50 protein-coding genes, 3 pseudogenes and 1 riboswitch (2 of these 54 cut by a window edge) are annotated in these 57254 nt (G+C 65.5%); of the genes and pseudogenes, 27 read left to right on the top strand and 26 right to left on the bottom strand.

Translation table 11 applies throughout. The features are described from left to right. Nucleotides 1–70, top strand: the 3' portion of a protein-coding gene (locus LC039_RS22070) for a LysR substrate-binding domain-containing protein (RefSeq protein WP_226628314.1). The gene continues 809 nt to the left of window position 1, outside the view; the window shows 70 of its 879 coding nt (coding positions 810–879); its start codon lies beyond the left edge, outside the window; the stop codon is at nt 68–70. Nucleotides 71–151: 81 nt separating this feature from the next. Here the strand turns inward: LC039_RS22070 and LC039_RS22065 are convergent, their stop codons facing one another. The 3 genes from LC039_RS22065 to LC039_RS22055 all read right to left on the bottom strand — a co-directional run bounded on the left by LC039_RS22065 (nt 152) and on the right by LC039_RS22055 (nt 4535). Continuing rightward, the gene (locus LC039_RS22065) at nt 152–2713 is read right to left on the bottom strand and encodes a GcvT family protein (RefSeq protein ID WP_226628312.1); all 2562 of its coding nucleotides are present in this window, start codon (nt 2711–2713) and stop codon (nt 152–154) included. 119 nt (nt 2714–2832) lie between these two features. Then, the gene (locus LC039_RS22060) at nt 2833–3768 is read right to left on the bottom strand and encodes an electron transfer flavoprotein subunit alpha/FixB family protein (RefSeq protein WP_226628310.1); all 936 of its coding nucleotides are present in this window, start codon (nt 3766–3768) and stop codon (nt 2833–2835) included. Nucleotides 3769–3785: 17 nt separating this feature from the next. Then, the gene (locus LC039_RS22055) at nt 3786–4535 is read right to left on the bottom strand and encodes an electron transfer flavoprotein subunit beta/FixA family protein (protein ID WP_226628308.1); all 750 of its coding nucleotides are present in this window, start codon (nt 4533–4535) and stop codon (nt 3786–3788) included. A 309-nt stretch (nt 4536–4844) separates the two neighbouring features. Here LC039_RS22055 and LC039_RS22050 point away from each other — a divergent pair, with 309 nt between their 5' ends. Further along, nucleotides 4845–5888: a GlxA family transcriptional regulator gene (locus tag LC039_RS22050; RefSeq protein ID WP_226628306.1), complete on the top strand. Its 1044-nt coding sequence runs from the start codon at nt 4845–4847 to the stop codon at nt 5886–5888. A gap of 77 nt (nt 5889–5965) precedes the next feature. Here LC039_RS22050 and LC039_RS22045 read toward each other — a convergent pair. The 3 genes and pseudogenes from LC039_RS22045 to LC039_RS22035 form a co-directional block, all read right to left on the bottom strand. Further along, nucleotides 5966–6195 (bottom strand): annotated as a pseudogene (locus LC039_RS22045) (BCCT family transporter); the annotation flags it as partial. Nucleotides 6196–6208: 13 nt separating this feature from the next. Further along, nucleotides 6209–6966 (bottom strand): annotated as a pseudogene (locus LC039_RS22040) (IS5 family transposase). A gap of 93 nt (nt 6967–7059) precedes the next feature. After that, nucleotides 7060–8340 carry an NtaA/DmoA family FMN-dependent monooxygenase gene (locus tag LC039_RS22035; RefSeq protein WP_226628304.1) on the bottom strand — a complete coding sequence of 427 codons (1281 nt, stop codon included), beginning with the start codon at nt 8338–8340 and terminating at the stop codon, nt 7060–7062. Nucleotides 8341–8476: 136 nt separating this feature from the next. Here LC039_RS22035 and LC039_RS22030 point away from each other — a divergent pair, with 136 nt between their 5' ends. Genes LC039_RS22030 through LC039_RS22015 form a run of 4 tightly spaced genes read left to right on the top strand, consistent with a single transcriptional unit; the run spans nt 8477 to nt 12291 of the window. After that, nucleotides 8477–9262 carry an ABC transporter ATP-binding protein gene (locus LC039_RS22030; RefSeq protein ID WP_226628302.1) on the top strand — a complete coding sequence of 262 codons (786 nt, stop codon included), beginning with the start codon at nt 8477–8479 and terminating at the stop codon, nt 9260–9262. Beyond that, the gene (locus LC039_RS22025) at nt 9259–10263 is read left to right on the top strand and encodes a FecCD family ABC transporter permease (RefSeq protein WP_226628301.1); all 1005 of its coding nucleotides are present in this window, start codon (nt 9259–9261) and stop codon (nt 10261–10263) included. Before LC039_RS22030 ends, LC039_RS22025 begins: the two co-directional genes overlap by 4 nt. After that, entirely contained in the window at nt 10260–11303 is a 1044-nt protein-coding gene (locus LC039_RS22020) for an iron ABC transporter permease (protein ID WP_226628299.1), read from the top strand. The genes LC039_RS22025 and LC039_RS22020 overlap by 4 nt, the downstream gene beginning before the upstream one ends. Before the next feature lie 19 nt (nt 11304–11322). Continuing rightward, nucleotides 11323–12291: an ABC transporter substrate-binding protein gene (locus LC039_RS22015; protein WP_226628297.1), complete on the top strand. Its 969-nt coding sequence runs from the start codon at nt 11323–11325 to the stop codon at nt 12289–12291. A gap of 76 nt (nt 12292–12367) precedes the next feature. On the opposite strand, the gene LC039_RS22010 is transcribed toward LC039_RS22015, so the two are convergent. Beyond that, entirely contained in the window at nt 12368–14410 is a 2043-nt protein-coding gene (locus LC039_RS22010; RefSeq protein WP_226628295.1) for a TonB-dependent receptor, read from the bottom strand. A gap of 284 nt (nt 14411–14694) precedes the next feature. On the opposite strand from LC039_RS22010, the gene LC039_RS22005 reads away from it, so the two are divergent. From LC039_RS22005 to LC039_RS21960, 10 genes and pseudogenes are all read left to right on the top strand, one after another. Then, nucleotides 14695–15489 (top strand): IclR family transcriptional regulator, encoded by a 795-nt coding sequence (locus tag LC039_RS22005; RefSeq protein ID WP_226628294.1) that lies wholly within the window; start codon nt 14695–14697, stop codon nt 15487–15489. An 819-nt stretch (nt 15490–16308) separates the two neighbouring features. Next, on the top strand, nt 16309–16782 hold the full coding sequence (locus LC039_RS22000) for a hypothetical protein (protein WP_226628293.1): 474 nt from the start codon (nt 16309–16311) through the stop codon (nt 16780–16782). Nucleotides 16783–16866: 84 nt separating this feature from the next. Further along, complete coding sequence (locus LC039_RS21995) at nt 16867–17307, top strand: hypothetical protein (protein WP_226628292.1); 441 nt, start codon at nt 16867–16869, stop codon at nt 17305–17307. A gap of 215 nt (nt 17308–17522) precedes the next feature. After that, entirely contained in the window at nt 17523–17810 is a 288-nt protein-coding gene (locus tag LC039_RS21990; RefSeq protein WP_226628291.1) for a hypothetical protein, read from the top strand. A 188-nt stretch (nt 17811–17998) separates the two neighbouring features. Further along, the gene (locus LC039_RS21985; RefSeq protein WP_226628290.1) at nt 17999–19696 is read left to right on the top strand and encodes a calcium-binding protein; all 1698 of its coding nucleotides are present in this window, start codon (nt 17999–18001) and stop codon (nt 19694–19696) included. 18 nt (nt 19697–19714) lie between these two features. Beyond that, the gene (locus LC039_RS21980; RefSeq protein ID WP_226628289.1) at nt 19715–21493 is read left to right on the top strand and encodes a type I secretion system permease/ATPase; all 1779 of its coding nucleotides are present in this window, start codon (nt 19715–19717) and stop codon (nt 21491–21493) included. 44 nt (nt 21494–21537) lie between these two features. Then, on the top strand, nt 21538–22809 hold the full coding sequence (locus LC039_RS21975) for an HlyD family type I secretion periplasmic adaptor subunit (protein ID WP_226628288.1): 1272 nt from the start codon (nt 21538–21540) through the stop codon (nt 22807–22809). Nucleotides 22810–23056: 247 nt separating this feature from the next. Then, complete coding sequence (locus tag LC039_RS21970) at nt 23057–24031, top strand: helix-turn-helix transcriptional regulator (RefSeq protein WP_226628286.1); 975 nt, start codon at nt 23057–23059, stop codon at nt 24029–24031. Nucleotides 24032–24201: 170 nt separating this feature from the next. Further along, nucleotides 24202–24663, top strand: a pseudogene (locus LC039_RS21965) (IS66 family transposase); the annotation flags it as partial. 21 nt (nt 24664–24684) lie between these two features. After that, nucleotides 24685–24843: a transposase domain-containing protein gene (locus LC039_RS21960; protein ID WP_226628368.1), complete on the top strand. Its 159-nt coding sequence runs from the start codon at nt 24685–24687 to the stop codon at nt 24841–24843. Between the two features lie 464 nt (nt 24844–25307). On the opposite strand, the gene LC039_RS21955 is transcribed toward LC039_RS21960, so the two are convergent. Then, nucleotides 25308–25733, bottom strand: a complete 426-nt coding sequence (locus LC039_RS21955) for a hypothetical protein (protein ID WP_226628284.1) — start codon at nt 25731–25733, stop codon at nt 25308–25310. A gap of 81 nt (nt 25734–25814) precedes the next feature. On the opposite strand from LC039_RS21955, the gene LC039_RS21950 reads away from it, so the two are divergent. The 3 genes from LC039_RS21950 to LC039_RS21940 are packed head-to-tail and all read left to right on the top strand — an operon-like array spanning nt 25815 to nt 28687. Continuing rightward, nucleotides 25815–27581: a TadE/TadG family type IV pilus assembly protein gene (locus LC039_RS21950; protein ID WP_226628283.1), complete on the top strand. Its 1767-nt coding sequence runs from the start codon at nt 25815–25817 to the stop codon at nt 27579–27581. Further along, nucleotides 27578–28114, top strand: coding sequence for a TadE/TadG family type IV pilus assembly protein (locus tag LC039_RS21945; protein ID WP_226628282.1), 537 nt, complete (start codon nt 27578–27580; stop codon nt 28112–28114). The genes LC039_RS21950 and LC039_RS21945 overlap by 4 nt, the downstream gene beginning before the upstream one ends. A 6-nt stretch (nt 28115–28120) precedes the next feature. Further along, the gene (locus LC039_RS21940; protein WP_226628280.1) at nt 28121–28687 is read left to right on the top strand and encodes a TadE/TadG family type IV pilus assembly protein; all 567 of its coding nucleotides are present in this window, start codon (nt 28121–28123) and stop codon (nt 28685–28687) included. 335 nt (nt 28688–29022) lie between these two features. On the opposite strand, the gene LC039_RS21935 is transcribed toward LC039_RS21940, so the two are convergent. Continuing rightward, complete coding sequence (locus LC039_RS21935) at nt 29023–29829, bottom strand: helix-turn-helix domain-containing protein (protein WP_226628278.1); 807 nt, start codon at nt 29827–29829, stop codon at nt 29023–29025. A gap of 113 nt (nt 29830–29942) precedes the next feature. On the opposite strand from LC039_RS21935, the gene LC039_RS21930 reads away from it, so the two are divergent. The 6 genes from LC039_RS21930 to LC039_RS21905 all read left to right on the top strand — a co-directional run bounded on the left by LC039_RS21930 (nt 29943) and on the right by LC039_RS21905 (nt 37511). Further along, entirely contained in the window at nt 29943–31949 is a 2007-nt protein-coding gene (locus LC039_RS21930; protein WP_226628277.1) for a CocE/NonD family hydrolase, read from the top strand. A gap of 146 nt (nt 31950–32095) precedes the next feature. Continuing rightward, nucleotides 32096–33688 carry an ABC transporter substrate-binding protein gene (locus LC039_RS21925; RefSeq protein WP_226628275.1) on the top strand — a complete coding sequence of 531 codons (1593 nt, stop codon included), beginning with the start codon at nt 32096–32098 and terminating at the stop codon, nt 33686–33688. Between the two features lie 20 nt (nt 33689–33708). Next, nucleotides 33709–34647: an ABC transporter permease gene (locus LC039_RS21920; protein WP_226628274.1), complete on the top strand. Its 939-nt coding sequence runs from the start codon at nt 33709–33711 to the stop codon at nt 34645–34647. A 1-nt stretch (nt 34648) separates the two neighbouring features. Beyond that, a complete protein-coding gene (locus LC039_RS21915) occupies nt 34649–35527 on the top strand; it encodes an ABC transporter permease (RefSeq protein WP_226628272.1) in 879 nt (292 codons plus the stop codon). Next, on the top strand, nt 35527–36555 hold the full coding sequence (locus LC039_RS21910) for an ABC transporter ATP-binding protein (protein WP_226628270.1): 1029 nt from the start codon (nt 35527–35529) through the stop codon (nt 36553–36555). The genes LC039_RS21915 and LC039_RS21910 overlap by 1 nt, the downstream gene beginning before the upstream one ends. Then, nucleotides 36552–37511 carry an ABC transporter ATP-binding protein gene (locus LC039_RS21905; protein WP_226628269.1) on the top strand — a complete coding sequence of 320 codons (960 nt, stop codon included), beginning with the start codon at nt 36552–36554 and terminating at the stop codon, nt 37509–37511. The genes LC039_RS21910 and LC039_RS21905 overlap by 4 nt, the downstream gene beginning before the upstream one ends. A 97-nt stretch (nt 37512–37608) precedes the next feature. On the opposite strand, the gene LC039_RS21900 is transcribed toward LC039_RS21905, so the two are convergent. From LC039_RS21900 to LC039_RS21885, 4 genes are all read right to left on the bottom strand, one after another. Continuing rightward, on the bottom strand, nt 37609–38868 hold the full coding sequence (locus LC039_RS21900; RefSeq protein ID WP_226628267.1) for a D-amino acid dehydrogenase: 1260 nt from the start codon (nt 38866–38868) through the stop codon (nt 37609–37611). Nucleotides 38869–38911: 43 nt separating this feature from the next. After that, a riboswitch (glycine riboswitch) is annotated at nt 38912–39007 on the bottom strand. 193 nt (nt 39008–39200) lie between these two features. Further along, a complete protein-coding gene (locus tag LC039_RS21895) occupies nt 39201–39908 on the bottom strand; it encodes a hypothetical protein (protein ID WP_226628266.1) in 708 nt (235 codons plus the stop codon). Nucleotides 39909–39935: 27 nt separating this feature from the next. After that, nucleotides 39936–40673, bottom strand: a complete 738-nt coding sequence (locus tag LC039_RS21890) for a DUF5058 family protein (RefSeq protein WP_226628265.1) — start codon at nt 40671–40673, stop codon at nt 39936–39938. Between the two features lie 54 nt (nt 40674–40727). Further along, the gene (locus tag LC039_RS21885) at nt 40728–41885 is read right to left on the bottom strand and encodes a M20 aminoacylase family protein (protein WP_226628264.1); all 1158 of its coding nucleotides are present in this window, start codon (nt 41883–41885) and stop codon (nt 40728–40730) included. A 146-nt stretch (nt 41886–42031) separates the two neighbouring features. Here LC039_RS21885 and LC039_RS21880 point away from each other — a divergent pair, with 146 nt between their 5' ends. Further along, nucleotides 42032–42535, top strand: coding sequence for a MarR family winged helix-turn-helix transcriptional regulator (locus LC039_RS21880; RefSeq protein WP_226628263.1), 504 nt, complete (start codon nt 42032–42034; stop codon nt 42533–42535). 197 nt (nt 42536–42732) lie between these two features. On the opposite strand, the gene pqqE is transcribed toward LC039_RS21880, so the two are convergent. From pqqE to LC039_RS21825, 11 genes are all read right to left on the bottom strand, one after another. Next, a complete protein-coding gene (gene pqqE / locus LC039_RS21875; RefSeq protein ID WP_226628262.1) occupies nt 42733–43842 on the bottom strand; it encodes a pyrroloquinoline quinone biosynthesis protein PqqE in 1110 nt (369 codons plus the stop codon). Nucleotides 43843–43913: 71 nt separating this feature from the next. Further along, nucleotides 43914–44189 (bottom strand): pyrroloquinoline quinone biosynthesis peptide chaperone PqqD, encoded by a 276-nt coding sequence (gene pqqD, locus LC039_RS21870; RefSeq protein ID WP_226628260.1) that lies wholly within the window; start codon nt 44187–44189, stop codon nt 43914–43916. Beyond that, nucleotides 44189–44947 carry a pyrroloquinoline-quinone synthase PqqC gene (gene pqqC / locus LC039_RS21865; protein WP_226628259.1) on the bottom strand — a complete coding sequence of 253 codons (759 nt, stop codon included), beginning with the start codon at nt 44945–44947 and terminating at the stop codon, nt 44189–44191. Before pqqC ends, pqqD begins: the two co-directional genes overlap by 1 nt. Next, complete coding sequence (pqqB, locus tag LC039_RS21860) at nt 44944–45843, bottom strand: pyrroloquinoline quinone biosynthesis protein PqqB (RefSeq protein WP_226628257.1); 900 nt, start codon at nt 45841–45843, stop codon at nt 44944–44946. Before pqqB ends, pqqC begins: the two co-directional genes overlap by 4 nt. Nucleotides 45844–45865: 22 nt before the next feature. After that, complete coding sequence (gene pqqA / locus LC039_RS21855; protein ID WP_007802657.1) at nt 45866–45958, bottom strand: pyrroloquinoline quinone precursor peptide PqqA; 93 nt, start codon at nt 45956–45958, stop codon at nt 45866–45868. A gap of 338 nt (nt 45959–46296) precedes the next feature. After that, a complete protein-coding gene (locus LC039_RS21850) occupies nt 46297–47481 on the bottom strand; it encodes an acyltransferase family protein (protein WP_226628256.1) in 1185 nt (394 codons plus the stop codon). 537 nt (nt 47482–48018) lie between these two features. After that, on the bottom strand, nt 48019–49035 hold the full coding sequence (locus tag LC039_RS21845; RefSeq protein ID WP_226628254.1) for an ABC transporter ATP-binding protein: 1017 nt from the start codon (nt 49033–49035) through the stop codon (nt 48019–48021). A 4-nt stretch (nt 49036–49039) separates the two neighbouring features. Then, nucleotides 49040–49828: an ABC transporter permease gene (locus tag LC039_RS21840; RefSeq protein WP_226628253.1), complete on the bottom strand. Its 789-nt coding sequence runs from the start codon at nt 49826–49828 to the stop codon at nt 49040–49042. Beyond that, the gene (locus tag LC039_RS21835; protein WP_226628251.1) at nt 49825–50634 is read right to left on the bottom strand and encodes an ABC transporter permease; all 810 of its coding nucleotides are present in this window, start codon (nt 50632–50634) and stop codon (nt 49825–49827) included. Before LC039_RS21835 ends, LC039_RS21840 begins: the two co-directional genes overlap by 4 nt. Continuing rightward, nucleotides 50628–51440 (bottom strand): alkaline phosphatase family protein, encoded by an 813-nt coding sequence (locus LC039_RS21830; protein ID WP_226628250.1) that lies wholly within the window; start codon nt 51438–51440, stop codon nt 50628–50630. Before LC039_RS21830 ends, LC039_RS21835 begins: the two co-directional genes overlap by 7 nt. Before the next feature lie 86 nt (nt 51441–51526). After that, the gene (locus LC039_RS21825) at nt 51527–52591 is read right to left on the bottom strand and encodes an extracellular solute-binding protein (RefSeq protein WP_226628249.1); all 1065 of its coding nucleotides are present in this window, start codon (nt 52589–52591) and stop codon (nt 51527–51529) included. 252 nt (nt 52592–52843) lie between these two features. On the opposite strand from LC039_RS21825, the gene LC039_RS21820 reads away from it, so the two are divergent. Then, complete coding sequence (locus LC039_RS21820; RefSeq protein ID WP_226628248.1) at nt 52844–53647, top strand: DeoR/GlpR family DNA-binding transcription regulator; 804 nt, start codon at nt 52844–52846, stop codon at nt 53645–53647. 296 nt (nt 53648–53943) lie between these two features. Here LC039_RS21820 and LC039_RS21815 read toward each other — a convergent pair whose 3' ends face one another. Together LC039_RS21815 and LC039_RS21810 are read right to left on the bottom strand one after the other, a co-directional pair. Beyond that, complete coding sequence (locus tag LC039_RS21815) at nt 53944–55743, bottom strand: NAD(P)/FAD-dependent oxidoreductase (RefSeq protein WP_226628247.1); 1800 nt, start codon at nt 55741–55743, stop codon at nt 53944–53946. A 139-nt stretch (nt 55744–55882) separates the two neighbouring features. Beyond that, nucleotides 55883–57254: the 3' portion of a sigma-54-dependent Fis family transcriptional regulator gene (locus LC039_RS21810; RefSeq protein WP_226628246.1), read on the bottom strand. 359 nt of this gene lie beyond the right edge of the window; the window shows 1372 of its 1731 coding nt (coding positions 360–1731); its start codon lies off the right edge, out of view — the gene reads right to left on this strand; the stop codon is at nt 55883–55885.

Genomic DNA, 57254 nt, shown 5'->3' with positions numbered 1-57254 from the left:
GCGAATCCATGCAGGAGCTTCGGCCAACGCGCGGCTGTTTGCCGACTGGCTCGCCGAGCAGGAGGGTTAGGGGACTCCACACGAAGCCCTGAAAACCAAAACGCCGGCGGGGTGTCCCGCCGGCGCTTTCTTTCTCAGGTGAGGCCGCAGATCAGCTGCGCGGCTTGCTGTTCTCCGGATCGTAGAGCGGCGCGTAGCCGATGCCGGCGACCTCGACCTCGAAGGGTTCGTCGAAATAGGTCACCTGCAGCTTGCGCCCGGCCTGGCAGTAGTCCCAGGGCAGGTAGGCCAGCATGATGTTCTTGCCGATGCTGGGGCCGAAGGCCTGCGAGGTGGTGTAGGAGCGGCGGCCGAGCGCGTCGACCAGCACGTCGCCGGTCTCGGGGTCCATGACCGGCATGGTGTTGACCGGGTAGCGGGCGACACCCTTGCTGTCGATGTTGTCGTTCATCACCAGCGTGCAGAGCATCGCGGGCTGGTGCTCGCGGGCGCGGAACTCGAGGTGCTTCTCCTTGCCGCGGAAGTCGGCTTCCTTGACCTTCGGACGCGAGAGATCCGCCTCGTAGAGGTTGTACTGCGTGTGCAGGTCGGCGTTCTGCAGGCGCAGCGATTTCTCGAGACGGCGCGAGTTGGCATAGGTCTCGACACCCACCGCCATGACCCCGGTGGAGCGCAGCGCATCCCAGACGGCGAGGCCGTCCTCGTAGGGCATGTGCAGTTCCCAGCCCTGTTCGCCGACGTAGGAGATGCGGAAGGCCGTGACGGTCTTGCCGGCGATCTCGATCGGCTTGATGGCCGCGAAGGGGAAGTTCTCGATATCGAGGCCGGCTGGATCCGCGACCACCTTCTTGAGGTTCTCGCGGGCGTTCGGGCCCCAGATGCCGATGGTGGTGAACTTCTCGGTGACATCGGTGATGGTGACGTCGAAGCCTTGGTCCATCGCGGTGCGCTTCATGTATTCGAGGTCGCGCGGACCGGCGTCGGCGCCGTTCACCAGGCGGCAGCGGTCGCCCATGCGGAAGACGGTGAAGTCCGCCCGCACGTTGCCCTCATCGTCGAGCATGTGGGTGTAGATGCCCTTGCCGACCATATTGTCGCCGCCGACCTTCGCGGCGCAGAGCCATTCCATCAGCGCCACATGGTCCGGGCCCTCGATGTCGGTCATGTGGAAGTGCGACAGGTTGATGATGCCGCAATCGGCGCTCATCTCGAGCTGCTCGGCGTTGGACACGCGCCAGAAGTGGCGGTTGTCCCACTCGTTCTCGCGCACCGGAACCTGATCGGCGTATTTCTCCAGCAGGTGCTCGTTGGCCGCATAGCCATGCGCACGCTCCCAGCCGCCGAGTTCCATGAAGTAGCCACCCAGCTCGACCTCGCGCTCGTAGAAGGGCGAGCGGCGGATGCCGCGGCCGTTGCCGAAGGGCTCGCGCGGGTGGACGGGCGGGTTGTAGATCTTGGCGGCGGTTTCCTCGCAGCGGCCCCAGATGAAATCCTCTTTCAGCTGGAAGTCCTGGAAGCGCGAATAGTCGATCGCGTGGTGGTCGATGTGGGTGCGCCCGTCGGTCATCCAATCGGCGATGAGCTTGCCCATGCCGGGGCCGTCCTTGACCCAGATCGCCACGGCGTACCACAGGCCACGCAGCTTGCGGCTTTCGCCCATCGACGGGCCGCCGTCGGTCGTGGTCTGCAGCAGGCCGTTGAACGAGTGGCTCTCGTTGAAGCCGAGCTCGGCGAGGATCGGGGTCAGCTCCATGGCCTTTTCGAGCGGCTCGATGACGTCTTCCAGCACGAGGTCGCGCATCGACGGCCCGAGGCGCGCCTGGCCCTTCTCGAGGATGTCGCGCGGATGGACCATCCGCACGTCCTTCTCGTAGTAGTAGCCCCATTCCATCTGGCCACCCTCGGTGGTCGCAGGATCGCCGGTGTCGCGCATGTAGGCAGAGTTGCCCTGGTCGCGCAGCAGCGGACGACCGATCTCGAGGCCGGTGCCGGCGAACTCGTCATAAGGTCCGAAGAAGGTCAGCGGGTGATCGACCGGCATCACCGGCAGGTCTTCACCCGCCATCGCGGCGATCAGGCGCCCCCAGAGGCCGGCACAGACCACGACGTGATCGGCCATGATGGTCCCGCGCGAGGTCTTCACGCCGGTGACGCGGCCGTTCTCGGTGAGCAGCTCCAGCGCCGGGGTGTTGGCAAAGGCCTTGAGCTTGCCGGATTTCTCGGCCTGGTCGACCAGCTTGCCGGCGACGGTCTGCGAGCGCGGAACGACGAGGCCCGCATCCGGGTCCCACATCGCGCCTTGGATCTGATCCTCTTCGAGAAGCGGGAATTTCTCCTTGGCCTCGGCCGCGGAGATCATCCGCACGTTGGTGCCGAAGGCACGGCCCGAGTCGCAGCGGCGCTTGAGCTCTTCCATACGCTGGTCGTCACCGACGCGCGCCACCTCGAGACCACCGATGCGCGAGTAGTGGCCCATCTTCTCGTAGAAATCGACCGAGTACATGGTCGCCCAGGTGCTCAGCAGATCGTGGCTGGTGCAGTAGCAGAAGTCCGAGGCGTGGCCGGTCGAGCCGATATCGGTGGGGATGCCGGACTTGTCGATGCCGACGATATTGTCCCAGCCGCGCTCTACCAGATGGTGGGCGACCGAGGCGCCGACGATGCCGCCGAGACCGACGATGACGACATTGGCGCGTTCAGGAAAGGAAGACATGGGTGCAGTCCGCTTGTTCGAGGGGAGTACGCAAGTGATAGGGTGTGGCGCGGCGCGCTGATGGCGCCGAACCGGCATTCACCGCGCGGAAAACGACCGTCTTCCGCGCGAGAGGGAGGTCAGAGCTGGCGCTCAAGTTCCGGCAGCACATCGAAAAGGTCGCCGACCAGACCGTAGTCCGCAACCTGGAAGATCGGTGCATCTTCGTCGGTGTTGATCGCGACGATGATCTTGCTGTCCTTCATGCCCGCAAGGTGCTGGATCGCCCCGGAGATGCCGCAGGCGACGTAAAGGTCTGGGGCGACGACCTTGCCGGTCTGGCCGACTTGGAAGTCGTTCGGCGCATAGCCCGCATCGACCGCCGCGCGCGAGGCGCCGACGGCGGCACCGAGCTTGTCGGCGACCGGGCTCAGCACCTCGCGGAACTTCTCTTCCGAGCCGAGCGCGCGGCCGCCGGAGACGATGATCTTCGCCGAGCTCAGCTCGGGGCGGTCGTTGGTCGAGAGCATGTTCTCGAGGAAGCTCGACAGACCGGCACCTTCGGTCCCGGCCTCGACGGCCTTGACCGGCGCGGCGGCGGCCCCGGCGTCGGCGGCGGCGAAACCTGCGGTGCGTACGGTGAGTACCTTTTGGGCCTCGGTCGACTGCACCACCTCGATGGCGTTGCCGGCATAGATCGGGCGCTTGAAGGTGTCGGCCGAAACGACCTCGGTGATCTCGGAGATCTGCATCACGTCGAGCAGGGCGGCGACGCGCGGCAGCACGTTCTTGCCGGTGGTGGTGGCCGGGGCAAGGATGGTGTCATAGCCCGCCGCCAAGGCCACGATCAGCGCGGCTGTAGCTTCGGCCAGCCGGTGCTCGAGAAGTTCGCTCTCGGCCAGCAACACGCTGCGCACGCCGGTCAGCAGCGCGGCAGCCTCGGCGGCGGGGGCGGCGCCCTTGCCGGCGATCAGGATGTCCACCTCGGTGCCGATCTGCAGCGCGGCGGTCAGCGCCTTGGCGGTCTGCTCCGACAACGTGCCGTTGTCGTGGTCTGCGAAAAGAAGAATTGCCATGGTGTAGGGTCCCGCTCTCAGATGACGCCGGCTTCCGTCTTGAGCTTGTCGAGCAGCTCGCCGACGCTGCCCACTTTCACGCCCGCCGCCCGCGCCGCGGGCTCCTCGACGCGCAGCACCTTGAGGCGCGGGGCGGTCGAGATGCCGAACTCCTCGGCGGTCTTCTGGTCGAGCGGTTTCTTCTTGGCCTTCATAATGTTCGGCAGTGACGCATAGCGCGGCTCGTTGAGGCGCAGATCGGCGGTGACGATGGCCGGAAGCGCGATCTCGATGGCCTGCAGGCCGCCGTCGACCTCGCGGGTGACCTTGGCGCGGCCTTCGCCCAGCTCCAGCGCCGAGGCAAAGGTGCCCTGGCTCCAGCCGAGCAGTGCTGCGAGCATCTGGCCGGTCTGGTTGCTGTCGTCGTCGATGGCTTGCTTGCCGAGGATCACGAGCCCGGGGGACGCCTCGGTGACCACGGCCTTCAGCAGCTTGGCGACGGTGAGCGGCTCGACCGGCCCCTCGGCGGTGATCAGGATGGCACGATCGGCGCCCATGGCGAGCGCGGTGCGCAGCACGTCCTGCGCCTGCGCCGGGCCGATCGACACGACGATGACCTCGTCGGCCTTGCCGGCTTCCCTGAGGCGGATGGCCTCTTCCACGGCGATCTCGTCGAAGGGGTTCATCGACATCTTCACATTGGCCAGATCGACGCCCGTGCCGTCCGCCTTCACGCGGATCTTCACGTTGTAATCGACGACCCGCTTCACCGGGACCAGCACTTTCATGTCGCTTCCTCTCTGCCGTGTCCCGAGCGCCGCCGGGAATTCTTTGCCCGCAGATGCGGGAGGTTCCTGCGATCCGGCCGAGAACAGGGGCGACGGCCCGGGGGTGTCGCAAATCTCCGCCAGTGTTCATCCGACCGGTGTAGACGTCGCGTTTCGGCCTTGCAGGGGCGCGTTTGGCGAAGTCGATGCCGATTTCGTAGCGCAGAGTATTGCGACGAAACGCTGTCGAAAGACAGGACATATGCGACACGCGGGGATGAGGGCTACGACAGCCCGCCGAAGAGTCTCCGTGCAGCCCGGAGCGCCAGCATGCCCCATCTCCCTGCACCGCGGAAAGCCACCTCGCGCGCGGCGTCTTCCCGGGCCATCCGGCGCGGGCCGGAGGATGCGCGCCTCTCGGTTGGTTTCATCCTGGCCAAGCGCTTCACCCTCTGCGCCTTTGCCAATTTCGTCGACGTTCTGCGGCTCGCGGCGGATGAGGGCGACCGCAGCCGCCCGATCCTGTGCACCTGGACGGTGGTCTCCGACACGATGGATGCGGTGCCCTCGAGCAGCGGCATCACGGTGCAGCCCAAGGAACGGCTCGGCGATCCGACGCGGTTCGACTATATCGTCGTGGTCGGCGGGCTCATGGACGACATGCATACGCTCGGCCCGGCTTACACGAAGTTTCTGCGGCAGGCGGCAGATGCGGGCGTACCCCTGGTGGGGGTCTGTACCGGCGCCTTCCTTCTGCACGAGGCCGGGTTGATGCAGGGCTACCGCTGCTGCGTGAGCTGGTTCCATCACGCGGATTTCCTCGAGCAGTTCGAGGGGCTCAATCCCGTGGCGGACCAGATTTTCGTGGTTGATCGCGACCGGCTGACCTGTTCCGGCGGTGCCAGCTCGGCGCATCTGGGAGCCTACTTGGTGGAAAAGCACGTGGGGCGCGCGCAGGCCAGCAAGAGCCTGCACATCATGATCATCGACGACGCGCTGCAGGCCGAGAAGCCGCAACCCGGAATCACCCTGGGCTTCAAGACCCGCGACCCGATCGTCTTGCGGGCACTGCAGCTCATGCAGCAGACCATCGACACGCCGCTTTCGGTCGAGGAGATCGCGCAGCGGACCGGACACAGCAAGCGGCAGTTGGAACGGCATTTCCGCAGTGCCCTGGACATCTCGCCGCAAGCGGCTTTCCTCAACATCCGCCTGTCGCTGGCGCATCACCTGCTTCTCACGGCGGAAAAGTCCGTCGCACAGGTCGCGGTGGATTGCGGCTTCTGCGACTCGTCACACCTGAGCCGGATGTTCCGGCGGCGCTTCGGCTGCACCCCGCAAACGCTGCGGCAGGAGCAAGGCCTGGCGGCCTGATCCCGGGCGCGCTTTCTCTGAAACAAGAGCGCCGCGGAGGGGCTCCGCGACGCTTCCGTCTGGCGAGGGCGCGTGTCTCAGCGGGGCTCGCTCGCAAGCCCTCGCCAGATCGCCACGCACATCACCAGCAGCACGATTGTGAAGAGCAGGCCGGTCGAGATCACCATCGACTGCAGCGATTTCAGCCCGCCCGCCGAGAGCAGCAGGACCACCGCGACAATGCCTTCGAACACGCACCAGAACACCCGCTGCGGCACCGGCGCATCGACCTTGCCGCCCGAATGATCGTGTCGATCACCAACGAGCCCTAGGCTCAGGACTCATAGCCAGTAGATCACCGTTGCAGCGAGAGCGATGGCCGATAGAAAGACTTTCGGGCATCGGTCATAACGGGTCGCCACCCGTCTCCAATCCTTGAGCCTGCCGAACATGATCTCGATCCGGTTGCGCCGCTTATACCTGCGCTTATCGTAGCGGACGGGCGTCTTCCGTTTCTTCCGGCCCGGGATGCAAGGACGTATCTTCTTGTCCTGCAAGGCTTCTCTGAACCAATCGGCATCGTAGCCGCGATCTCCGAGTAGCCACTTCACGTTGGGCAACCCACTGATCAGCGCACGCGCCCCGATGTAGTCGCTGACGGGTCCGGCAGTCAGGAACAGGTCGATGGGGCGGCTCTGACTATCGCAGATGGCGTGGAGTTTCGTGTTCATGCCGCCCTTGGTTCGGCCAATCAGGCGTCCACGCCCCCCTTTTTAACGCCCAGGCTGGACGCTGTGCGATGGGCCTTCAGATGGGTTGCGTCGATCATCACAGTGGTCTCCTCGCCATGCTCGGCGGCCAGCCCCGCCATGATGCGGGCGAAGACACCCTTATCGCTCCATCGTTTTCAACGGTTGTAGAGTGTCTTGTGGGGGCCATACTCCCTTGGGGCGTCGCGCCACCGCAAGCCGTTGCGATTGATGAAGATAATGCCACTCAGAACACGTCGATCATCAACTCGGGGCTTGCCGTGAGACTTCGGAAAGTAAGGCTCCAGACGTGCCATCTGTGCGTCACTCAACCAGAAAAGATCAGACATGGTCACCACTCGTTTTCGAACGGTGAATCATGCACGACCAACCAAATCAATGGGTCCTGACCCTAAGCGTCTCCATTTCGATGGCGCTTCGAGTCATTGCGTTGCGACACCGAGGCGAGAGGCAAAGTCACTGCCTACATAGCCGTTGCGGAACCGCCCGTCCTCGGCCAGCGCGGACGGAATGATGGCAAGGGCAAGATCAAGGCAGGGCACCGAGCCGCCGGGAAAGAGAATAAAGCCGTCCATAGCGCCCGCATCGGCCCAATCCCGAATGGCGTCGATCGCTTGCCCGGGCGTGCCGATAACCTGCCAATGCGCCGAGCCCAGCACCTCAGGCGCTTCGAGCAACGCGTCGAGGGTTGGTTCGGATCGGGCGATCTTGCGGCGCAGAAGTTCGGCGTGGGTGCGGCTGCGGACGCCTTGCGCCGGCGGCGGTAGATCGGCAGCGGTGATCCGGCGGCTGCCCTCCCAGTCCGAGAGATCGAAGCCCAGCATCGCTGTGAGCTTGGCGAGTTTCTGCGCCCGGCTCGTGCCTGCATGGGTCTCGCGGTAAAGCTCCTGCGCTTCTGCCTCAGAGGCGGCGAGGAACAGGCTCAGCCCCGGCATCACGCGCACCGCGTCGGCTGGTCGTCCCTGCGCCTCGGCGCGGCGGCGCAGGTCGGCGCGCAACTCGATGGCGGTCGCTTTGTCGGGGCAGGCCGCAAAAGTCCCGTCAGCGATGCCGGCGGCAAAATTGCGCCCGATGTCAGAGGCCCCGGCCTGAAAGAGCGGCAATGGGGTCGGATGCCCCATGGCGCCAAGCGGGCCTTCGACCTGATAATAGGCGCCCTCGAAGTTGATCGGCTCGGCAATGGTCGCGCTGTCATAGAGCCCCGCGCTGCGATCAATGGTTGCAGCGCCATTAGGGCATGTCTGCCAGAGCGCGCGTATCACCTGAACCGCTTCGGCGGCGCTGGCATAGCGCTCGTCGGCGCTTGGCATCTGCGCGAGGCCGAAGTTGCGCTGACCGTCGAGGCTGGTGACGATGTTCCACCCGGCGCGCCCGCCCGAGAGCCAATGCAGCGTCATCAGCGCCCGGGCGAGGATATAGGGCGGGAAAAAGGTGGTCGAAGCGGTGGTCAGCAGCCCGATGTGGGAGGTGTGCCCGGCCAGCAGCGTCATCAGCAGGGTCGGGTCCGAGCCGCTGCCACCGGGACGCTTTGCCATGCCTGGCGGCGGCGCGCCGAGGCTGTCGGGGCGAAAGACGAAGTCGAGATGCGCCGCCTCTGCGCGCTGCGCCAGTTCGATGAAAAAGCACGGGTCCGACAGGCGTTCAACCTGGCTGTCTTCGCGCCGCCACGCATCCCCCGAAAGCCAGGTGGGCGCGAGGGTCATGCCGATATGGAGCTGTTTTTGGATTTTGGGCACCGGGGACGCCCTTCTGCGCGGAACTTGGACGGATTTGGGTTGTTGACGTTTTTACTATGGAATATGAGTTTTGCAATCAGAAACGTATTCTGTGGTGCGATACGTGCTCAAGACTTTGTCCCTCAACTTCTCAATCGGACAGCTTCCGATCCTTCGCGATGTCTCGGTGGAGTTCCGGACAGGCCGTTTCACCGCGCTGGTCGGGGCCAACGGCAGCGGTAAGTCGACGCTGCTGCGCTGCTTGATGGGGATCGCGCCGGCGCAGGCCGGGCGGGTGCTGCTGGACGAAACACCGCTATCTGGTTTGAAACCACGGCAGGTCGCGTGCCGCATGGCCTATCTGCCGCAGACGAATGTCTGCCCCGATCACCTTACCGTCGGCGAGTTGGTGGAACTGGCCGGATTTGCGCGCACTGGTCTTTTTGGCTCGGTCAGCAATGCCGCGCGCGCGCAGTTTCGTTCAGCGCTGCACACGGTTGGGTTGGACGGGGCGGAGGCCACGCAAGTTGCCAAACTGTCGGGAGGCCAGCGGCAGCGCGCGTTCATCGCCATGGTGCTGGCGCAGGACACACCGCTGCTGATGATGGACGAGCCGGTGAACCATCTCGACCTGAAGTACCAATATGCCGTGCTCGATCTCGTGCGGCGGCTTGTGACAGAGCAGGGCAAGACACTGATCATGGTGCTGCACGACCTAAACCTCGCCCTGTCGTATGCCGATGACGTGGTCGTGCTGAAAGAGGGTCGTGTGCTGACGCAAGGCCCGGTCCGCAACGTGTTGGATGCCAGCACCGTCGCGCAGGCGTTTGGCGTCGAGGCAGAGATGCGTCAACTTGGCGATCGCCTCGTATGTCTGCCCAAGGGCACGCGAATGGTCCGCCGCCCGTGAAATTTGCCGTCACCTTTCTCGGCGGGCTGGCACTGCTGTTTGTGGCCGCGGCGGCGAGCCTGAGCTTCGGCGCCACCGACATTGCGTCGCGTGAGGTTGTCGCCGCGCTGCTGGGTTTCGACCCGGAGAGTCTGGATCATTTCCTTGTGCTCACGCAGAGGCTGCCACGGGCGCTGATCGCGGCCTACGTCGGTGCTGTCATGGCGACGGGCGGCGCGGCGATGCAGGGTCTTACCGGCAACCCCTTGGCCTCGCCCTCGACCCTCGGTGTAAGCGCCGGGGCGTTGCTGGGCATGCTGGTGTCGGTATACGGCTTTGACGCGGGGCTATTCGTGCAGGGGCTGTCGGCGCTGGCGGGCGGTTTTGCCGGTTTCGCGATGACATCGGCCGTGGCGCGGCTGACCGGCCTCGGTCCCGATCCGCGTGGGCTGCCGCTGATCCTGTCGGGGGCGCTGACCGGCATGCTGCTGGCCGGGCTCTCCGGTGCATTGCTACTGACCGATCCAGCACGGCGGGCCGAATATCTGAGTTGGCTTGCGGGCAACATCAATCATTTCTACGCCGACCGGCTGGCCGCCTTTTGGCCGCTGGGATTTGTCTCCATGCTCATATTGCTTGCTCTGGCGCGTCCGCTCACGCTGATCGGCCTTGGCACCGAGCGGGCGGCGGCGATGGGCGTTCGGGTGCGCGGGGTGACGCGGGCGGCGCTGGTGGCGGTGGTTATCGGGGCGAGTTCGGCAACGGCGATCTGCGGCCCGATCGCCTTTGTCGGCCTCGTGGTCCCGCATCTAGTTCGGCCCTTCACGGGAGCGCATCTGGCCCGGCTTTTGCCGGTCTCTGCATTGGTCGGGGCGGCGCTTTGCTTGCTGTCGGACGTTCTTGCGCGGCGCGCCTTTGCGCCTTTCACTCTGCATACCGGCGTGCTGCTGGAATTGGTCGGCGGGGTCTGCTTCGGCGTGATCGTGTACCGGCTTTATCTTCGCCCGGGCGCCGCGCGATGACCCGGCGGCTCGACGGATACGGGCTCTGGCGGGTGGCGGGCCTTGAGATGCGCCGCATCGACCTTGGCGTAGCGTTGGTGCTGCTGGGAGTGGCCGCCGCACTTATCGTCGGATCGCTCACGGTGGGAACGACGCCGGTCGCCCTTGGCGATCTGATGCCTTCGAGCGGCCTTGACGACGCGCAGCACTACGCGGTGCTGAGCCTGCGATTGCCGAGGGCGCTGACCGGGTTTCTGGCAGGGGCCGCCATTGCCGCCTCGGGGGCGATGCTGCAATCGTTGACCCGCAACCCGATCGCGGATCCCGGGCTTCTGGGGTTGGCGCAGGGCTCGCTTCTGGCGATCCTGCTGGCCCTGATCTTTTTGCCGAGCCTGCCGCAGGGCTGGCTGCCGCTGATTGGCTGCGCCGGGGGCCTCGGCGTCGCGCTCTTTCTCGCGCGGCTCACGGCGCAGAGCCGGTCGGGCGATGCGCTGGCGCTCTTGCTGCTGGGACTGGCGGTCGAGACGACGCTCTCGGCGGTCACGTCGGTCGTCATCCTCTACGCGCCGACGGACCTGTCTTTCGCCATCTCGGTCTGGCTTGCGGGATCGCTCTATCAGGCGGGATGGGGCGCGCTCGGAGCGATGCTGCCCTGGCTTGCTTTGTCCTTGCCGCTGCTGTTCGTGGCGGGGCCAATGCTGCGGCTGCTGGAACTGGGCGAAGAGCACGCCCATGCGCTGGGGCTGGGCCTGCGCGGGGCACGGCTGACGGTACTGCTGGCCACCGTACTGCTGACCTCGGCCGCGGTGACCGTCACCGGCCCGTTGGTCTTTCTCGGGATCATGGCACCGCATATCGCCGGGTTTCTGCTGCCCAGCTCGGGTCGGGCACGGCTGCTGCTGAGCGGCCTCGTTGGCGGCATCTTCGTGGTTGCCGCCGATTGCCTGTCGCGGGGTCTGGGCACCGATATCGGACTGCCCATCGGACTTTGCCTGACGCTGCTCGGCGTGCCCGTGTTCATTGTCACTCTGCGCCTGCGCATGTTGCGCCGCACCCTGTGAGATCTGTGAGGACTTCCTGATGAAACGACATTTGCTGCTTCCGCTGGTGCTGAGCGCTCAGCTCGCCGCCCCGTTCGCCTATGCCGAGGGTCGGACCTTGACCGATGACACGGGGCGCGCCGTTGTGGTGCCAGAGAGGCCGCAGCGTGTGGTTGTCACCCATGATCCGCTGCTCGGCGTGCCGATCCTCGACATTGGCGGCAGGCTGGTCGGCAGCTACGGCCGGACCGATGACGGCGGTTCGCTTGCGGCGGTCGATTTCATCGACACCGTGCTGGGCAAGGATGCCGTGTCGGAGCGGCCCAAGGGTGTGGGGCCTTCGGGGCAAATGGATTTCGAGAAACTGCGGGCACTCGATCCGGATCTGATCATCGGGTCGGAGTACAATTCCGGCATCGTCGAGCAGCTGGCGCAGATCGCGCCGACCTATTTGCAGAACACTGGCACCGGGCGGGTGCGCGGCTTTGAAGTGCAGCAGAGCCTTGCGGGCGTGCTGGGCATGGAGGACGCCTTCGCCGCGCGGATGTCGGAGTATCAAGAGAGCCTTGCCGAAACGCGTGCTGCGCTGCCCGCAAGGACTGAGGGGCAAAGCTATCTCGTGGTCATCGCTCATGATGATTTGCGTCTCGTGGGCGAGACCTCGGGCGTGATTCAAGCAATGGAAGACCTCGGCTACGCCCGGGCTAAGGTCGAGGGACTTGGCGAGGGCAAGGGGCTCGGCTCTAACTTCGCCGTCCCGCTGAGCCCTGAACTGTTCATGCGGCTTGATCCGGACGTCCTGGTGCTGATGAATTCCTACACCGGCACCGAAAGGGATGAGACCTCGACCCGCGCCAAGCTCGACCGCATTGCCCCCGGATGGGCGCGCTTCCTGCGCCCCGAGACAGAAGGGCGCACGATCTATATCGACAGCGCCAAGGTCTCGACGCCGTCTATCGCCAGCGCCGAACACGCGCTGGAAGCGGTGCGCAGCTGGGCGGCGGACTGACCGGCGCTGTGCCACCCGGCAGACGAAAACGGGCCCGCGCATGCGAGCCCGTTTCCTTTTTGTGCGGCGCTGCGGCTCAGAACTGCATGCGCACACCGATGCCGATCATCCGCGGATCGGTGACACGGGCCGAGGCGCTGCCCGTGGCGCTGCGCACCCAAGTGACTTCACTCTCGTCGAAAACGTTGTTCACGTAGCCATAAAGCTCGAACTGATCATTGAGATCATAGCTCGCCGAGAGGTTGGCCACCGTATAGGGATCGACCTCGTAGTCGCTGGTGTTGTCGGCATCCGAGTAATAGCCGGTGACGTGGTGCACATCGCCGCCCACGGTGAGGCGGTCGGTCACATCCCAGCTCGCCCCAAGGCTGAAGGTCCCATGCGGCGCGCGGCTCAACTCGTTGCCTTCGAGGCTCGGCACATCGTCGAACTCAAGGATCTCGGTGCGCAGCAGCCCCATTCCTGCGGTCAGCCGCAGTGTATCGGTGGCCTGATAGTCGGCGGCCAGCTCAAGGCCATAGGTTTCTGCGCGCTCGGCGTTGTAGGTGGTGCGGCTGGAATAGATTTGCTGATCGCGGTAGTCGCTGTAGAACAGGTTCGCGGTCAGGAAGAGGCGATCGTTCAGCAGCGAGCTTCGGGCGTAGGCCTCGTAGGTCCAGACCGTCTCTTCGTCGTATTCATAGTAATCGCTGGTGATGAAGTTGATGCCGCTCCCGCCGGGGTTGTAACCCTTGGCCACCGAGACGCCGACAGTGGTGTCGTCTGTCACCGCGTAGGCAAGGCCGAGGCTTGGCAGGATGGCGTCGAAGTCCTCGTCGTAGTCCACCGGGTTGGTGGTGCCGAAGAGGTAGCTCTCGTAGGTGCCGCTGCGCGCGATCTCGTCATGCTGGAAGCGCAGCCCGCCGGTGACCGCAAGCCGCTCTGCCGGGCGCCAGGTCAGCTCGCCGTAAAGGCCGGTGCTGGTCTTGTCGTTGTCAAAGAAGCTCTGACCGCCGTTGCCGTTGTAGGTGATGTAGATGTCATCCGCCTGATCCGTCTGCGAATAGAACAGCCCGACAACGCCGCTGACCGGATCGAGCGCGTCGCCGAAATTCGCGCGCAGCTCGTTGGTCCAGCCGTCCGATTCAACATGGGCGGTGCCATCTTCATACTCCTCGAGCGTGCGGTCATAGACCGACTCGCCATAGCTGAGCTGGTTCGACAGCGTGATGCCATTGCCGAAGTCGTGGCTGACATCTGCAATTACGCTGTCAGAGATCACATGCAGCGTGGGACCATAGTCGCTGCTTTCCAGATCGCCATTGTAGGGGAAGGGGACGCTCTCGCTGGTCGGCTCGTTGCTGTCCACATGCGCGTAGGTCAGCTTGGCCTCGAAGCCGGGCAGGTCCGAGGGTGCCCACAGCAGCTTTGCGCGGTATGTCTGGCTCTCGAAATCGCGGTTGGTGTCACCGCCGTCGCCCTCGGCATCTTTCACCTCGACGTAATTGTCGCGCGAGAAGTAGTCGGCCGAAAAACGCATCGCTATATCGGGTGCGACCTGTCCGCTCAGCGCCAGCGAGGCACGGCGGGTGTTGTAGCTGCCGCCCAGCAGTTGCGCCGCGGCTTCAGGCTCGAAGGTCGGGTCCTTGGTGTTGACGATCGTCGCGCCGGCGATCGAGTTGGCGCCCTGCTTGGTGGTCTGCGGGCCGCGGTAGACCTCGATCGTATCGATGTCCCACAGGCTGGTGCCGCCGTTCACATATTCATAGTAGTTCTGATAGTGCCCATCGACATTGACCGTGGCGCGCGGCGTCGTGCCCGCGAAGAAGGCGACCGCACCTTCCTGCGCGCCCTGGCTCTCGATACCGCGGATCGTCGGTGCGACGCCGGTGCCGACGTCGAGCAGGTTCGGAACGGTCTTCAGCGCCTCGCTGATGTCGCCGCTCTGCGGTTTCACCTCATCGCCGGTGATCACCTGCACCGAGGTCGCGGTGCTCTCGATGGTTTTGGCGTCCTTTTCACCGGTGAGCAGGATCATTCCAAGGTCGTAGCCGCTCTGTTGCGCGAACGTCGGATGCGCCATCCCGAGCACGAGCGCCCCATGCGCGATGCCGCCAAGCAATCTGCTTTTCGTTTTCATATCTGTCCCCATCATTGGTCGGTGCGGCCGCGTGGCTTGGGAGGATCCGGGTCTTGGCGATCAGGACGGGACGCGCGAGGGCGCGTGGCTAGGATAGCCGCATTCATTTCTCATTGCATGATGAATACTGCAGAGCAATATTCAATAGACAAAATCACTCGGATATTGTTGCGGGATCGCACTCGGGCCGATGGATTGATCCGCCCTGCGCCTGCGGCTAGCGTCCGCACAACCACTCTGCGGCTCCGGATGCCGTGCAGGGCCGCCAGAATGAAGGACGTTTGATGCAGAACGAGACGCCAGACGAGATCGCCACCGTGCCAAGCGATCACCGCAAGGCAGGCACGATCCAATCAGTCTCGACCGCCGCCGGATTTCTGCGAGTCCTGGCCAATGCCTCCGGCCCGCTGGCGCTGGGGGTTATCGCCAAGCGGGCGGGCACCTCGGGCTCGATGGCCCATCGCTATTTGCAGAGCCTCGTGCGCGAGGAACTGGCCGTGCAGGACCCGGCGAGCGGGCACTACGATCTCGGCCCTCTGGCTTTGGGCGTCGGCGTAGCGGCGTTGCGGCGTCTCGATACGGTGGAATTGGCAGCCAGCGAGATGAAGCAATTCGCCGAACGCACGGCGGCCAGCGCCGGGGTCGCGATCTGGACCGATCGCGGCCCGACGCTGGTGCGCTGGTATCGCAGCGCGGTGTTCTCGATCAATTCGCTGGCGCTGGGGGATGTGCTGCCGCTCGACAATTCCGCCTGCGGTCTGATGTTCCAGGCCTTCCTGCCCGAGGACCGCATCGCCCGCGCGCGGGCCTCGCAGCCCGAGAGCTTTCGGGGATCCCGGCCCGCGTCCGATGTGCTGGCCGAGGTGCGCGCCACAAGCTGGTGCGAATTGAAGGGCCATCTGTTGCCGCACGTCTCGGGTCAGGCGGTGCCGGTGTTCGACCCGCAGGGCGAGATCGCCTGCGTGATGACCACGGTGGCCAACCTCGGCGATGAGGTCACGGATGCCGTTGGGCGCGATCTACGCGAGGTTGCGCTGACCCTGAGCAAGGCGACGGCGGGGCGGATCGAAGGGCGCTGAGCGTCCGCTTGATCCTGTTGCCCCGTTTGAAAGCTTGCGTCAGCCTCGCACCCAATAAGTGGCTTAGGCGGGTCTGCTGCCCGGGGCCATCGGTATCATCGTTTCCCTGATCTCGGCGCGCCTCGATCCCTCGCTGGTGCCCGAGAGGCCGGTCCCGCGCATCCGGGAGTTGCCCGGCGCAAAGGGAGTCCTGCGGTCCGCGCCCCCTGCACATTCGATAGCGCGTCTACCCCTTTCGATAGTTTTGCTGCCGGGGGTTGTTCTTTTGCGCGTCATCCGCCCGGCATAGCGGCAGTTTGACCGAGCTTTGCTCGGGACAGGGCCAGCAGACATACGCCTTTCGGCGAGCTCCCGACGCCGTGATGACTATCGGAAGCGCGCACGAAAGCGCGTGACAGGCGCCCGTACTCCAAAGGATCCGGCGCTCTCGCTTCATGCAATGGTCGCGGATATCCGCGTGGACCACGCTTTGGCAATTGTTTTGACGCCTTAGCGGAAATTTGCCCAGAAAAAATTAGGGATCTCAAATGCAAATACCGCAGGAACTATAGTATCCTTAGGAGTATATATTTTTGCGGGTATGGCGGGCAGACTATACGCATTAAATTGGTGCATTTAAGAAGAAGAGATGATCCCTGGAGAGGAGGAAAGATTGTGTATCTCAGCGCTTTAGCGAGAGTCGGAAGTATTCTCGAGAGAGGGAATTGGTCAAATCGGGCGATTGATCTTGCAGTTTCGTTCCTGGAGGGCATCGCCGATCGATTGTCGGGAAGTATTCGCAACCCGGGCGAACGATTGGAATCCGCGATAGATGTGGAAATGGGCGGATCCGCCGAGGCGGTTGGCGAACACACCATCGCTTCGGCTGATCTCAAGGCGGAAATAGTGGATTCCGACCTGGCGTCCTTTGCGCTCGGAAGCGCAACGTTCAAGGCAGCCGCCGAGGGTGGTCCGGAATACGCGACGGCCTATACCTACTGCGACGTGAGCGGTGCGGACTTCGTCTTCACCAAAACCACGACCAAGACCGGGGCAAACTGGGAGGAGGCGACGACCAAGGTCTTTGCCGTCGACTTCGCCTATCTCGACACCGGAACCCCGATCTATGTCACCCCGGAAGCCAGCTACACCTACGACAACTACAAGAAGGTCGCCGGCGGCAACATCGCCACGGCGGACTTCGAAGTACAGGTCAGCGCGGAAGATACGCTGGCCGACGTCTACGCCGCTGCGGTGGCCATCGAGGACGTCTATTCGGGCTCGTCGATCGACGCGACCCTGGCCATCGGGTGAGGTGGCCAACAGATACTACCCCTTTCGCGCACCACCGGCGGTGCAAGGGCGGGTGTATCCTTACACCATTCATGGGAGGAAAGCATGTTACACAAGACCTATACCACCGTCGAAGCGCTCGCCTCTGACATGTCCGAGGTGGAGACGACTCCAATCGAATGGCCTACGGCCGGGGGGGCGGACGTGCTCGAATACGAGGACAGCTTCGATTTCGGCGCGGGAGTACTTACCGCGAAGACCACGCTCGATCTGACCGAGCGCGATGAGGATGACCCGGTCACCGGCTCCTACACCGTCAGCACGGATGGCGAAGAGACTATCTGGCTATCGGAATTGCTGCTCGACACCAACGGTGAAGAGGGGCCCGAGGTGACGATGACGAGCAGCGTCGAGGTCGGCAACGAGCCGGGCGCGCGCTACATGTCCACCTCTCTCAGCGTGATCGCGAAATCGGGGGCGGGCGCCGATGACGACTCGCCCGGCTCCGGGCCGGTCGTGCTGTCTTTCGTGTTCGATTTCATCTGATCCCCGGCGCGAACCGGCAAGTACCGAGTGAGAGTTTCGAAGGCCAATACAGAAATTCGGCTTCACGTATCATTCGTACAGACGTCAATTTTTAAACAAGCTCTTTCGATCAAAATCAAATGGATCGTTGAAATAAATTGATCGAAGTAGAAGCATAGGAGTGCGCCAAATTTCGTGGCGGAATCAAGCACATTTCAAATTAGGAGAAGAGCAAGATGGGTTGGAATTTCAAGCATAGCGATGACGACGTGGAATTCGACAAGGATATTGATGTCGATATCGACGTTGACCTGGAAACCACGGCATATTCCACAGATACGGAATTTGTCTACGTGAGTTCGGACATCTGGGCCGTGACTTACGTTGACGGCAACTCCGCCGACGCCATCGTCGATGTCGAGGCGGTGGGCGAGGACACCTATACCTCGCTCGATATCACCGTGCTGACCATCGAGGACGAGCTGTCGAGCATTTCCGGCACCTTCACCTCGGCCGTCGACTGACGGAAGCGCGCGGCGGGTGGCCCTTCGGGCCGCCCGCATTCGGCACGCAAGGACTCCAGATTTTTGACCACGCAGCATTTCGAACACGCCCGCGGACGGCGTGCGTCTTCCCGTGACCCGTGAACGCGGTCGCGGCGGGGAACGACGCGGCGCCGGCGGAGGCATCATTTTTTCGACGGGAGGATTCAATGGACGAGTACGGGACAGAGACCGACGACACGCTGCTGATCCGCCAAGCCGGCGCCTACAACGTCTACGGACTTGGCGGCAACGACCTGATCAGGATCTACGTTTCCCGGCGCAACGCTGCCAGCGATCTCGGCGACCTGCTGGATGCCGGGCTGGGCGATGACACCATCATGGCGGGCGCCACCGATGACACGTTGATCGGAGCGGCGGGCGCGGACCTGCTGCGCGGCGACGACGGCGACGACATAATCTACGGCGACACGGGCCGCGAGAGTTTCGGCGGGGCATCGGTCGAGACCGCGCAGGATGGCGACGATACGCTGGACGGCGGCGACGGGGACGACAGCATGGACGGCGGCGGTGGCGATGACCTGCTTCTGGGCGGGCGCGGCAACGACGCGATGATCGGCGGGTCGGGCTCCGACACGCTGACCGGCGACTCCGGGGATGACACGATGGTGGGCGGCGCCGGGGGCGACACGCTGATCGGCGGGTCGGGCAACAACGTGTTGGTCGGCGACGCCGGAGAGGATCTGTTGCAGGGCTCGGGCGGGACCGACCTCGCCTATGGCGGTGCCGACAACGACCTGATCACCACCGGCGGCGCAAATGACACGGCCTTCGGCGAGGCGGGAGAGGACGAGATCATCCTCGGAGCCGGAAACGACTATGGCCGCGGCGGCAGCGGCGCGGATACGATCAACGGCGGCGACGGTCTGGATACGATCTACGGCGACGACGGGGACGACATGCTGGTCGGCGGCGCGGGCGACGATGTCGCCCTCGGCGGCACCGGCGACGACCTGCTCGACGGCGGCACCGGCGCGGACACCCTTATCGGCGACCTTGGCAATGGTGCGGATGCCGGCTTCGACCTCGTGACCTACGAGAGCGCCGCCGGTGCGGTCGGCGTCGTTCTGTCGACGCCGAGCGCCGGGGCGACCAGCGGCAGCGGTGCGGCCGCGGGGGATGTCTATTTCGAGATCAACGGCGCGATCGGCAGCGCCTTTGCGGATGTGCTGGTCGGGCAAGACGGCGACCAGAGCTTCTTCGGGCTTGCGGGCAACGACTCCATCGCGGGCGGCACCGGCGACGACCTGCTGATCGGGGGCGCGGGGGCCGACGTGATGGACGGCGGTGCGGGGTTCGACGCCACGAGCTACAACGAGTCCGCTGCGGCGGTGAGCGTGGCGCTCTCCGCCACGGCGGGAACCGTGGTCGCTGGCGGCGATGCCGCCGGGGACACGCTGGTCAACATCGAGGCGGTCGAGGGCAGCGCCTTTAACGACTCGCTGGTGGGTCTCGACGGGGACCAGCAGCTGATCACCGGCGCCGGCAACGATACGGTGCGGGGCGGAGCGGGAGGCGATCTTCTGGTCGGCAACGGCGGCAACAATGTCCTCTACGGCGACGATCCGACCAACTCCGCGATCACCGGCTCCGATGTCTACGCCAGCCTGTCCGGCACCAACTACCTGTTCGATTTCGATTTCGGTGTCGATCTGCTGGCCCTGCCCACGGGAACCTCCTACGCGGGCAGCAATTACGTGGTCAACGGCGCCTATGCCGCGGTGTTCTTCAGCGCCGAGCAGACCACCGTGGTCGGATTGCAGACGACCTCGTCGAGTACGGCGCAGGCACGGGCTGCGGCGATCGACGCCTTCATCTTCGCCGACGAAGGCGACTTTCTGCTCTGAGCGTGAAAGGAGCCCGTCATGGCACGATCTGCGAAACCCGCCGGTGCGCCCGATCCGCTGCTGACAGAGACGCTGCGCCGGTGCCGCGGCGCCTTTGTCTCCATCGGGCTGTTCAGCCTGGTGATCAACCTTCTCATGCTGGCCTCGCCGCTCTACATGCTGCAGGTCTACGACCGGGTGCTGGGCAGCGGCCGCACTGAGACGCTGCTGATGCTGACGCTCATGCTCGGCGCGGCGCTGCTGACCATGGCCGTGCTGGATACGCTGCGCAGCGCTCTGGCGGTGCGCATGGGGGGCTGGTTCCACGAGACGCTCGGTCCCGAGCTGCTGCGCATGGGCCTGCGGGCGCGGCTCGGCGGGCGCGGCGGCGGCGGCCAGGCGTTTCGCGACCTCGGGCAGGTGCAGGGGTTCATGTCGACGCAGGGCATGACCGCCTTCTTCGACTTTCCCTGGACGCCCTTTTTCATTGCCGTGACTTGGCTGCTGCATCCCTTGCTGGGGATGATCGCCCTTGGCGCGGCGCTGCTGCTGCTGGCGCTCAGCCTCGGCAACGAACTGGCGACCCGGCGCCTGCTGCGCAGTGCGAATGACAAGCAGATCACCGGCAACGCGCTGGCCGAGGCGACGGTCGACAATGCCGAGGTGGTGCGCGCGATGGGCATGAGCGGCACCATGGTCGGGCTCTGGCAATCGCAGAACGCCGCCACCCAGGTCGATCTCATGCGCGCCAGCGAGCGCGGCAGCTTTTTTACCGGCAGCGCCAAGTTCCTGCGGTTCTTCGCGCAGAGCCTGATGCTTGGTGCCGGGGCCTTCCTGGTGATCCGCGGCGAGACCAGCCCGGGGGCGATGATCGCCGGGTCGATCCTGCTCGGCCGGGCGCTTGCCCCCGTCGACCTGGCGATGTCCGCCTGGAAGAACTTCGCGGGTGCGCGGCTCGCCTACGGCCGGCTCAAGCAGCTGGTCGCGGACTTCCCGCGCGAGCCCGAGCGGACGTCGCTGCCAGCGCCGAAGGGTGGGCTGAAGGTGAAGCATCTGACGGTTCTGGGACCGAACGGGCCGCTGCTGGCCCGGGTCAGCTTCGAGATCGCGCCTGGCGAGGTGGTGGCGGTAATCGGTCCCTCGGCGGCGGGCAAGAGTACCTTGTGCCGCGCCATCGTCGGGCTGACCAAGCCGACCTCCGGGACCATCCTCATCGACGGGATGCGCATCGATCACTGGGATCCCGACGACCTTGGCCCGCATATCGGATACCTGCCGCAGGAGGTCGGCCTGTTCGCCGGCACCGTGCGGCGCAACATCGCCCGCATGACCGATGCGCCCGCCGAAGAGGTGGTCGCCGCCGCGCGCCGCGCCCGGATGCACGACATGATCGCGCAGCTGCCGCAGGGCTATGACACGCAACTCGGCGATCGCGGGGCCGGGCTCTCGGGCGGGCAGCGCCAGCGCGTGGGACTGGCCCGGGCGGTGTTCGGCAGTCCCGCGCTGATCGTGCTGGACGAGCCGAATGCCAATCTCGACCAATCCGGAGAGGCGGCGCTCTCGGCGGCGATCCTCGAGCTCAAGGAGGCCGGCGCGACGCTGCTGATCGTCGGTCACCGGCCGTCGACGCTGGCGCAGAGCGACAAGGTGCTGCTGCTGCAGGGCGGCATGGTGCAGGCCTTCGGGCCGCGCCAGGAGGTGCTGGGCAAGATGCGCGAAGCCAAGGTCGCAGCCGAGGTCACCGCCCCCTCCGAGTCGGAAGAGGCGGCGCACGACCAGCGCACGGAGACACTCACGAACACGGAGCAAGCCAGATGACCGAGGCCCTTCGCAAGACGCACAACCCAATTGCCCCGCGCAGCATGGCCGAGGCGATCCGCGGCCCCCGACGCGCCGGGGCGCTGGTGATCCTCGGGTTCCTCGGCGGCTTCGGGGTCTGGACGGCGACTGCGCCGCTGGCCGGAGGTGCGGTCGCGCCCGGGCAGATCAGCCCCGACAGGGGGGTGCGCACGATCGAGCATCTCGAGGGCGGGCTGGTCCGGGAGATCCACGCCCGCGAGGGTGACCGGGTACGGGCCGGGGACGTGCTGATCAGCATAGATGTCACGAGCACCCAGGCGGAGGCGGACGCGCTCGCCGACCGGCGGCTGACGCGGCTCGCCGAACAGGCACGCATTGCCGCCGAAAGCGCAGGTGCAAAGACCCTTGCGCCGCCTCCGGAGCTCGATCCCGAGGTCGCGGGCGAGGTGATCGCCGCGGAGCGTCGGACCCTAGAGGCGCGCCGGGCGCTGCACGAGGCGCGGGTGCGCGTCCTCGACCAACGCGTCGGCCAGCTGGACGAGACCGTCGCCGGGCATCTCCTGCAGGCCGCGAGCGCCGCAGAGCAGATCGGTCTCATGCGCGAGGAATTGGACGACAAGTCCACGCTGCTTGGCAGAGGGCTCGCCGCCAAGGCCGAAGTGCTGCGTCTCCGGCGGCTGATCGCGGAAACCGAGGGGCTGCGGGGCAGCCACCTCACGGCGATCGCCGAGGCGCGCCAGGAGATCGGAGAGATCGAGCTCGATATGAAGGCCCGCAACGCGGAGGATGCGGAGCAACTTGCCCGGCGCGCCGCCGAGGTGCGCAACGAGCTGGCCGAGATCGACAAGCAGCTCTCGGCGCTGGACGCGGTGCTCGCGCGTCAGGTGCTGGTCGCCCCGGTGGATGGAATAGTCTCCAACCTGCGGGCCCGGAACGCCGGCGCCATACTCAAGCCGGGGGCGCCCGTTCTCGACATCGTTCCGGAGCGCGAACAATTGCTGATCGACGCGCGCGTGGCGCCGAACGATATCGACGCAGTGAGTCTGGGCATGCCCGCGCAAATCCGCATATCGGCATATTCCGGCCGCACCATGCCGCGTATCGAAGGCCGAGTGTCGCTGGTCTCGGCCGACTCGAGCCGCGGCGAGAATGGTGCCACTTCCTATTACCCGATCCGGGTGGAGGTGGATCCCGGCGAACTCGCGGGGACGGACATCGAAATTCGCTCGGGGATGCTGGTCGAGGTTCTTGTGGTGACGCGGGAGCGCCCGGTCCTGAGTTATCTGCTGGAACCCTTCCAAAGCCTGCTCCGCAAGGCGATGCGGGAGGTCTAGACCGACATTGGTCTCAGCGACAATCCGCCATAGGCGCAACTCCAGGTACAATCCCGGGTTTAGGTTTCGCGCCAGATGATATAGGCAAATAACTTTAAAATGTTTTCGTCTACCTACTTTCTTGAGCCTGAAAAAATATATTCCAATTTTTAGTGGGTTGTTTCTTTTGTTTGGCTCTCTTCCCCCGAAGGGCAGTGAAATGAGCATATCGAATTCGAAAGATCCTATCCTATATATCGTGGACGAAATGCCGCTGACCCGTGCTCAGCTGTCGCAGTTCCTCTCCGGCTTCGCGCGCTTGCACGGGATGCGCATAGAGGAAATCTCCGCAAGCGGCTCGGACGACATTTTTCCGCAAAGTCCCGGGGGCATGTGCGTCATCAACGCCGGTGCCAGCGTGCCCGACGAGGTCTGGTTCAGCATCGTCCAGAAGCTCTGCCAGACGGTGCGGGTGGGGCCGGTCGTTCTGTTCTGCGAGATCGCGAGCGCGGACTTCGTACGCGGGGCGCTGCATGCCGGCGCGCGGGGGGTGGTCCCTGCCTCGACAACCGCCGCGGTGGCGCTGAAATCGCTCGATCTAACCCTGCACGGTGGCATCTTCGTGCCGCCCTCGGTTCTTGATGCGCTGGAATACGCCGATCCTTCTTCTGCGCCGGACGGCACACCGCGCGGCGACTCAGAGCGTCTTCCCGATCTGCCGGATGGCTCGTCCGACGGCTCCTCGGCTCGGGGGCTGCGAGAGGTGCGGGCACCTCTGCGAAACACCACGGGCGGAGGGTCCGCCCTCGATCGTGGCGCACCGGAGCTCGAGGAGCTGACGCCGCGCCAGATGGCGGTTCTGGATCATCTCGGAAAGGCGCGGTCGAACAAGGAGATCGCCCGCGTCCTCGACACCACCGAGGCGACGGTGAAGCTACATGTCCGGCAGGTCATGCGCAAGCTCGGCGCGAAGAACCGCACCGAGGCGGCGCTGATCGCCGCTCGCTGCGCGCGGAATGATCCGCAGCCATCCAAGGCTCCCGCCGCCGCGTTGTCAGAGGCGCGCCCGAAAAACGCCCCGGCCAACGTGCGGGAAAGGCCCGAAAGCGCGTCCGAGGCGCTCGTCGCTGCGGCGCGTCCGCAGGTGTTCGGTTCGGGCCCGGGTGGCAGCGTCGCCGAGCGTCTGCGCAGGCTCGAAAGATCCAGCGCGTTCCAGCACCCGGGCACCGGTCGGCTGAGCTGACCGCTCCGGTCCTTCGTGCCGCTGTGCTGCACGCGCGAGAAAACTGCCGCCTGCGGCTGTGCTCCGGGCCTCTGCCCGCGTGGGTAAACTTGAGCCAGCCCCACAGAGGTGATCCACCCATGATACGTGAAATCAGGTAGGATTTCGGCGAACCGTATCGGGGCCGGTTCGTCCAATGCGATGGCTACGAGGCTTATGACAAGTTGACCAAGGTCGACCGGACCGAAGGGCCGTGGACACTTGTCCATTGCTGGACCCATGCGCGCCGGCGGATTGTGAAGCGGCTCGAAAAGGACGGCTTGCCGATCGCCGAAGAAGCCCTGCGCCAGATCGCGGAACTCTAGGCCATAGAAAAGACAGCGCGCGGCGCGGCTCCCGACGTCCGTCTCGCGATCAGGCGCCAGCTCTCGGAGCCCATCGTGGCTGCCTTCCGGCCCTGGCTCGAGGCGCAGCTCTCTCGCATCCCCAGATCTTCGAAGCTCGCCGAAGACATCCGCTACACCCTCGCGCGATGGCCGGGCCTCACCCGGTTCCTCGAGGATGGACGCCTCGAGCTGGACACCAACCCTATCGAAAACCAGATCAGGAAGATCGCGCTGACGCGGAAGAATGCTCTCTTTGCCGGGCACGAGGTCGGGGCGGAAAACTGGGCCATGCTCGCCAGACTCATCGCCAACTGCAAGATGAGCGACGTCGATCCGGTCCGCGACCTCGCAGAGACCCTGCGTGCCTTGCTTGATGGGCACCCTAAGAGCCGCATCGACGAACTCATGCCTTGGCACTTCGCGCCCGCGTCAAGCCCGGCCGCGTAGGGCCATAGCAAAGTGCTTACAAAAGTCCGTTCTTAACGCCTCTTTCAGCGGACTGTTAGGCGAACTGAAGTGCTACGGGAGGTCGAGAGGAGGCGCAAAGGTCTACGCCAGTAAGTAGAAGACACGTGGTTGGCTCTGGCGGAGCCCTCTCGTGACATCACTTCGTGATGCACCACCGCCTCGTCTTGGCAAGGAACCACACCGCCTCAGGGCGTGATTACGGGACTCCCGGATCATCGGCGGTGGGGAGCAGGTTCTGGCTTCATCATGGCGAGTGTTCAGCTCCCCGAATTTGCGAGATGAATCTCGCAAGTGGAGAATTTCGGAAACAATACTGCTGAAGCATTTGAATTGATTTCTGAAAGGGGCTGAGAATCGAAACGCGAAGAATGGTTTATAGAAAATTGCTCTTCGTCTGTAGGTTTCTGGGGTAAAGGCATTCAATGCGCATATATGTCCGTACTTTACATAAGGAGATGTAGGTGGTCGAGATGGAGTTGTTTCTTTTCAGTGTGTTCTGTGGGACGACCTTTGTGACCATCAGGTCTAGCAGGCTGCAAGATGAATGCTTCTGCAGTAACAACGCGGGTCGATTTCCTTTGAATGGAATAGGCGTAGGGCTTCGGACTCATGGCGTCGGTTCGTGCCACCCTAGCGGGTTTCCCTAGGCTCAAGGCATGCCAGGCAATGCATGCGACGCTCTTAGCAATCACCAAGTTCATCAGGTTGCGGACGGTGCGCGCATGATGGTTTTGCAACCTTTTGGCGTGTCGAACTGTGAGGGAAGTGACGCTGATCAGCATGAATTCGGCGTTTTGAGTAAGGAACATTTCAAATTCATCTTTAAAAGAACCTAACTTAATTGCAAATTTACCGAGGGTCAGTTTCAATAAATCTTGCGGATTTCATAGAATCGCCAAAATTCGACTGAAAATAGGGTTCATAGTTATTTTGTTCCCGATGGTATCCTCATGAAAAGCATAGAATTTCTCAGGAAATTCCGAACGTCGGAAAGCGGCGTCGGAACAGTCATGTCAGTCTGCGTCATCATCTTGACCTTGATCATGATGGGCGCGGCCATTGACGTCATGCATTTCGAAGAGCGCCGCGCACGCGTTCAGAATGTGATGGACAGCGCCGCGCTTGCAGCGGCCGACCTCGATCAGGAACGGTCGCCCAAGGAGGTGGTCGAAGACTACCTCACCGTGGCCGGACTCGAGGATGCCCTGAGCGAGGTGACCGTCACGCAGGCTGCGAACTCCCGAACCGTGTCCGTGACCGGAGCGTCGGAGCAGAAAACCGTCTTCATGCGCATGTCCGGCGTGGATCTCCTGGGAGCGGGCTACAAGGCGATCGCGGACGAGAGGGTCGCCAACGTCGAGATTTCGCTCGCGCTCGATGTCTCGGGCTCGATGCGTTGGAACAACCGCATGGAGCGCACGAGAACGGCTGCGAAGGCCTTCTTGGACAAGGTCGTCGCCGAGGACAGCTACGGGGTGACGACGCTCAATGTGATCCCCTTCGCCGGTGGCGTGAACCCGGGCGACAAGCTCTTCGACCACGTCCTCGGCAAGCGCCCGATCATTCCCGAGGAGGAGACTTCCGAGGAGAGCGGCGAGGACTTCTTCGATGCCTGGCCGCAGGCGATTTCCAACTTCGTCATGTATTTCGACACCGATGGCGATCAGATCTACGACGTCGCTCACAAGATCGAGGACTTTCCGGAAGATGCGCCGCGCGACGCGGATGAGTTCTTTCGCGGGGCCGTCGCCTACGTGATGTCGAGAGACTCTCGGCTGGTCGAGGCATCCCAGTTTCTGGGGGCGTCGATCAAGGGCGGGAGCGAAAGGGAGTTCACCTATTACCAGGTGTCCGGAGACAACAATGGCCCCCTGTCCGATATCGGCCCGACGCTGAACAAGGGGAAGATCCCGGGCGAGACCTACTTCCATCCGGACATCGACTTCGAGTCCTGGGCGACGAGCTATCCCGAGACCGAAGCGGCAAGTGAATCCCAGTATGTGAACATGCCGTCGTCCTGCCTGGAAATCTATGATGCGGAGTTTTCCACCACCGCCCTGCCGCAATCCGGCGACTACATTCCGCATTTCCACTACTGGCCGATCGACACCGAGACGATGGACTGGGGGTGGTGCCCGGGCGAGGATACCTCGGTTCAGTATTACCAGCATGATATCGAGGCTCTGAGCGAGTTCATCGACAACATGCGGATGCATGACGGCACCGGGCTCCACTATGCAATGAAGTATGCCCTGGCCTTGCTCGACCCGGCCAACCGCGACAGCGTGAATTACCTCATCTCCGAAGGGCTGATCGACAGCCGCTTCGCGGATCGCCCGATCGATTGGCAGGATCCGGAGACTGAGAAATACGTGGTGCTGATGACGGATGGCACGACGACCGAGCAATACCGCCCGGTGGATCCGCAGGCGGCGATCAATGGTGAGGTCACCCTGCAGGACCAGGGGGAGGACAGCTATTACATGCTCTCGGAGCAGAGTGCGAATGTCGACTATCTGATGCAGCAATGCGATTTGGCCAAGGAGCACGGGGTGACGGTATTTACCGTCGCCTTCGAGACCTCGACCGCGGCCGCTGCCGACATGCGGGCCTGTGCCTCGTCAGTGAGCCATGCCTTCCATGTGACAGGCGACGAGCTCTACAGCGCCTTCGACATGATCGCGCGTCAGATCAACAACCTGAGGCTGATCCAATGAGCGGGCGGCTTCTGAGTTTTCTGCGCGAGTTCGGTCGAGACGAGGATGGCTCCGGGACCGTTGAGGTCGTCATCTTCACGACCCTGCTCATGGGGACGCTTGTGTCGGTGGTGGAGATCGGAGTGATCAATCTCAAGCAGGCTCTGCTCGAGCGGGCCGTGGCGCTGGAGGTCAGGGAAATTCGCCTGAGCACCGGTGACGTCCCGGACTACGAGGAGATCCGGGCGGACATTTGCGACGAGATGGCGATGTCCCGCAATTGCGAGGCGAACATGATGCTCGAGATGGCCGTGGCCGAGCCGGCCAGCTTCGTCGGACTTCCGAGCGTCGCGGATTGCATCAACGCCGAGGAAGAGCCGAGACCCTCGCGGCAGTTCGAGCCGGGCCTCGACAACGAACTGATGCTCATGCGGGCTTGCCTGAAGTACAAGCCGCTGTTCCCTACGACGCGTTTGGTCAGCCATCTGTCGATGGACGAGAAGGGCTACGCCCAACTTGTTGTCCGCGCCATGTTTGTTCAGGAGCCCCGGTGACCCATGTTGAAGTCTCTTAACGCCTCCCTGCGGCGCTTTGCAGGCAACACCGACGGCAGCATGTCGCTGGAAGTCATCATCTTCGCGCCGCTGCTCATGGGGGCGATGACGGTCACCTTCGCGCTGCACGACGCCTTCCGCTTCAAGGACCTCAACAGCAAGGCGGCCTATTCGATCGCCGACGCCTTTGCGCGGGAGACCGATGCGATCACGCCAGCATATCTCGACGGCATGGTCGAGGCTCTGAGCTTTCTGACCAAATCCGAGAGCGCCTACTCGCTGCGCGTGACTGTGGTCGCGCAAGAGCCCGGAGAGGAAGACCTCGGGATCGATTGGTCCGTGGGCAGAGGCATCTTCGAACCCATGACGGCGGACGAGCTGGCCACGAAAGATGGCCAGATTCCAACGCTCATGAACAATGAACGTCTCATCCTCATTGAAACCCACACCGACTACGACGCGCCCTTTGATCTGAGCAAATACGTGACCGGCGAGACCTTCTACAACTTTGTGTTCGTCCGGCCGCGGTTTGCGCCGCGACTGCTGTGGGAGGAGCCGGTCGTGAGCGGGTAGATGCGCTTGAGCTGACCCCGGTGCATGCTCCGGCTTGATGGCGGACCTGTGCCCGGGAAGGGCTCGAAGTTGACCTGCTGCGCCGCGGTCTCATCCTTTCGGCCATGGCCAAAAGCGTCGTGGGCCTCGCGGCCGATTGCGGCACTTGCTGGATTTGCGCTGCACCGGCGTGGGCATGCTTAAGCCCGGGTCGAAGCTGACCGATGCGCGTGGTGGGCCTTTGACGATTGCGTGGACGGGGGCGGTGCTTCCCCGTCCACGCGGCCTGTGACGTACTTGCAGTTCCCTGTTAGGGGCCCGTTTCTTTTCGCAGCAAGATCAGCTCAACGCATGTATCAGAGTTGTTCGACCTCGAAGGTCCAGGCGCCGGGCGCCATCTCGTTTCGCACAAGCTGAACGATCCGAGGGTCGAGGGCCTCCGGGGTGAAGAGCCCGCATTGCGCCATCGCGCGGCGGGCGTCGACGTTCTGTCCCAGGTAGTCGAGCACCACCCGCGATGCCGCGGGTTTGCGTCCGCGCTTCAGCGGGCCGCCGGTCTGGATGCCCAGCAGGTAATCGATCCCGGCGCTGTAGGAGGGGTAGAGGATCATCTGGGTGATCGAGGACGACAGCATCGCCTCGTTTTCCACGACATTGATGCGCTCGCCGAGAAAGAACACCATCCCCTCGTATTTGAAAACGTCCTCTGCGCCGCCCTGCGCCGAGGCCTCGCGCTCGATGTTCTTCCACAGGTAGTAGCCGTTCTTGCGGGTGATCTGCGCATAGGAGCGCATGATCCGCCCGGGATTGCTGTAGGAATGGAAGTACCGGAAGTAGCCGCCGCAGTAGCGGTCGAGCGGCTCGGAGAACTGGTTGAGCCGCTTCAACGTCGGGCCCAGCGGCGTCGCCTCCACCTCGCCGCCCGGGCGGCGGCGCAGGGAAATCAGCTCGGTGAAGCGCGCCGGTTCCATCAGCAGCTCGGCTTCCGTCACGCCGAAGAAATCGCAGATCTTGCGCATGTTGTGGCGCGACGGGCGGACGGTGCCCGAGAGGTACTTGTTGAACTGCTGGCGGTTGATCCCGATCCGCCGGCAAACATGCGCGATGGAGGGAAAGAGCGTGCAGGCGAAGCTGAGGTTGGCAGACACTGGGTCAATAGACATGACCTGAAGCTACCTGACGCACTTTGGAAGTCAACCTGCGCCATGACGCGAAATTGTGACGCTGTCCTGCGCGTGTCACGATCTGCGTCACTAATACGAAAGGATGTCACCGCATGGACCAGCACAGCCCGCTTCACGAGGTCATCGAGGAACGCCACGTCGAGATCCCGCTGCCGGACGGCTGCATCCTCGCGGCGCGGATCTGGCGGCCGGCGGACGGTGCACCGGTTCCGGCAATCTTCGAGTACCTGCCGTACCGCAAGGGGGACGGCACGCTGGCCCGCGACGCGGTGCGCGCGCCCTACATCGCGGCGCGTGGCTATGCCTACGTGCGCGTCGACCTGCGCGGCACCGGCGAGTCCGAGGGGCTGATGGTTGACGAGTATACCGCGCAGGAACTGCAGGACGGCTGCGACGTGATCGCCTGGATCGCCGCGCAGGACTGGTGCGACGGCGGTGTCGGCATGGTGGGCATTTCCTGGGGCGGATTCAACGGCCTGCAGGTTGCCGCGCTGCAGCCGCCCGCGTTGAAGGCCGTGGTGTCGATCGCCTCGACCGACGATCGCTATGCCGACGACGTGCACTACATGGGCGGCACCATGGTGGTGGATCAGATCTCCTGGGCCTCGCACATGTTCGCCATCAACACGCTGCCGCCGGATCCCGAGCTCGTGGGCGAGAAGTGGCGCAAGATGTGGATGCAGCGGCTCACCGGCTCGGGCCTGTGGCTGAAGAACTGGGCCGAGCATCAGCGCCGCGACGCGTTCTGGAAGCACGGCTCGGTCTGCGAGGACATCGGCCGTATCGAGGTGCCGGTCTACGCCGTGTCGGGCTGGGCCGATGGCTACTGCCGCACGGTGTTCCGCCTGATGGAGACGCTGCAAGGCCCGAAGAAGGGCCTCGTCGGCCCGTGGTCGCACAAGTACCCGCACATCGGCGTGCCGGGCCCGGCGATCGACTGGAACGGCGAGGAGCTGCGCTGGTGGGACCAATGGCTCAAGGGCGTCGAGACCGGCATTATGGACGAGCCGCAGCTGCGCCTCTACATGCAGGACCACGCCGAGCCCGCCAGCTTCTATGCCCATCGCGACGGCCGCTGGATCGAGGAGCCGAGCTGGCCTTCGCCGAACGTGGCGCGCACCGGGTTCGCGCTCGGCGCCGACGGCTCGCTGGGGCTCGAGGGTGCGCCCGCCGGCACGCGCGAGATCCGCTCGCCGCTCGGCACCGGCATCGCGGGGGGCAAGTGGTGCTCTTACGCCAAGCCGGGTGACCAGCCGGTCGACCAGCGCCGCGACGACGCTGGCAGCCTGGTGTTCGAGACCGCGCCGCTGGAGAGCCCGCTGGAGATCGCCGGCGACACCAACCTCGAGCTGACCTTCACCGTCGATCAGCCGGTGGCGCAGGTGGCCGCGCGGCTCGTCGACGTGGCGCCCGATGGCGCGGCGACGCGGGTCAGCTACGGTCTGCTCAACCTCACGCATCGTGACAGCCACGAGACGCCCGAGGCACTGGTGCCGGGCGAGGTCTACACCGCCACCGTGCCGTTCAAGCACGTGGCCCAGACCTTCCGCGCCGGCCACCGGCTGCGGCTGTCGATCTCGACCAGCTACTTCCCTATCGCCTGGCCGTCGCCCGAGCCGGTGACGCTGAGCGTCGACACCGCCGCGAGCCGGTTGGTCCTGCCGCTGCGCGCTGGCACAGACGATCCCGAGCCGCGCGATCTCGGCACGCCGAAAGGCGCCGCGCCGATGGAGAAGGAAGAACTGGCGCCCGGACGCTCGGACTGGGTGGTCAGCGACGATCTGGCCACCGGCGAGACCTCGGTCCGGATCACCGACGATGGTGGCCGCATCCGCATCGCCGACAGCGGGCTGACCACCGGGGCCTGCGGCGTCGAGACCTATTCCTTCAGCGGCACCGACTGGCGCTCGTTCAAGGGACATGTGGTCTGGGATCTCGATATGTCGCGCGGCGACTGGAAGATGTCGAGCCGCACCGAGACCGAGATGACCGCCACCGCCACGCATTTCGTCATCAAGGCGAAGCTCGTGGCGAAGGAAGGCGAGACGGTCGCCCACGCGCAGGAGTGGGCCTGCGAAATTCCGCGTGACCTCGCGTGACCATCCGCCCGGCGCTGCACGCGGCGCCGGGCCGTGAAATACTGTGCCGGAGATCCCGGCAGGCGGGCGGGGGCGCCGCAAGGGCGCTGTCCCCGCCCGACACCGCCAATGAAGGCCGAAATGGCCAGCTCACAGGGAGTATCGACATGACCAAGCAGACCAATACCAAAACCCCGGGCATCGGCCGCCGCGCCTTCCTGCGCGGCGCCACCGCCACCGGGATCGCCGCTGCCACCATGCCGCTCGGCTCGCGCATCTGGGCGCAGTCCGGCAAGGTGCTGCGCGTCAGCTCCTACGCCGACATCGACGCGCTCGATCCGGGCTTCTACCAGAACGGCTACAACGTCGACGTGATGAACTGCATCTACTCCAAGCTGGTGCGCTACGTGCCCGGCCGCGAGTGGGACTGGGAGCTCGAGGCCGCCGAGGAGATCGAGCAGGTCGACGACACCCACATCCGCTTCAAGCTCAAGCCCGGCATCATGTTCACCGGCGGCTACGGCGAGATGACCGCCGAGGACGTGAAGTTCTCCTTCGAACGGGTGCTCGAGCACGACAGCCCGGTGAAAAGCGACTGGGGTCCGCTGGACCACGTCGAGGTGACCGGCACCTACGAGGGCACGATCGTCCTGAAAGAGCCGTTCCAGCCGCTGTGGAGCATCACGCTGCCCTATGGCACCGGCCACATCGTCTCGAAGAAGGCGGTGATGGAGGCCACCGAGAGCGGCGGCAACTTCGGCATGGAGCCGCCGGCCTTCTCCGGCCCCTACATCCTGAAGGAATGGAAGCCGAACCAATACGTGCACCTGGTGCGCAATCCCGAGTGGACCGGCGAGGCGCCGGGCTTCGACGAGATCCGCATCCTGCCGATGGATGACACCAAGACCGCCGAGCGCGCCTATGAGGCCGGTGATCTCGACTACACCGAGATCACCCTCTCGTCGCTGGCGCAGTACCGCGGCAACGTGCCCGCCGACACGGTGATCGAGGAGTATCCCTCGCTTTACTATGTCTGGCTGGGGATGAACCTCGACAACCCGGCGCTCGGTGACGAGAACCTGCGCAAGGCGATCCAGTATGCGATCAACGCCGAGCAGATCATCGACGCCGCCTATTTCGGCGAGGCCGCCCCGGCCACCGGGCTGATCGCGCCGGGCCTGCCGGGCCACCGCGAGACGCCGTCGGTGCCGGTCGCGGGGGACCTCGACAAGGCGCGCGAATACCTCGAGGCCGCCGGCGGCCCGCCGTCCGAGCCGCTGACCATCGACGCGCTCAACGCCACGGTCTGGAAGACCATGGCCGAGGTGATCCAGGCGCAGCTGGCGCAGATCGGCATCCAGACGCAGATCAACGTGCAGGACTCCGGCTCGTTCTGGACGCTCGGCATGGAAAGCGAGGGCGAGCGCTGGAAGGACATGCAACTGGTGCTCAACCGCTTCTCGATGCTGCCCGATCCCTATTACGCCACAAGCTGGTTCGTCACCGACCAGGTGGGCGTGTGGAACTGGGAGCGCTTCTCGAGCGAAGAGTTCGACACGCTGCACCAGCAGGCGCTGAGCGAGACGGACGGCGAGACACGCGCCGAGATGTACCGCAAGATGCAGGAGCTGATGGAGGCCAGCGGCGCCTACAAGTTCATCACCCATGAAGGCACGCCGGTGATGTACCGCGAGGGGCTGGAGCCGGCACTGCGCCCGGACGGCCGCCCGCTGTTCATCGACTTCAAGGGCGACGTGTAAGAGAAGGGAGACCGCGACCCGTGATATTCTACGCAACTCAAAGGTTCGTCCTTTCGGTCGTGATCGTGATGGTCGCGGTCTCCATCCTGACCCTGATGCTGCACGTGGTGCCGGGCGATCCCGCGGTGATGATCCTCGGCCCGCGCGCCACGCCCGAGCTGATCGAGCAGACCCGCGTGGCAATGGGGCTCGATCAGCCGCTGCCGGTGCAGATCGTCACCTTCTTCGGCAATATCCTGCGCGGTGATCTGGGGCAGGACGTGTTCACTGGCCGCGCGGTGTCGCAGATCGTCTTCGAGCAGCTGCCCTACACGCTGATCCTGATCACCGTCTCGATCCTCTGGGCGGCGGTGCTGGGCATCGCGCTGGGGTGCTACTCGGCGCTGCGGCGCAACACCTGGCTCGACACGCTGACCGGGGTGATCTCGGTCGGCACCATCTCGATCCCGTCCTTCGTGATGGCGCTCTACTCGGTGCTGCTCTTCGCGGTCTGGCTGCGCTGGCTGCCCGCCATCGGCGCCGGGGAGGGGGTCTGGGACGGGGTCACGCACCTGATCCTGCCGTCCTTCGCCATCGGCGTGTCCTGGGTCGGCTACGTGGCGCGGATCGTGCGCGCCTCGATGCTCGAGGTGATGGGCCAGCCGCATGTGCGCATGGCCCGCGCCTACGGTCTGCCGGACGGCTGGATCACCCGCTCGCACATCCTCAAGATCGCGGTGCAGCCGGCGGTGACATTGATCGGCACGGGCGTGGCGCATCTTTTCTCGGCGGCGGTCTTCGTCGAGGTGATCTTCGCCCGCCCCGGCATCGGCGCGCTGATCGTGCAGGCGGTGAACGAGCGCAACTATCCCATCGTGCTCGGCGCGGTGCTGGTGACCACCGGCATCATCGTGCTGGCCACGCTGATCTCGGACCTGGTGATCGCCTGGCTCGACCCGCGCCAGCGAGAGGAGCTGTAAGATGACCGATGCAACCCAGGGCCCGCTGCCCGAACCCGGCCTGCTGGCGCGCAGCCTGCGCGTGCTGTCGGGCAACCGCACCGGCGTGATCGGTTTCGTGCTGGTGGCGCTGATCGTTGGCTCGGCGATCCTCGCGCCGTGGATCGTGCCCTATGACCCCACCGCCATCATGACCGGCCCGCGCATGGCCCCGCCCTCTGCCGCGCATTGGCTGGGCACCGACAACATCGGCCGCGACATCTTCAGCCGGGTGATCGCCGGCGGGCGCATCGCCATGCTGGTCGCCGCCGCCTCGCTGACCGCGGCGCTGAGCGTCGGGCTGCTGCTGGGGCTGATCGCCGGTCTGGGGCCGCGCTGGCTCGACAACCTGATGCTGCTGGTCTTCGACGCGCTGCGCTCGTTCCCGACCATCGTCTTCGGCCTTGCCGTGGTGACCATCATCGGCCCGAGCCTGTATACCGTGATGCTGGTGGTCGCGATCACCTCGGTGCCGATCTACGCCCGCATCGTGCGCACCCAGACACTGGCATTGAAGAACGCCGAGTTCATCCTCGCGGAGCGCGCCATGGGCGTCGGCCTGCCGCGGCTTCTGTTCGTGCACGTGCTGCCGAACGTGCTGGGCCCGCTGCTGATCCTCGCCTCGATGGATGTGCCGCTGGTCATCGCCACCGAGGCGGGGCTGAGCTTCCTCGGCATGGGGGTGCGCCCGCCGACCCCGTCCTGGGGGGTGATCCTCAACGATGGCTACAACTTCATCCGCAACTCGCCCTGGCCGGTGATCGGCGGCTCGATCCCGATCATCCTGGTCACCCTGGGCTTCACCTTCATGGGCGAGGCGCTGCGCGATATCTTCGATCCCAAGCTGAGAAAGGCCGGCTGATGGCACCCTCCGCTGCGACACACCGGGCCGAAGAGACCCCCCAGACCGCCGATCCCCTGGTCTCGATCGAGGGGCTGTCGGTGGATTTCGACACTCCGCGCGGCACCATCCATGCGCTGCGCGACATCTCTCTCGAGGTGCCAAAGGGCAAGGTGCTGGGCCTTGTCGGCGAGAGCGGCTGCGGCAAGTCCACCCTGGCCTATTCGATGATCGGCCTGCTGGCCGAGAACGCCAAGGTCGCCGGCGGCGCCATCCGCATGAGCGGGCAGGACCTGGCGCACCTGGGGCCGAAGGCGTGGCGCGACCTGCGCGGCCGGCGCATCTCGATGATCTTCCAGGACCCGATGACCTCGCTCAACCCGGTGACCACCATCGGCAAGCAGATGATCGACATCCAGTACCGCGAGCCCGGCAGCCGGGCCGAGAAGCGGGCCCGGGCGATCGAGTTCCTCGAGCAGGTGCAGCTGCCCGACGCGGCGGCCAAGCTCGACGTCTACCCGCATCAGCTTTCCGGTGGCATGCGCCAGCGGGTGTGCATCGCCATGGCGCTGCTGACCCGGCCCGACCTGCTGATCGCCGACGAGCCGACCACGGCGCTCGACGCTACGCTGGAGATGCAGATCGTCACCCTGCTGCGCGAGCTGCAGGAGAAGTTCGGCTGCTCGGTGCTGTTCGTCTCGCACCACCTCGGCACCGTGGCCGAGCTCTGCGACGAGGTTGCGGTGATGTACGCCGGCGAGGTGGTCGAGCGGGGCGCCGTGCGCGAGGTGTTCCACACGCCGCGCCATCCCTACACGCAGGCGCTGTTCGACTGCGACCCGGCCCGGTTCCGGCAGGCCACCCGGCAGTTGCCGACCATTCCCGGCACGCTGCCCGACCTGCGCCAGCCGCCCGCCGGCTGCGCCTTCCGGGCGCGCTGCACCAAGGCCTTTGCCCGCTGCGCTGCCGAGCACCCGCCGCTTTACACCGCGGGGCCGGGGCAGGTGGCGCGCTGTCATCTCAACGATCCGGCGGAGGACGCGGCATGAGCCTTCTGGAAGTCACCGACCTGCGCATCCGCTATGCCCGGCAGGGCCGGCTGAAGGCGGCGCTGCGCCGCGAGAGCCACGATTTCGAAGCGGTCTGCGGCGTCTCGTTCAAACTCGAACCCGGCCAGACGCTGGGTCTGGTGGGCGAGAGCGGCTCGGGCAAGTCGACCATCGCCCGCACGCTGATAGGACTGAAGAAATCCTCCGGCGGCTCGATCCGCTTCGACGGCGCCGAGATCTCGGATGCCTCGAGCGGCGACTGGGCCCGGCTGCGGCGCGAGATGTCGATGATGTGGCAGGACCCGGTGGGCTCGCTGTCGCCGCGGCTGACGGTGAAATCCCTTGTGACAGAGCCCCTGCGGATCAACGGGCTGGCGGCGGGCCGCGCCGAGGCCGAGCGGCTGCTGGGCCTCGTCGGGCTGCCGGCGGAGTTCGCCGCGCGCTACCCGCACCAGCTTTCGGGCGGGCAGGCGCGGCGCGTCGGCGTGGCGCGGGCGCTGGCGCTCGATCCCAAGCTGCTGATCGCCGACGAGCCCACCGCCGGGCTCGACATGTCGGTGCAGGGCGAGGTGCTGAACCTGCTGGCCGAAGTGCAGGCGCGCAGCGGCGTGGCGATCGTAATCATCACCCACAACCTCAACCTCGTGCGCCACGTGACCGACCAGATGGCAATCATGTACCTCGGACGCTTCGTCGAGCAGGGCCCGACGGAGCAGGTCTTCGCGCATCCGCGCCACCCCTACACCAAGGCGCTGCTGGCGGCGAACCCCGAGCCCGACCCCGAGGCGCGCCAAGAGCGCGTGGCGCTCTCGGGCGAGGTGCCGAACCCGGTAAACCGGCCCTCGGGCTGCGACTTCCACCCGCGCTGTCCCTGGGCGCGCGGGGCCTGCGCCGCGCGCGAGCCGGGCTGGACAGAAGAAGACGATCGCGGCCACAGGTGCCTGTTTCCGCTGTGAGGGCCGGAGGACTGCGCGCTCTGCGGCCTTCCCCCTTCTAAGCATCCCTCCGGACCTTGCCTCGCGTCAGACGAGGTTCGCCGGGGTCATGACAGGATCATGCGGCTCTTGCGGGATGACTGCGTGCCAAGGGCGTGCCGAAATGCGCGGTCACCGATTGCGCCACAAGCTCTGCGGTTGCCGCCGAGAGCGTCCAGCCGAGGTGGCCGTGTCCGGTGTTGTAGAAGACGCCCGCATGGCGGCCCGGCCCGACCCTCGGCATCATCGAGGGCATCATCGGGCGTAGCCCCGCCCAGGGCACGATCTGCCGCGTCGAAACGTCGGGGAAGCAGCGGTTCACCCAGTCCACCAGCGGCCGGATGCGGCAGGCCCGGATGTCGCGGTTCACCCCGGCGAACTCGGCGGTGCCGGCGACGCGGAACCGATCCGGTCCGAGCCGGCTGGTGACGATCTTGGCCGCGTCGTCGAGCAGGCTGAGCTCCGGCGCGGCGGTGCGCGATGCGTCGTCGGTCAGGTTGACGGTGATCGAGTAGCCCTTGACCGGGTAGATATTGAGCCGGTCGCCAAGGCCGCGGGCGAGGTCCCGGCTGCCCACTCCCGCGCAGACGACGACAGCGGCGTGCGAGGCCTTGCGGAGCGCGCCCTCGGCATCGCGGTAGCTGATCGCGACGCCGGCGACCCCCCTGCGGCAGCCCAGGATCTCGCTCTGCATGCGGAACTCTGCGCCTTGCCGGGCGCAGGCCGCGGCGAGTTCCGTGGTGAAGAGGTGAATGTCGCCGGTTGCGTCACCCGGGGTGTGGAAACCGCCGACGAAATCACCCTGCAACCGCGGCTCCAGCCGCCAGATCCCGTCGGTATCGAGCTCGGTCCGCTCGACACCGCCCGCGGCGAGCAGCTCCGACACCCGCCGTGCGTGGGCCATCTCGGGCGCGGTGGCGTAGACATGCAGGATGCCCCGGTCGTCGCGGTCGAAGGCGATTTTTTCCGCCACCGCAATATCGCGCATCCGCTGGCGCGCGGCGACGGCGAGACGGGCGGTCTCGATGGTGTTGGCGCGGTAGCTCGGGATGTTGCCGATGAACTCGGCCAGCCAAGAGTACTTGTGCCAGCTTGGGGCGAGGCTCAGCGACAGGGGCGCATCCGGTTTGAGAAGCCATTTCAGCCCTTTGGCGATGGTGGCAGGATGGTTCCAGACCTCGGCGTTGGAGGCCGAGAGCTGGCCGCCGTTGGCAAAGCTGGTGTCCATGGCGGCATAGCGGTTGCGGTCGTAGACGGTGACCGCGAAGCCGCGTTGCGTCAGCTCGTAGGCGGTGGTGACGCCGGTGATCCCGGCGCCGATGACGGCAATGGAGTTCATGCGTTTCTCTCTGGCAATGGGTTCGAATGCGCCATGCTCGGCGCATCCCCCCTCTGTCCTTTTGCCTGAGAGCATCACCGCGGCGGCGCGGCTTCCTCCTTCGGCGGATGCGGCAGCATCTCTCTCCAGAGTGTCGGTTCGGCAGTACCTGGGCCTGAGAGTTTCCGGGGCGTTGCTCCGTCGGCGCGGGGGCGGGCCCCGTCTCTCCTGTCCGAACCTTGGTGACCATGTTGACGCGCCCCCGGTGCGGGGCGGCGACGGTGTCATGGGGTCCCTTTGATCGGGGCCCGAGGCCCGCCGGCGCCGTTGCCCGGCCCGGTGGGTCCTGACGGTCAGCTCGAGCCCGCGGGCTGCTGGCTGCCGAAGCGGGCACGGTGGCGCCAGGTCACGGCGACGCTGGTCAGCAGGGCGAGCACGCCAGCTGCCGTGGTGCCGAACATCTCGGGCAGGGGCGACAGGAAGATCGCCGCGGCCACCGCCACGCCGGTCAGCGCGAACTTTCGCGGGGCGCTGTTGAAGAACATCACGCAGACCGCGCCGTAGAGCGCCGGAAGGGTGTATTCCTTGACCGCGAGGGCCACCGCGGCCGGCATGACGTCGATCAGCGCGCTGCCGACCAGCACGAGGGCGAGCAGGAACACGAGGTTCACCAGCACCGAGACGGCAATGCCGATCACCGCCGCGACCTCGGCCTTCTTGCTGCCTGTCTCCGCGGCGATGGCCGTCTGGCAGGAGATCACCACCGGCACCCGCATGTTGCCGATGTTGCCGGACAGGAAGCTCATGTAGCTGCCACAGACGCCGAGCATCGGGAAGTAGGAGACGGGTTCGATCAGCCACATGATGCCGACGAAGGCGGCGATCGACAGAAAGCCGTTCAGCACCGGACCGACGCCGGGGTAGGCGCCCAGAACCAGCGACAGGTAGAGCGGCGGCACCAGGCACAGGATCATGGCGACAAGCAGGGTGCCGCGGCCCACCCGGTGGGCAAGGGGCACGAAGCGGGAAGCGTAGTACGTGTCGAGGGAAGTATCTGACATGATGGGAGTCCTCTTGCTGAGTGCGGGTCAGGCGGTGGCGATGCCGGCGAAGTAGCCGGCGGTCATGCCGGCGACGAGGCTGAGGCCGACGCTCCATTCGCGCAGCCAGGCCCAGCGGGCGCCGAGGACGTTCAGCGCAACCATGGCCACGGCCCCGGCGGCGATGGCCGAGAGGTCATCGTTGGCGATGGTGACGTTGGACAGCCATTGCTTGTCGACCGCGGTATTGGCGATCAGCGTGGCGAAGATGGCGACCGGGGTGACCGTGGCCATGGCCTTGATCAGCGCCGGGTTGGTGGCGTTGAGCCTGTCCTGCGCCTTGCCGAGGTTCTTGGTCAGGAAGAACGTGCTGAGCAGCCAGCCCATGCCGCCAAGCGTCATCACCCAGACCGAGGTCGTGAAGGCCTGCAGCGTGTAGCTGTCGGTGCCGAGCTGGGCGCCGACCGCCTTGGCACCGGAGTCCGCGGCGACGAACTCGAAGACCGCAGAGCCGATCACCCCGACCCGCATCAGCGTGACCGGTCCGCCGACCATGGCGATCAGCGAGACGGCGACAAAGAAGATGGCGATGGCCGGGCCGATCGAGTTGATCGCGGCGGTCTTGTAGACGGTGGTGCGCTCGTCCGGCGTGAGAATTTCGTACCGGTCGGAAAAGGCGAGCGTCATGCGCAGATAGAGAAACGCCTGCACGACGACGACCGCGACGATGCAGGTGGAAAAGAGCCACATAACGGGCCCGTTGGCGATGGATAACACGTCTTCCATGGGGAACTCCGAAAGTTGGGCGCCCCTCGCACGAGAGGCGCGAGGGGGGATGGCTCAGGCCAGTTCGGTCTCGACCAGGCGGCAGAAATAGCTCGCGGCGGTGGTCAGGATCTCGTCGTTGAAATCGTACTTCGGGTGGTGCGGGTTCGCCCCCGGACCTGCGCCGACGCAGATGTAGTTGCCGGGGGCGTGCTCGGTCATGTAGGCGAAGTCCTCGCTGCCGGGCATCGGTCCGAAATCCGCGTGGACCTTGTCGTCGCCGAGAAGCTGCCGCGCGACTTCGAGCGCCATGTCGGTGGGCTCCTGCGCGTTGATCATGGGAACGAAATTGTCGTCGTACTCGATCTCGGCGCTGCCGCCGTAGGTCGCGGCCACGCCGAGCGCGATGTCCTGCAGGCGGGTCTTCATCTGCTCCCCGATGGCCTTGTCGTAGTAGCGTAGGCAGCCCTTCAGCGTCGCCTTGTCGGGGATGACGTTGTGGCTGTTGGTACCGGCGTAGACATCGGTGAAGGAGACCACCCCGGTCTCGTTGGCGTCGACGTTGCGCGCCACGATGCTCTGCGCGGTCATCACGATGTTGCTGGCGATCTGCGTCGTGTCGATGGTCTTCGAGGGCATCGCGGCGTGGCCGCCCGTGCCCTGCACGCGGATGGTGAAGAAGGTGCAGCCCGCCGCCATCGTGCCGTGGCGGGTGTAGATGTGCCCGAGATCGAAGCCGGGCATGTTGTGATAGGCGTAGACGCGATCGCAGGGGAAACGCTCGAGCAGCCCGTCCTCGATCATTGCCAGCGCGCCGCCGAGGCCTTCCTCGGCCGGCTGGAAGATGAAGTAGACCGTCCCGGCGAAGTCCCGGCTCCGCGACAGGTGCCAGGCCGAGGCGAGCAGTGTGGCCGTGTGGCCGTCGTGGCCGCAGGCGTGCATCACGCCGGGGGTTTTCGAGGCATAGGCCTTGCCGGTCTCTTCGGTGATCGGAAGCGCATCCATGTCGGCGCGCAGGCCGATTGCCCGGTTCGACGGACGCTTGCCCTGCAGCACACCGACGATGCCGGTCCTGCCGACGCCGGTATGGACCTCGTCGAAGCCGAACTCGTTCAGCTTCTGCGCGACCATATCGGCGGCAAAGGTCTCTTCGAAACCGATGCCGGGGTTTTCGTGCAGCGCGTGGCGCCAGGCCACGAACTCGTGCTTCTGCGCTTCAATGTCTTCAATCATGCCCATTGCGAATGACCTTTGATAAGTTGCATGGGTAGATAGTTGCAGCGCGAGATAATTGTGCAAAGCATTTTCGTGTGGTTGAATTGGTCTCATACGCAGATTGTTGCAGTCTGCGCCTATTTTATGTGCTGAAAGAGGTCTAAATGGCGCGTGGTTGGTCACAAGGATTCAAGAAGGGCAACCCGGTCTTCCAGATGCACGCCCTGTCGAACGCGGCCAATGAGGCCGGGCATCAGGGTTTCGTGGATGCCTGCGGGCTGGAGATTCGCGCCATCCGCGTGCTGAGGCTAATCGACGATCAGCCAGGCATCACCTTCGCCGAGATCGTGAAGGCCGCCGGTCTTGAGCGCAGCCACGTCTCGCGGATGATCCAGCAGCTCGTGCGAGAAGGCTTCGTGGAGCGGCGCAACTCGGAGCACGATGCGCGGCGCTTCGAGCTCTATACGCTGGAGCACGGCCGCGAGGCCCGGCGCAAGGCCGACGCGCTCTCCGAGCGCGGGCTGGAAGTTCTATTTGCCCCGCTCGAAGACGCGCAGGTGCAAAGCTTTCTCGAGACACTGAACATCCTGGCGGATTGGGTCGACAGCGACCGTTTCGATGAGCTCACGCGAGAGGCTCTTTCGGGGGCAGTTTCGGCGCAGGATTGATTAGCGAGAGGTTCTTCTTTCGCCCGGGATGCACCGGGATGGACAGAGAGCCAAGTGAGCAGCGTGGTCTTGGGCGGGGCATGCACACCCATCATTTGGCGATCTGAGCCCCAACGCTTTCGGGCGGACGGCGCGGAAGGAGAGCCAAAGGCGCGCCACAAGAGCGAGGCAGGTCCATGAACTACTGTATCCCCGGCCTATTCGGCGGGTGTGGGCACCGGCTTTCCGGGGGCGCTGCGATAGCTCAGCGGCGCCGCGGCGGCGGCATGGGCGGCGGCGCGGGCCTGCAGGTCCACATGCCGCGGGGACTTGATGCAGACCGGGTCGGTGGCCGCCGGATCGTGCGCCAGTGCCATGGCCTGACAGCGGCATCCGCCGAAATCCACTGTCTTGCGTTCGCAGCTGGCGCAGGGCTCCTGCATCCATTCCGTTCCGCGATAGGCGTCGAAGGCGGCGCCCTCGTACCAGATTTCCGCGAGCGGCAATTCGCGGACGCTGTCGAAACGTAGGTGGGGAATGGTCTGCGCCGCGTGGCAGGGCAGCACCGTGCCGTCGGGCGCGACGTTGAGCCCGGTCGAGCCCCAGCCGCCCATGCAGCGTTTGGGGTAGTCCGAATGATAGTCGGCGGGCACGTAGTCGATCACAAGCTGCCCCTTGAGCCGGGTCCGCGCTTCGGCGACCAGACGGGTCGCCTCCTCGGCCTGCGCCTTGGTCGGCATCAGCGCATCGCGGTTCTTCAGCGCCCAGCCGTGAAACTGCACGGTCGCCACCTCGATGCGCCGCGCGCCCATTTCGAGCGCCATTTCCAGCGCGCGGGGAAGCTGGTGCAGGTTGCGCCGGTGCAGCACCGCGTTGAGGGTCAGAGGAAAGCCGATCCGCCCGATCCACTCGGCGACCTGCAGCTTGCGGGCAAAGCCGCCGCGGTAGCCACCGATCTCGTCGGCCATCTCGGGCGTCGTGCCCTGCAGGCTGAGCTGGATGTGGTCGAGCCCGGCCTCGTCGAGCGCGCGCAACCGACGTTCCGTCAGGCCGATGCCCGAGGTGATGAGGTTGGTGTAGAGCCCGGCATCGCAGGCGGCACGCACGAGGTCTTCCAGATCGCGCCGCGCCGCGGGCTCGCCCCCTGAGAGGTGGAGCTGCAGCACACCCAGATCGGCCGCCTCGCGGAAGACGCGGGACCAGTCGTCGGTGGAGAGCTCCGCCTCCTGCCGGGTCAGCTCGAGCGGGTTGGAGCAATAGGGGCAGGAGAGCGGGCAGCGGTGGGTCAGCTCGGCGAGCATCGCGATGGGGGGCTTGGGCTTTGTCATGGCGGGCCTTTGATCAGCGGTGTGGCCCGTGGTCGGCGCCGGGCCGGGCGTATTTGAAAAGAGAAGAAGGGTCAGGCGGAGAGGTCGAGGAAGCGCCGGGCGTGCAGCGCCTGCAGGAAACCGGCGGCGTCGGCGGCGATCTGCTCGGGCGGGGCCGCGTAGCGGGCGGCGAGGGCCTCGGTGATCTCGGCGAGGCTGCGAGTGCCATCGACCTCCGACAGGATGGCGTGGGCGATGGGGTCGAGGGTGACCGCGCGCTCGGGGGCGAGCAGCACCCATTGCTCGCGCACCCGGTCGCGGTGCAGGCGGACGCCGCGGGGCAGGGTGGGGATGGCGGCGGGATCCATCAGGCGGCCTCGGCTCCGGGGGCCAGCCCCTCTCCGGGTCGCCAGGCGCCGGGCGGGATGCGGGCGGGCGCCACATAGGCGCCCCAGAGCGCGTCGAGTTGGGACCAGAGCACGTCGGTCTTGAAGATCAGGGCGCGGGCGGCCTGGTCCTGCTTTTCCGCGGTGTCGGCATGGCCCAGCACCCAGGCGAGGCCGAAAGCAACATCCTTCGGCGCTTCCTTGAGCCGGTTGCGGAAGTAGCTCAGCGCCGCGTCGTCGGCGAAGGCGTAGTTCTGCAGCAGCCCCTCGATGCGGGACGCGTGGATCTTCGGCGCGAAAAGCTCCGTGAGCGAGGCGGCGACGGCCTCGAGCAGGGTCTTGTCCCGCACGAAGCGGACGTAGGCGTCGACGGCGAAGCGGGTGGCGGGCAGCACGCCCTCGCAGGAGGCGACGTAATCGCGATCAAGACCAACCGCCTCGGCCAGCCGCAGCCAGCGGCGGATGCCGCCCTCGTTGGTCTCGGTGCCGTCGTGATCCTCTATGCGCGAGCGCCAGGCGCGGCGCAGGTCCGGCTCTTCGACGCGCGACATGAAGGCGGCGTCCTTCATCGGGATCGAATGCTGGTAGTAGTAGCGGTTGATCACCCAGGCACGCACCTCGTCGGGGGTGCAGGCGCCGCCGTGCAGCCGATGATGGAACGGGTGCAGATCGTGGTAGCGCTCGGCGCCGATGCGGCGGAGGCGGGCCTCGAAATCTGCGCGGGAGAGTACGTCGGTCATGCGATCAGCTCCATGCCATCCTGGCCTATGGTCCAGCCCGCCGCTTCGGCTTCGGCCCGCTCGGGGGCGCCGGGGCGCAGCACCGGGTTGGTGTTGTTCATATGGACAAAGACCTTGCGGCCCAATTCGAGCCCGTCGAAGGCGGCGATCGATCCCGCCGAGCCGCTCATCGACATGTGGCCCATGCGGCGACCGGTCTTCTGCCCGAGCCCGGCGGCGATCATCTCGTTGTCGCGCCAGAGTGTGCCATCGAAAAACACCAGCGCGGCACCGGTCAGCCGCGCGCGCAGGGCCTCGTCGAGCCGGGCGCAGCCGGGGATGTAGTAGGCGCGGACGCTGCCTGCGCGCAGCTCGACGCCCACGGTCTGCTCGCCGACGAGATCGGTCACGACCTCGCCCCCCTCCATGTAGAGCGGCACCTTGCCGGGCACGGCGAAGAGCGTGGCGGTGAGGCCGGGGACGATCTCGGCGGGCTCTTCCAGCGCCAGCGGCGCGCGCGGCACCACGGCGCAGTCCAGCGCCGCGAAGATTGGGTTCCCGGCGATCACCTCGTGGATGCCGGGGGTGGCGAAAAGCGTGAAGGGCTGCATCTCCCGCAGGGTCAGCAGACCCGCGACGTGGTCGATGTCGCCATTGGTCAGAAGCACCGAGCGCAGCGGCATCTCGCGCAGCCCGGTGGGGTGCAGCTCGGGGGTTGCGGCGAACTGCGCGCGGATGTCCGGCGAGGCGTTGAGGATCGCCCAATCCGTGCCGTTCGCCGAGACGGCCAGCGAGCTTTGGGTCTGGGCGGGAATGTCGCCTGCACGGGCCATCCGGCAGTTCTCGCAGCCGCAGTTCCACTGGGGCAGCCCGCCCCCGGCTGCGGCGCCGAGAATTCGCGCGCGGATCTGTTGCATCACGTTCTCCGCGCGCGGCTGTTCAGAACAGCACCCCGTCGTCGTGCTCGGGTCCGTACATGTTGATTTCCATGCCGCACTCGATTTCGCGGATCACGGGTTTGTTCCAGGCCATGAATGTCTCCTCCTTTCGCGAGTTGCGATGGGTGGAGTGTGCGGGGCAGCGCGGCTTGGGGCGACTCTTATGTTCTAAGAACACCATAGACGAAAGTCGGTGCCCGATGATTTTCGTTGTTTGCTCAGCAGGTTGGAGGGGCGTCTTCGAGGATGAAGCTGCTCTGCTTGCCAAGGGCGATCTCGAAGCCGACATCGGCGGCGTCCAACAAAGGGTCTGCCACAATTTCCACGGTATGGTTTTGCCGAACGCTTCAGGCTCGTTGGCCCGGTTTATCGTGGCTGCCAGCGGAGCACCGAGACGACAGAAACGTCGGCGCATCCGCGTGCACCAAGAACCTACCTCGGCAGGGCGTCGATTGCATCTCTGGCCGAGGTGGTGGTTGTCCCGGATGCATTATGGCCAGCCGTGCGCTCGCCAGTCCGGGAACCGGAGACGAGGCGTGCTTTCAGCGACAAGATCGGCTTTTCGAAGAGGTGGTACGACAGCGGCGCCACCAGCAGCACAAGAAGAACGCCCACTTGCGGGGACGGCGGCCAGGCTTGGCCCGAGGCCCGATACGGCCCTGTCGACAGGAAGAACCCCTGCCAGATGTAGAGGCCGTAGGAGATCGTTCCGAGATAGACGAGCACAGGGTGGCTCAGCATCCGCACGACGCGGCTCGACTGGTGCATGAAAACCCAGCTCACGAAATGGGCAATGGCGACGGTGCGTAGGAGAGTCCCTGCGAGTTCGCTGGCTTGCTGCAGAAAGAGGCTCAGGACAAAGAGGATCACCGGGACCCACGCGGCCCGCGAGGGGGAAAGAAGCCTGCTGCGCGCCGTCGCGTATTGCGGCCCGGTCGAGAAGATGGCCGCGGCGCAGCCCATGGCGATGTGGATGCCGGAGATCGGCGTCCAGCCCAATACTCTGAAATGCTCGACGAGATATGTGCTGCTCAGGAGAAGGGCGCCGAGCACGGTCAGCCCGGCGCAGGCCCCTAGCAGCCAGAGCAGAAGCCTGTCCCACCGGTACCTCGCCAGAAGGATGACCGCGAGCGGCCAGATGAGATAGAAATGCTCCTCCACCGCAAGCGACCAGGTGTGCCCCAGGCTTGTCGAGTACCACGCCCGCGGAATGAAGTTGGTCGTGAAGGTCGCGGCGAACAGGACCGACTCCTGCGAGACGATGGGACTGATCCAGAGTGACGCCATGATCGTCACCGCAAGTGCCAGATAGTAGAGCGGCAGGATCCGCAGGGCCCTTCGGATGAAGAACGCCTTCAGCCGCACCCGGCCCGTCGCCCGCTGCTCCCGGATCATCAGGTATGTGATGATGAAGCCCGACAGAACGAAGAAGACCTGAACCCCGGTGTATCCCTGGAATGCCGTCAGCGTTACGTCGTTCAGAACGCCGGCACCTTCGAGCCAGCGCAGGACCCCCGAATGTGTCGCAATCACGAGGGCGACTGAGATGGCACGCATCCCGTCGAACCCTGCAATATGGTTGCCCCCCGCCGGGCCGCGCGCAGGAGTGACCGTCATGTCGCGAAGGCGCCGCAAGCCGCGACCTTCGACACGCAGAGGCTGCGCGAGACGAATTCTGGCTTGCGTCCCGTACGGTCAGACCTGCTGGCGGCGCGGCACCACCGGGGCCGAATTCCCCGCGACCGCGAAGCAGGACCCGATGCACCGATCCCGCGCCGAAATTGAGGAGGCACGAACGAATATGACCTCATGGCAATACCTTAAATCAAAAAACCGCTTCTCAAATCTCTGGCTCGAGTTAAGCAAAATCTTCGCTTTCACACGACCCACATCTGATCTCATCGCTTGGAAGTCGCGGCGGTCTTACACAGATGCCGCATAAAGCGGCACCGGGTCCTGGTGCTATGGGTGGTGATTGGCCTGCCCGCTACCGGTCCCTCATTGATAGCGAGAGTCTGCAGTTTGAGGACACTGTCTTCCGGCTTCTCTGGCTTTCCAGCCTTTCCGTAGTCCTCCTGCTCGCCGAAACCCTACCGGATTTCACGCTCGTGGGTGGACCACTGCAATGGGGCCGGCTCAGATCGCCCCAGGGGCCTAACCGTCAACGTAGTGAATGGCATCGCCTCGCACACCGAAGGCGATACGCGTCCCCGGAGTGATGTCCAGCGGCGTGCTGGCAGGCAAGAAATCGAACCTGATCTCTTCTCCGGAAGCGCGGCAGTTCACCCTGCGCAAGGCGCCAAGATGCTCCGTATCGATGACATCGGCGGTGAACACCGTGGCAGAGGCGTCAGGCGCGGGCATGAGGGCGGTGGGGTGCACAACCGCGTGTCCGCCAAGGCCGGGGACAAACCAGTCGGCAGGCAGAATATTGGCCTCGCCGAAGAACCGCGCGACGAAACGGTTCGCGGGCCGGGCGTGGATTTCTGCAGGGGTGCTGGTCTGCGCGATGTGGCCGGCGTCCATCAGGGTGATCCGGTCGCCGAGGCGCATCGCCTCGTCCTGATCGTGGGTGACAAGGATGGCGGTAAGCCCGGCGGCGCGCTGCAGGCGCTTCAGTTCGAGCTGCAGACGCTTGCGGATCTGCGCGTCGAGCGCCGATAGCGGCTCGTCGAGCAGCAGCAGGCGCGGCTCGACCACCAGCGCACGTGCCAGCGCGACGCGCTGGCGCTGGCCACCCGAGAGGGCTGCGGGGCGGGCATCGGCGCGGGCGGTCAGATCGACCGTGTGCAGCATGCGCTCGACCCTTTCGTCGATCTGCGGCCGCGATAGCCCCTTGCCGCGCAGGCCGAAGGCGAGGTTTCCGCGCACGCTCATGTTCGGGAAGAGCGCGTAGTGCTGGAACACCATGGCCAGCCCGCGCTTGTCAGGGGCCTTGTCGTCGATCCGGGTGCCGCCAAGCGTCATGGTGCCGCCGCTGATCGGCTGCAGTCCGGAGATGGCGCGCAGCAGCGTGGTCTTGCCGCAGCCCGAAGGGCCGAGCAGCACGTGCATTTCGCCCTCGGAGACATCCAGAGAGACGCCGTGCAGCACCTGCGTCTCGCCATAGGCGGCGGTGACGCGGTCGATGTCGAGAAAATTGCGGGGTGTGGGGGAGGATTGTGAATTCATGGGGTCAGCGCTTGTCGGTGCCGCCGCGCGCGCTCAGCCAGATGGCGAGAGCCGTCAGCAGCAGCAATGTCAGGAAATAGGCGAGAATGATGACGGAGGTGACCGAACCGCTTTCGCTGCGCTGCGCGAACATGTAGATCTGCAGCGTTTCGAAGCGACCGCCTACCAGCAGGTTGGCGTAGACGAACTCGCCCATCAGGATGCCGAGGTTGAGCACGCAGGCCAGCCCGATGGCGGGGGCGATCATCGGCAGGACCACGCACAGAAGCACCCTCTCGTCGGTCGCGCCGACGAGGCGTCCGGCGTCGAGCCAGTCCCGCACGGCAAGCCCTTGCAACGCGTTCTTGACGTTGACGTAGAGCATCGGGAAGCACAGCGGCACATAGGCCAGTGCCAAAAGGGTCGGCGTGCCGTTGATCTGCACGGGAGGCTGCGAGAACACCCGCAGGTAGCCGACCACCAGCACCACGGCGGGCACAGCGTAGGGCAGCACCACCAGCCGCGCGAACCAGCGGTCGAGCGCGGGCCAGTAGACATGCGCGGCGACGATGGCGGGCACGATAAGCGCCAGTGAGAGCGCAAGTGCCGTAAAGGAGATGGCCAGTGACCGCAGCACCGAAGCCTGAAAGCGCGGATCGCCGAGCACCGAAGTGATCACGTCCAGGCCGATGTGCCGCGGCAGCAGCGCGTCGCTCCAGTCGGTCGCGACGGCGCTGAGGGCAATGGCGAGGAAGGGCAGGGCGAAGAGGCCGGCCAACAAGAAGAGGAAACTGCCAGAGAGATGTCTGCTCATGCCTTCGTCCCTTTCGCGGTGAGAAGTTGCGCCAGGAGGATCGGCGCGATCAGCACCACCAGCAGGCAGATCGACAGCGCGTTGGCGAGGCCGGGATCGGCAAAGACGTCGCCTGCGACCAGCTCGCCGATGCGCACGGTGACGATCTGCGCGCTGGTCCCCATCAGCGTATATGCGGTCGCATAGGTGCCCATGGCGTTGGCGAAAAGCAGCGTTGCGACCGACAGCAACTGCCGCCAGACCACCGGCAGGCCGACCGAGGCCCAGAAGCGCGCGCCGCCCTGTCCCAGGAGGTCCGCGGCCTCTTCGATGTCGCGCGGGATCGCAGTGATCACCGGGAGGACCAGAACGGTACCGATCGAGACCTGAAAGAACAGATAGGTGAGAACCAGCCCGGACCAGCTGTAAAGGTCGAAGCCCTCCATCAGCCCGGCCTCGCGCAGGAGTTTGGTGACGATGCCGTTGGACCCGAGCAGGATCATGAAGGCCAAGACCGAGGGGACCCCGGCGAAGTTCGCGCCGATGTTGCCGATGGTCAGGGCCAGATCCGACAGGCGGCGCGAGCGGGCGCGCAGCGCGATGGCCGGCAGCACAGCGATCGCCAGCCCCAGCGCGGTGGTCAGCAGCGAGAGTTTCAGCGTGACCGAGAAGGCCTTGAGATAGAAGCGACTTCCAAGGATGTAGGCGTAGTGCTCCAGCGGCGCGCCGGGTTTGAACGATCCGACGACGACGGTCGACAGCGGCCAGACCACGATCAGTGCCAGCAGGGCGAGGAACGGAAGCACGTAGAGGCGGCGGCTCAGCATCGGGTGATTTCGCCGTCGTAGGGACGCAGCGCGCCGGGTTCGATCTGCATCAGGCGGCAGCACAGGCCCGCCAATTCGGTCTGCAGGGGCGCGGGCTCGGCGCGGAAGCCGAGCGTGTAAAGCGGCACCTGGGCCTCGTCGGGGGCGGGGCCGGAATGGTTGCCGTCGTCCGACATGCCGTGATCGGCGGTGACGATCACCGTGTAGCCGAGCGCCTGCCAGAGCGGCGCGAAACGGGCCAGCAGGTCGCCTTGCGCGCGGGCGGCGTCGCGGTAGAGCTTGGAGCTGCCGCCCGCCTTGTGCCCGGCATCATCGACATTCATCGGGTGCAGCAGAAGAAAATCCGGCGCGCTGCGGGTGATCAGCGCGTGGGCGTCGGAAAAGAGATGCGCGTCGGGATAGGCATCGTCCCAGTAGAAGAGCCCGTCGGTGATATCTCCGCTGCCATCAAGCAGCAGCCGGTCGGTGAGCGGATCGAAAGGGGCCGAGACGTAGAGCTCGCTCACCCAGTGATAGGCGGCAGCGGCGCTGCGGCGTCCCGCGGCACGCACGCGGGCAAAGAGATTGTCGCCCGTCGAGCGGCGGACGATGGCGTTGCTCGCCACGCCGTGCTCGGCGGGGGTGCGGCCGGTGAGAATGGTCTCGTAAAGGGGGCGCGACTGCGCCGGAAGTTCGGCATCTATGGCGGCGCAATGGGCGCGGTCGGCGCGGACCTGTCCTTCGAGCCAGCCGAGGGTGTCGCGGGCGGTGCTGTGGCGCAGGCTGTCGAGCACGATGAGGATCACGCGGGGTGCGGGCTCGGTCATGGGGTGGGCTTTCGTGAAGTCGGAGCGGTCAAGACTGAGGTGCCCCGCCGCGAGGCGGGGCACGCAGGGCTGTGTCTGCCCGGAAATTACATCGCGGAGAGCACGTATTCCTGCCACAGCTGGCCGAGCCGCGGTGCGTTCTCCTGCCAGGTCTGGGCGTCGATCGGCTTGGCGCTTTCGTACTGCTCGGAGGGCAGCACGCGGGCGGCGGTCTCTTCCGGCAGTTCGATGTGGTCGATGCGGATCGGACGGGCGTAGCCGTTGGCGAGGTTGATCTGACCCTGATCCGAGAAGATGTACTCGCGCGCCAGCTTCGCGGCGTTCGGGTGCGGCGCGTTCTTGTTGATCACGCTGGCATAGCCCGAGGTGACCGAGCCGTCCGAAGGGATGATCACGGTGTAGCGGTCCCCGCCGACGGTGGCGGCGTAGTTCAGCGCGTTGAAGTCCCACAGCGGCGCGACCTCGATCTCGCCCTGTTCCATGGTGGCAGGGTTGGCGGCGTTGGCACGGATGCGGCCCTGTTCGGCCAGCTTGGCAAAGAACTCGACGCCCGGCATCAGGTCGGTCTCGTCGCCGCCGAAGGCGATCGCGGCGGCCAGCACGGCGGCATTGTCCTGCGCGCCCGAGCCGACGGCGTTCAACGAGATGGCGTAGTCGCCTTCCAGCAGGTCGGCCCAGCTCGACGGCGGGGTCTCGATGTCGCTGGAGATGACGAAGGCCATTGTCCCGGTGTAGGGCATTGCCCACATGCCGTCGGCGTCTTTGGCCCAGGCCGGGATCTGCTCCCATGTGGTGGGCTTGTAGGGCTGCACAAGATCGCGGCTGACGGCGATCGGGCCGAACTCGACGCCCACGTCGCCGATGTCGGCGGTGCCGTTGGTGCCTTCGTTTTCGAAGACCGCGAGTTCCTGCGCCGAGCTCATGTCACGGTCGAAATGCCCGAGACCGTAGTGCTCGGTGATCTGCGCCCAGCTGTCCTTCCAGTTGGCCCAGCTGTCGGGCATGCCGACAGAGCTGACGGCGCCTTCTTGCTTGGCGGCGGCGATCAGGTCGGCGATCTCGGGCGAGGTGTCTGCGGTGGGGTAGCTCTGGGCCGAGAGGGAGGTGGCCGCGACGAGCAGCGGGGCGGCGAACGCGAAAACGCGAGTCATGGGTCGGTCCTTGGATATGTGCCGATCGGGAGGTCTCGGCATGTGGCATTTTGGGGCAGACGTTGCTGGGGCATGGTGCCTGTGTGTTCTTGTGCCTTTGCCGTCGTTCAGGCGCATCTGCAGGCGCCTGTTAGCGCAAGAACCATGTCAGCAATCCAAACCTTTGATGAAGCTTCGATGACGCGGTGGATTTTCATGTGGCAAACTGTGGCAAGTCGCGCATTATCTCCGGGAGCGCAGGAGGAGTGAGACATGTGGCATGACGCCCGGCACCGGATGATCCTTGACCACCTCGACCGCGAGGGCGCGATCGGGATCGCGCAGATCGTTGCGCAGACCGGCGTCTCGCGCGAGACAGCGCGGCGCGATCTGTCGGAACTTCAGGCGCGCGGGCTGCTGCGCCGTTGCCATGGCGGCGCCGTACGTCCGGGCGCGGCCGAGCCGCAACCCGAACCCAACTTCGGCGTGCGCCTGATGGAGGCGGCGGAGGCCAAGCAGCGGATTGCCGAACGCGCCGTGGCACTGCTTCCGCAGCGGAGCCATTGCTTCATCGACGCGGGGAGCACGACGGCTATCCTCGCCAAGGCGCTGCTAGACCGCACCGACCTGACCATCGTGACCAACTCGCTGCCGATCGCGCGTACGCTCACCTGCGCGCACCGCGTCACGCTTCTGGGCGGCGAGCTCGACAAGGACCGGCAGGGCACTTACGGCGCGCTCACGGTAGAGGCCATCCGGCGCTATCACCTAGATTTTGCGATCATCGCCCCGGTCGCGGTGGATGCCGCCGCCGGGCTGACCAACTATTCGATGGACGAGGCTTTGGTCGCCCGGGCGATGGTCGAACATGCGGGACACACCATCGCCCTTGCCCACGCCGCCAAACTCGGTCGACAAAGTCGCGCGCGGGTCTGCGGTCTGGGGAGCGTGAACACGTTGATCAGCGATCAAGATGACATTGCAGATCGGCTCGGTGGACCATGTCCGGAGTGTCTGCGAGTGCTGACCGCAGGACCGGAGCCCAGGGCACCTGCCGGCACGGTCTGCACGAGGTAGCGGATGGCGCCCCGGCGCGTGGCGTAGGACGTCGCGGGCGAAGCCCCAGGAGAGGCTGGCGGATGGTCCTCACCCATCGGCACGAAGATCGGACCGGCAAGGTACTCGTGCAGTTAGCTGCCGCAGATTCCGGTCCAGGCGCCCTTCACCTTCAACTCGCCAGGCCCGGGACGGGTTCGGGCACATCCTCGGGGCGGATATGCTTCACGCCGTACCAACGTACTGCTTTCATGGGCTTTATCCAAACCTTGCTAGGGATTGCGCCCGGCCCGGGAGGGAGCCGGGCGCGAAATGCATCACGCCAGGTGATGCACCTCCTGCAGGCCGTAGATGGGGGTGTCCAAGCCCTCCATCCGGGCCTTCAGTTGCAGGGCAAGGTAGAGGGAATAGTGCCGCGACTGGTGCAGGTTGCCGCCGTGGAACCACAGGTTTTCCTGCTGGGTCGGCTTCCACATGTTGCGTTGCTCGCCCTCCCAGGGACCGGGATCCTTGGTGGTGTCGGACCCGAGCCCCCAGACCTTGCCCACCTTGTCGGCGACCTCCTGGCTGATGAGATCCGCGGCCCATCCGTTCATCGAGCCGTATCCAGTGGCCATGACCACCAGATCGGCCTCGAGCCGCGTGCCGTCCGACAGCACCACCGCGGTCTCGTCGAAGTGGTCGACCTGCCCCTTCACCAGCTTCACCTCGCCGTCGATGATCAACTGGCTGGCGCCGACGTCGATGTAATAGCCCGAGCCGCGACGCAGGTACTTCATGAACAGCCCCGAGCCGTCGTCGCCCCAGTCGAGATCGAACCCGGCTTTTTCCAACCCGGCATAGAAGTCGGCATCGCGTTCGCGCATCTGGTCGTAGAGCGGGATCTGGAACTCGTGCATGATCTTGTAGGGCAGGGAGGCGAAGATCATGTCGGCCTTCTCGGTGGTCACGCCGTTCGCCAGTGCCTCTTCCGAGTAGAGCGCGCCGAGCCCGATTTCCATCAGCGTGTCCGAGCGCACGATATGCGTCGACGAGCGCTGAACCATCGTCACATCGGCATCCGCCTCCCAGAGCGCAGCGCAGATGTCATGGGCGGAGTTGTTCGAGCCCACCACGACCACCTTCTTGCCGCTCCAGGCATCCGGGCCGTCGTGCTGCGAAGAGTGCTGGATGGTGCCTTTGAAGCTGTCCATACCCGGGAACTGCGGCAGGTTCGGCTTGCCCGACATGCCGGTGGCGAGCACCAGCTGCGTCGGCTTCAGCACAACCTTCTCGCCGTCGCGGTCGACCTCTACGGTCCAGGTCGCCGAGGCCTCGTCGAAGCTGGCCTTCTCGACCGCGGAGCGGGTCCAGTAGTTGATCTCCATGACCTTGGTGTACATCTCGAGCCAGTCACCGACCTTGTCCTTGGGGGTGAAGATCGGCCAGTTGTCGGGGAACTTGATGTAGGGCAGGTGGTCGTACCAGATCGGGTCGTGCAGGCAGAGCGACTTGTACCGGCTGCGCCACTGGTCGCCGGGACGGTCGTGTTTGTCGAGCACGATGGTCGGCACGCCGAGCTGCCGCAGCCGCGCGCCGAGCGCGATTCCGCCCTGGCCGCCGCCGACGATCACCGTGTAGGGCTGGGTGTCGTAGCCGAGCGTGGCCTCCTCCGCCTCGCGCCGCTCCTTCCAGCTTGTGCGGTTCTTCTGCGCGCCGTGCTCGGCGCCCATTGGCCGGCGGGTGCCCCGGTGCTCCTCGAAACCCTTGAGCTCCTGCAGCGCGGTGAGCAGCGTCCAGATACGGTCGTCCTTCAGCCGCAGGAGCCCCCATCCGCGCCCGGCCTCGGTCTCGAAGGTGATCCAGGCGGTGATGACACCACCCTCCTCGGAGGGCACCTCGCCTTGCTGGATTTGGAAATTGCGGGGGCGGGTCCGGGCGAGCTGCGCGCCGAGCATGTCCGCAACCCCGCCCGGCCCCTCCACGGTTTTCACGTTCCAGCTTACCGATATCAGGTCGCGCCAGTAGCTGTCGGTGGCGAACAGTTCCGCCGCGGCCGTCGCATCGCCTCCCTCCAGCGCGGCGTTGAGCCTGTCGAGCACCTCTTGCGTGCGGCTGACCACTGTTGAATCGAGCATCGCGTCTCCTCCTCTGCGCGTTGATCTGCAGGGAGTATCGCGAGCTCAGGCGCGGCGAATCCATCAACGGGTGAGGGCGGTGCGCCGAAAAGTAGGTGCTGCGCCGCGGCATGTTGCGCGCGCAACGGCGCGCAACGGCTCAGCTCGGCGGTTGCAGGCCAGCCCTGCGGAGTCGGCGCAGGATGGTCGAACGGTTCACCCCGAGGCGGCGGGCCGCGCGCGACATGTTCCAGCCGCAGGCCTCCATCACTTGTTCCAGCGGCTCCCCGGCATCATGCGGATCGGAGGGTGCAGTCACCGGCTCCGGCAAGTCGGGAACGTCGATCACCCGTCCGTCGCACAGCGCGATCGCCACGTCGAGCACCTGCTCCATCTCGCGCAAATTGCCGGGCCAGGGCCGTCCGAGCAGGGCCGCGCGCGCCGAGGGCGAGAGGCGCATGTCGTCGGGGGCGCGTCGGCGCAGCATCCGGTCCAGCAACCAGCCGAGATCGCTGCGTTGCCGCAGCGGGGGCAGGGACAGCGTTGCGCCGGCAAGCCGGTGAAACAGCGGGCGGGACAGGTCGAGCGCGCCGGGTCCGGTACAGCAGGTGGTGATCGCGCGCAGACAGCTTCCGCCATCCAGCGCGGCTGACAGCGCGGGCGCGGTCTCGGCCGGCAGGTCCTCGATGCGGCGCAGCAGCAGGGTGGTGGGACCGCTGACCTCGGTGAGGGCATCTTCCAGGGACCGCGACGTGAGCCCCGCGCAGTCGAGCGCCAGGAACCCGTTTGCACTGCCGACCATGTGGATTGCATGTGCCAGCTTGGTCTTGCCCGCACCGGTTTCTCCGGTGATCAGCAGTGGCACCGAGGTGCGGGCGAGCTTCGCCGCCCGCGCCAGAAGCTGCCCCATGGTCGGGTCCTTGCCTGCAAGGCCGCCAAGCGGACCTCCGCGGAGGCTGCTGCGGAGCGCGGTGCGCGGCGCCTGCGGCGCGATGGCGTGGCCGAAGAGAGCGCCTCCGTCCCGCATCTCGATGATCCGTTCCTCGGTGGGCCGGTCCCGCATCAGATCGGGCAGATCATCGACGCAGAGATCGAGGACGTCGTCGATGCGTCGGCCGATGACCTCATCCCCTTCCGGAAACAGATGGCGCGCCGCCCGCGTGTACCCCAGCACCCTGCCCGCGCCATCAAGGCGCACTGCGGACTCGGGATCGACGTCGAGGAACTCGGGACTGGACGACAGGCGCAAAACCCAGTCACGGCGGCTCTCGGCCATAAGGTTGGCCAGTTCCACCCGCCGCGCCGCGCTGGTGACGAGGCTCATGGCGAGGTTCTGGCTGCGCTTGGGGGTCGGCGAGCGCAGCAGAGATATGTCAAGCACCGCCGCAAGCCCGCCGAGACTGTCGAAGATCGGCGCGGCGGTGCAGCTGAGCGTGGTGTGGGCGTTGCCGAAGTGGTCGTCCTGATGGACGGTCACAGGCTCCTGCGTGACGATGCAGGCGCCGACGCCGCAGGTGCCGGCCAGATCCTCC

Source organism: Alloyangia pacifica, assembly GCF_020524285.1.
GTDB lineage: Bacteria > Pseudomonadota > Alphaproteobacteria > Rhodobacterales > Rhodobacteraceae > Salipiger > Salipiger pacificus_B.
The sequence above is the reverse complement of the archived record's forward strand: the minus strand, read 5'-3'. Positions and strand labels throughout refer to the sequence as shown.

Coding starts and splice junctions, on each gene's coding strand:
- LC039_RS21885 (WP_226628264.1), bottom strand. CDS start 41,885: ATGATTGAAGACATTGAAGCGCAGAAGCACGAGTTCGTGGCCTGGCGC.
- LC039_RS22065 (WP_226628312.1), bottom strand. CDS start 2,713: ATGTCTTCCTTTCCTGAACGCGCCAATGTCGTCATCGTCGGTCTCGGC.
- LC039_RS21830 (WP_226628250.1), bottom strand. CDS start 51,440: ATGACCGAGCCCGCACCCCGCGTGATCCTCATCGTGCTCGACAGCCTG.
- LC039_RS21915 (WP_226628272.1), top strand. CDS start 34,649: ATGACCGATGCAACCCAGGGCCCGCTGCCCGAACCCGGCCTGCTGGCG.
- LC039_RS21980 (WP_226628289.1), top strand. CDS start 19,715: ATGGCACGATCTGCGAAACCCGCCGGTGCGCCCGATCCGCTGCTGACA.
- pqqA (WP_007802657.1), bottom strand. CDS start 45,958: ATGGCCTGGAACAAACCCGTGATCCGCGAAATCGAGTGCGGCATGGAA.
- LC039_RS22000 (WP_226628293.1), top strand. CDS start 16,309: ATGGGCGGATCCGCCGAGGCGGTTGGCGAACACACCATCGCTTCGGCT.
- LC039_RS21970 (WP_226628286.1), top strand. CDS start 23,057: ATGCCGCTGACCCGTGCTCAGCTGTCGCAGTTCCTCTCCGGCTTCGCG.
- LC039_RS21950 (WP_226628283.1), top strand. CDS start 25,815: ATGAAAAGCATAGAATTTCTCAGGAAATTCCGAACGTCGGAAAGCGGC.
- LC039_RS21895 (WP_226628266.1), bottom strand. CDS start 39,908: ATGTCAGATACTTCCCTCGACACGTACTACGCTTCCCGCTTCGTGCCC.
- LC039_RS21960 (WP_226628368.1), top strand. CDS start 24,685: ATGCTCGCCAGACTCATCGCCAACTGCAAGATGAGCGACGTCGATCCG.
- LC039_RS21890 (WP_226628265.1), bottom strand. CDS start 40,673: ATGGAAGACGTGTTATCCATCGCCAACGGGCCCGTTATGTGGCTCTTT.
- LC039_RS21840 (WP_226628253.1), bottom strand. CDS start 49,828: ATGAGCAGACATCTCTCTGGCAGTTTCCTCTTCTTGTTGGCCGGCCTC.
- LC039_RS21845 (WP_226628254.1), bottom strand. CDS start 49,035: ATGAATTCACAATCCTCCCCCACACCCCGCAATTTTCTCGACATCGAC.
- LC039_RS21930 (WP_226628277.1), top strand. CDS start 29,943: ATGGACCAGCACAGCCCGCTTCACGAGGTCATCGAGGAACGCCACGTC.
- LC039_RS21985 (WP_226628290.1), top strand. CDS start 17,999: ATGGACGAGTACGGGACAGAGACCGACGACACGCTGCTGATCCGCCAA.
- pqqC (WP_226628259.1), bottom strand. CDS start 44,947: ATGACCGACGTACTCTCCCGCGCAGATTTCGAGGCCCGCCTCCGCCGC.
- LC039_RS21910 (WP_226628270.1), top strand. CDS start 35,527: ATGGCACCCTCCGCTGCGACACACCGGGCCGAAGAGACCCCCCAGACC.
- pqqB (WP_226628257.1), bottom strand. CDS start 45,843: ATGCAACAGATCCGCGCGCGAATTCTCGGCGCCGCAGCCGGGGGCGGG.
- LC039_RS21935 (WP_226628278.1), bottom strand. CDS start 29,829: ATGTCTATTGACCCAGTGTCTGCCAACCTCAGCTTCGCCTGCACGCTC.
- LC039_RS22035 (WP_226628304.1), bottom strand. CDS start 8,340: ATGACCCTCGCGCCCACCTGGCTTTCGGGGGATGCGTGGCGGCGCGAA.
- LC039_RS21905 (WP_226628269.1), top strand. CDS start 36,552: ATGAGCCTTCTGGAAGTCACCGACCTGCGCATCCGCTATGCCCGGCAG.
- LC039_RS22055 (WP_226628308.1), bottom strand. CDS start 4,535: ATGAAAGTGCTGGTCCCGGTGAAGCGGGTCGTCGATTACAACGTGAAG.
- LC039_RS21995 (WP_226628292.1), top strand. CDS start 16,867: ATGTTACACAAGACCTATACCACCGTCGAAGCGCTCGCCTCTGACATG.
- LC039_RS21880 (WP_226628263.1), top strand. CDS start 42,032: ATGGCGCGTGGTTGGTCACAAGGATTCAAGAAGGGCAACCCGGTCTTC.
- LC039_RS22060 (WP_226628310.1), bottom strand. CDS start 3,768: ATGGCAATTCTTCTTTTCGCAGACCACGACAACGGCACGTTGTCGGAG.
- LC039_RS22015 (WP_226628297.1), top strand. CDS start 11,323: ATGAAACGACATTTGCTGCTTCCGCTGGTGCTGAGCGCTCAGCTCGCC.
- LC039_RS21975 (WP_226628288.1), top strand. CDS start 21,538: ATGGCCGAGGCGATCCGCGGCCCCCGACGCGCCGGGGCGCTGGTGATC.
- LC039_RS21825 (WP_226628249.1), bottom strand. CDS start 52,591: ATGACTCGCGTTTTCGCGTTCGCCGCCCCGCTGCTCGTCGCGGCCACC.
- LC039_RS21835 (WP_226628251.1), bottom strand. CDS start 50,634: ATGCTGAGCCGCCGCCTCTACGTGCTTCCGTTCCTCGCCCTGCTGGCA.
- LC039_RS21990 (WP_226628291.1), top strand. CDS start 17,523: ATGGGTTGGAATTTCAAGCATAGCGATGACGACGTGGAATTCGACAAG.
- LC039_RS22050 (WP_226628306.1), top strand. CDS start 4,845: ATGCCCCATCTCCCTGCACCGCGGAAAGCCACCTCGCGCGCGGCGTCT.
- LC039_RS22020 (WP_226628299.1), top strand. CDS start 10,260: ATGACCCGGCGGCTCGACGGATACGGGCTCTGGCGGGTGGCGGGCCTT.
- LC039_RS22005 (WP_226628294.1), top strand. CDS start 14,695: ATGCAGAACGAGACGCCAGACGAGATCGCCACCGTGCCAAGCGATCAC.
- pqqE (WP_226628262.1), bottom strand. CDS start 43,842: ATGACAAAGCCCAAGCCCCCCATCGCGATGCTCGCCGAGCTGACCCAC.
- LC039_RS21850 (WP_226628256.1), bottom strand. CDS start 47,481: ATGACGGTCACTCCTGCGCGCGGCCCGGCGGGGGGCAACCATATTGCA.
- LC039_RS21925 (WP_226628275.1), top strand. CDS start 32,096: ATGACCAAGCAGACCAATACCAAAACCCCGGGCATCGGCCGCCGCGCC.
- LC039_RS21945 (WP_226628282.1), top strand. CDS start 27,578: ATGAGCGGGCGGCTTCTGAGTTTTCTGCGCGAGTTCGGTCGAGACGAG.
- LC039_RS22010 (WP_226628295.1), bottom strand. CDS start 14,410: ATGAAAACGAAAAGCAGATTGCTTGGCGGCATCGCGCATGGGGCGCTC.
- LC039_RS21820 (WP_226628248.1), top strand. CDS start 52,844: ATGTGGCATGACGCCCGGCACCGGATGATCCTTGACCACCTCGACCGC.
- pqqD (WP_226628260.1), bottom strand. CDS start 44,189: ATGGATCCCGCCGCCATCCCCACCCTGCCCCGCGGCGTCCGCCTGCAC.
- LC039_RS21815 (WP_226628247.1), bottom strand. CDS start 55,743: ATGCTCGATTCAACAGTGGTCAGCCGCACGCAAGAGGTGCTCGACAGG.
- LC039_RS21900 (WP_226628267.1), bottom strand. CDS start 38,868: ATGAACTCCATTGCCGTCATCGGCGCCGGGATCACCGGCGTCACCACC.